This is a genomic window from Saccharopolyspora sp. NPDC049357, from assembly GCF_040677225.1.
Classification (GTDB): Bacteria; Actinomycetota; Actinomycetes; order Mycobacteriales; family Pseudonocardiaceae; genus Saccharopolyspora.
The window spans coordinates 55,470-104,372 of record NZ_JBFAQJ010000025.1; the positions used below are offsets into that span (position 1 = coordinate 55,470).

Annotated in this window: 44 protein-coding genes and 1 pseudogene (1 of these 45 cut by a window edge); 25 read left to right on the forward strand and 20 right to left on the reverse strand. The window is 69.6% G+C overall.

Annotation, left to right across the window (positions count from 1 at the left end; translation table 11 throughout):
• The 3 genes in view from catA to AB0J91_RS20835 are tightly spaced (at most 25 nt apart) and all read right to left on the reverse strand, a layout consistent with a single transcriptional unit that may run on beyond the window.
• On the reverse strand, positions 1 to 436 hold the 5' portion of the coding sequence (gene catA / locus AB0J91_RS20825; protein WP_363871299.1) for a catechol 1,2-dioxygenase. 410 nt of this gene lie to the left of the window's left edge; 436 of the gene's 846 nt are visible here — the first part of the coding sequence; its start codon is at positions 434 to 436; its stop codon lies off the left edge, out of view.
• A 25-nt stretch (positions 437 to 461) separates the two neighbouring features.
• Positions 462 to 1,565: an enolase C-terminal domain-like protein gene (locus AB0J91_RS20830; protein ID WP_363788220.1), complete on the reverse strand. Its 1,104-nt coding sequence runs from the start codon at positions 1,563 to 1,565 to the stop codon at positions 462 to 464.
• Entirely contained in the window at positions 1,562 to 2,470 is a 909-nt protein-coding gene (locus AB0J91_RS20835; protein ID WP_363788221.1) for a LysR substrate-binding domain-containing protein, read from the reverse strand. The genes AB0J91_RS20830 and AB0J91_RS20835 overlap by 4 nt, the downstream gene beginning before the upstream one ends.
• A gap of 241 nt (positions 2,471 to 2,711) precedes the next feature.
• Here AB0J91_RS20835 and benA point away from each other — a divergent pair, with 241 nt between their 5' ends.
• The 5 genes from benA (at position 2,712) to AB0J91_RS20860 (ending at position 11,568) form a co-directional block, all read left to right on the forward strand.
• Positions 2,712 to 4,076, forward strand: a complete 1,365-nt coding sequence (benA, locus tag AB0J91_RS20840; RefSeq protein ID WP_363871302.1) for a benzoate 1,2-dioxygenase large subunit — start codon at positions 2,712 to 2,714, stop codon at positions 4,074 to 4,076.
• 26 nt (positions 4,077 to 4,102) lie between these two features.
• Complete coding sequence (gene benB, locus AB0J91_RS20845) at positions 4,103 to 4,630, forward strand: benzoate 1,2-dioxygenase small subunit (RefSeq protein WP_363788223.1); 528 nt, start codon at positions 4,103 to 4,105, stop codon at positions 4,628 to 4,630.
• An 11-nt stretch (positions 4,631 to 4,641) separates the two neighbouring features.
• Positions 4,642 to 7,287: a benzoate 1,2-dioxygenase electron transfer component BenC gene (benC, locus tag AB0J91_RS20850; RefSeq protein WP_363871305.1), complete on the forward strand. Its 2,646-nt coding sequence runs from the start codon at positions 4,642 to 4,644 to the stop codon at positions 7,285 to 7,287.
• Positions 7,288 to 7,406: 119 nt separating this feature from the next.
• Complete coding sequence (locus AB0J91_RS20855; RefSeq protein WP_363871308.1) at positions 7,407 to 8,750, forward strand: MFS transporter; 1,344 nt, start codon at positions 7,407 to 7,409, stop codon at positions 8,748 to 8,750.
• Positions 8,751 to 8,889: 139 nt separating this feature from the next.
• Positions 8,890 to 11,568: a LuxR C-terminal-related transcriptional regulator gene (locus AB0J91_RS20860; protein ID WP_363871311.1), complete on the forward strand. Its 2,679-nt coding sequence runs from the start codon at positions 8,890 to 8,892 to the stop codon at positions 11,566 to 11,568.
• A 5-nt stretch (positions 11,569 to 11,573) separates the two neighbouring features.
• Here the strand turns inward: AB0J91_RS20860 and AB0J91_RS20865 are convergent, their stop codons facing one another.
• Together AB0J91_RS20865 and AB0J91_RS20870 are read right to left on the reverse strand one after the other, a co-directional pair.
• Positions 11,574 to 12,089, reverse strand: coding sequence for an isochorismatase family protein (locus AB0J91_RS20865; RefSeq protein ID WP_363871313.1), 516 nt, complete (start codon positions 12,087 to 12,089; stop codon positions 11,574 to 11,576).
• Between the two features lie 50 nt (positions 12,090 to 12,139).
• A complete protein-coding gene (locus AB0J91_RS20870; RefSeq protein ID WP_363788228.1) occupies positions 12,140 to 13,093 on the reverse strand; it encodes a LysR family transcriptional regulator in 954 nt (317 codons plus the stop codon).
• 119 nt (positions 13,094 to 13,212) lie between these two features.
• Here AB0J91_RS20870 and AB0J91_RS20875 point away from each other — a divergent pair, with 119 nt between their 5' ends.
• Positions 13,213 to 14,316 carry a PrpF domain-containing protein gene (locus AB0J91_RS20875; RefSeq protein WP_363871316.1) on the forward strand — a complete coding sequence of 368 codons (1,104 nt, stop codon included), beginning with the start codon at positions 13,213 to 13,215 and terminating at the stop codon, positions 14,314 to 14,316.
• Between the two features lie 32 nt (positions 14,317 to 14,348).
• Positions 14,349 to 15,599 (forward strand): SLC13 family permease, encoded by a 1,251-nt coding sequence (locus tag AB0J91_RS20880; protein ID WP_363871319.1) that lies wholly within the window; start codon positions 14,349 to 14,351, stop codon positions 15,597 to 15,599.
• Positions 15,600 to 15,642: 43 nt separating this feature from the next.
• On the opposite strand, the gene AB0J91_RS20885 is transcribed toward AB0J91_RS20880, so the two are convergent.
• The gene (locus AB0J91_RS20885) at positions 15,643 to 16,257 is read right to left on the reverse strand and encodes a TetR/AcrR family transcriptional regulator (protein ID WP_363871322.1); all 615 of its coding nucleotides are present in this window, start codon (positions 16,255 to 16,257) and stop codon (positions 15,643 to 15,645) included.
• Between the two features lie 63 nt (positions 16,258 to 16,320).
• Here AB0J91_RS20885 and AB0J91_RS20890 point away from each other — a divergent pair, with 63 nt between their 5' ends.
• Both AB0J91_RS20890 and AB0J91_RS20895 read left to right on the forward strand, forming a co-directional pair.
• Positions 16,321 to 17,652 (forward strand): oxygenase MpaB family protein, encoded by a 1,332-nt coding sequence (locus AB0J91_RS20890; protein ID WP_363871325.1) that lies wholly within the window; start codon positions 16,321 to 16,323, stop codon positions 17,650 to 17,652.
• 433 nt (positions 17,653 to 18,085) lie between these two features.
• Positions 18,086 to 19,039, forward strand: a complete 954-nt coding sequence (locus tag AB0J91_RS20895; protein WP_363871328.1) for a trypsin-like peptidase domain-containing protein — start codon at positions 18,086 to 18,088, stop codon at positions 19,037 to 19,039.
• Between the two features lie 6 nt (positions 19,040 to 19,045).
• Here AB0J91_RS20895 and AB0J91_RS20900 read toward each other — a convergent pair whose 3' ends face one another.
• Positions 19,046 to 19,585, reverse strand: coding sequence for a sigma-70 family RNA polymerase sigma factor (locus tag AB0J91_RS20900; RefSeq protein ID WP_363871331.1), 540 nt, complete (start codon positions 19,583 to 19,585; stop codon positions 19,046 to 19,048).
• Between the two features lie 330 nt (positions 19,586 to 19,915).
• On the opposite strand from AB0J91_RS20900, the gene AB0J91_RS20905 reads away from it, so the two are divergent.
• Positions 19,916 to 20,224 (forward strand): anti-sigma factor, encoded by a 309-nt coding sequence (locus AB0J91_RS20905; RefSeq protein WP_363871333.1) that lies wholly within the window; start codon positions 19,916 to 19,918, stop codon positions 20,222 to 20,224.
• Between the two features lie 12 nt (positions 20,225 to 20,236).
• Here the strand turns inward: AB0J91_RS20905 and AB0J91_RS20910 are convergent, their stop codons facing one another.
• The 7 genes from AB0J91_RS20910 to AB0J91_RS20940 all read right to left on the reverse strand — a co-directional run bounded on the left by AB0J91_RS20910 (position 20,237) and on the right by AB0J91_RS20940 (position 27,835).
• Positions 20,237 to 21,175: a VWA domain-containing protein gene (locus tag AB0J91_RS20910; RefSeq protein ID WP_363871336.1), complete on the reverse strand. Its 939-nt coding sequence runs from the start codon at positions 21,173 to 21,175 to the stop codon at positions 20,237 to 20,239.
• A complete protein-coding gene (locus tag AB0J91_RS20915) occupies positions 21,163 to 22,104 on the reverse strand; it encodes a DUF58 domain-containing protein (protein ID WP_363871339.1) in 942 nt (313 codons plus the stop codon). Before AB0J91_RS20915 ends, AB0J91_RS20910 begins: the two co-directional genes overlap by 13 nt.
• Complete coding sequence (locus AB0J91_RS20920) at positions 22,104 to 23,144, reverse strand: MoxR family ATPase (RefSeq protein WP_363871342.1); 1,041 nt, start codon at positions 23,142 to 23,144, stop codon at positions 22,104 to 22,106. The genes AB0J91_RS20915 and AB0J91_RS20920 overlap by 1 nt, the downstream gene beginning before the upstream one ends.
• Positions 23,145 to 23,171: 27 nt before the next feature.
• Positions 23,172 to 23,930, reverse strand: a complete 759-nt coding sequence (locus AB0J91_RS20925) for a Crp/Fnr family transcriptional regulator (protein WP_363788239.1) — start codon at positions 23,928 to 23,930, stop codon at positions 23,172 to 23,174.
• 71 nt (positions 23,931 to 24,001) lie between these two features.
• On the reverse strand, positions 24,002 to 25,501 hold the full coding sequence (locus tag AB0J91_RS20930) for a hypothetical protein (protein WP_363871345.1): 1,500 nt from the start codon (positions 25,499 to 25,501) through the stop codon (positions 24,002 to 24,004).
• A gap of 429 nt (positions 25,502 to 25,930) precedes the next feature.
• Positions 25,931 to 27,055: an NAD(P)-binding domain-containing protein gene (locus AB0J91_RS20935; protein ID WP_363871348.1), complete on the reverse strand. Its 1,125-nt coding sequence runs from the start codon at positions 27,053 to 27,055 to the stop codon at positions 25,931 to 25,933.
• Positions 27,056 to 27,178: 123 nt separating this feature from the next.
• Positions 27,179 to 27,835: a TetR/AcrR family transcriptional regulator gene (locus tag AB0J91_RS20940; RefSeq protein WP_363871351.1), complete on the reverse strand. Its 657-nt coding sequence runs from the start codon at positions 27,833 to 27,835 to the stop codon at positions 27,179 to 27,181.
• Positions 27,836 to 27,945: 110 nt separating this feature from the next.
• Here AB0J91_RS20940 and AB0J91_RS20945 point away from each other — a divergent pair, with 110 nt between their 5' ends.
• Entirely contained in the window at positions 27,946 to 28,887 is a 942-nt protein-coding gene (locus AB0J91_RS20945; RefSeq protein WP_363871354.1) for an SDR family oxidoreductase, read from the forward strand.
• Positions 28,888 to 28,906: 19 nt separating this feature from the next.
• Here AB0J91_RS20945 and AB0J91_RS20950 read toward each other — a convergent pair whose 3' ends face one another.
• A complete protein-coding gene (locus AB0J91_RS20950; protein ID WP_363871356.1) occupies positions 28,907 to 29,845 on the reverse strand; it encodes a fumarylacetoacetate hydrolase family protein in 939 nt (312 codons plus the stop codon).
• Between the two features lie 134 nt (positions 29,846 to 29,979).
• Here AB0J91_RS20950 and AB0J91_RS20955 point away from each other — a divergent pair, with 134 nt between their 5' ends.
• From AB0J91_RS20955 to AB0J91_RS20995, 9 genes are all read left to right on the forward strand, one after another.
• Complete coding sequence (locus AB0J91_RS20955; RefSeq protein WP_363871359.1) at positions 29,980 to 30,885, forward strand: LysR family transcriptional regulator; 906 nt, start codon at positions 29,980 to 29,982, stop codon at positions 30,883 to 30,885.
• Positions 30,886 to 30,958: 73 nt separating this feature from the next.
• Positions 30,959 to 31,915 (forward strand): fumarylacetoacetate hydrolase family protein, encoded by a 957-nt coding sequence (locus tag AB0J91_RS20960; RefSeq protein WP_363871362.1) that lies wholly within the window; start codon positions 30,959 to 30,961, stop codon positions 31,913 to 31,915.
• Positions 31,912 to 32,820, forward strand: a complete 909-nt coding sequence (locus tag AB0J91_RS20965; protein WP_363871365.1) for an MBL fold metallo-hydrolase — start codon at positions 31,912 to 31,914, stop codon at positions 32,818 to 32,820. The genes AB0J91_RS20960 and AB0J91_RS20965 overlap by 4 nt, the downstream gene beginning before the upstream one ends.
• Before the next feature lie 33 nt (positions 32,821 to 32,853).
• Entirely contained in the window at positions 32,854 to 33,891 is a 1,038-nt protein-coding gene (locus tag AB0J91_RS20970) for a VOC family protein (RefSeq protein ID WP_363871368.1), read from the forward strand.
• Positions 33,888 to 35,015, forward strand: a complete 1,128-nt coding sequence (locus AB0J91_RS20975; protein WP_363871371.1) for an FAD-dependent monooxygenase — start codon at positions 33,888 to 33,890, stop codon at positions 35,013 to 35,015. Before AB0J91_RS20970 ends, AB0J91_RS20975 begins: the two co-directional genes overlap by 4 nt.
• A 20-nt stretch (positions 35,016 to 35,035) precedes the next feature.
• Positions 35,036 to 36,040 carry an amidohydrolase family protein gene (locus AB0J91_RS20980; protein ID WP_363871374.1) on the forward strand — a complete coding sequence of 335 codons (1,005 nt, stop codon included), beginning with the start codon at positions 35,036 to 35,038 and terminating at the stop codon, positions 36,038 to 36,040.
• 100 nt (positions 36,041 to 36,140) lie between these two features.
• Positions 36,141 to 36,632, forward strand: coding sequence for a carboxymuconolactone decarboxylase family protein (locus AB0J91_RS20985; protein WP_363871377.1), 492 nt, complete (start codon positions 36,141 to 36,143; stop codon positions 36,630 to 36,632).
• 323 nt (positions 36,633 to 36,955) lie between these two features.
• Complete coding sequence (locus AB0J91_RS20990) at positions 36,956 to 38,071, forward strand: NDMA-dependent alcohol dehydrogenase (RefSeq protein ID WP_363871380.1); 1,116 nt, start codon at positions 36,956 to 36,958, stop codon at positions 38,069 to 38,071.
• A gap of 15 nt (positions 38,072 to 38,086) precedes the next feature.
• Positions 38,087 to 39,391, forward strand: coding sequence for an MFS transporter (locus AB0J91_RS20995; RefSeq protein ID WP_363871383.1), 1,305 nt, complete (start codon positions 38,087 to 38,089; stop codon positions 39,389 to 39,391).
• Between the two features lie 22 nt (positions 39,392 to 39,413).
• Here the strand turns inward: AB0J91_RS20995 and AB0J91_RS21000 are convergent.
• The 5 genes and pseudogenes from AB0J91_RS21000 to AB0J91_RS21020 all read right to left on the reverse strand — a co-directional run bounded on the left by AB0J91_RS21000 (position 39,414) and on the right by AB0J91_RS21020 (position 43,390).
• Positions 39,414 to 40,095, reverse strand: a pseudogene (locus AB0J91_RS21000) (class I SAM-dependent methyltransferase).
• Positions 40,005 to 40,844, reverse strand: a complete 840-nt coding sequence (locus AB0J91_RS21005; RefSeq protein ID WP_363871386.1) for an IS5 family transposase — start codon at positions 40,842 to 40,844, stop codon at positions 40,005 to 40,007. The pseudogene AB0J91_RS21000 and the gene AB0J91_RS21005 overlap by 91 nt, the downstream one beginning before the upstream one ends.
• Positions 40,845 to 40,940: 96 nt before the next feature.
• The gene (locus tag AB0J91_RS21010; protein WP_363871388.1) at positions 40,941 to 41,384 is read right to left on the reverse strand and encodes a zinc ribbon domain-containing protein; all 444 of its coding nucleotides are present in this window, start codon (positions 41,382 to 41,384) and stop codon (positions 40,941 to 40,943) included.
• Positions 41,385 to 41,443: 59 nt separating this feature from the next.
• Complete coding sequence (locus AB0J91_RS21015; protein WP_363871391.1) at positions 41,444 to 42,262, reverse strand: N-acyl homoserine lactonase family protein; 819 nt, start codon at positions 42,260 to 42,262, stop codon at positions 41,444 to 41,446.
• A gap of 12 nt (positions 42,263 to 42,274) precedes the next feature.
• Positions 42,275 to 43,390, reverse strand: a complete 1,116-nt coding sequence (locus tag AB0J91_RS21020; RefSeq protein WP_363871394.1) for an NDMA-dependent alcohol dehydrogenase — start codon at positions 43,388 to 43,390, stop codon at positions 42,275 to 42,277.
• A 375-nt stretch (positions 43,391 to 43,765) separates the two neighbouring features.
• Here AB0J91_RS21020 and AB0J91_RS21025 point away from each other — a divergent pair, with 375 nt between their 5' ends.
• The 5 genes from AB0J91_RS21025 to AB0J91_RS21045 all read left to right on the forward strand — a co-directional run bounded on the left by AB0J91_RS21025 (position 43,766) and on the right by AB0J91_RS21045 (position 48,835).
• Positions 43,766 to 44,995: an MmgE/PrpD family protein gene (locus AB0J91_RS21025; protein ID WP_363871396.1), complete on the forward strand. Its 1,230-nt coding sequence runs from the start codon at positions 43,766 to 43,768 to the stop codon at positions 44,993 to 44,995.
• Positions 44,992 to 46,149 (forward strand): acyl-CoA dehydrogenase family protein, encoded by a 1,158-nt coding sequence (locus tag AB0J91_RS21030; protein WP_363871399.1) that lies wholly within the window; start codon positions 44,992 to 44,994, stop codon positions 46,147 to 46,149. Before AB0J91_RS21025 ends, AB0J91_RS21030 begins: the two co-directional genes overlap by 4 nt.
• Positions 46,150 to 46,197: 48 nt before the next feature.
• Complete coding sequence (locus AB0J91_RS21035) at positions 46,198 to 46,947, forward strand: GntR family transcriptional regulator (protein ID WP_363871402.1); 750 nt, start codon at positions 46,198 to 46,200, stop codon at positions 46,945 to 46,947.
• A gap of 32 nt (positions 46,948 to 46,979) precedes the next feature.
• Positions 46,980 to 48,122 (forward strand): CaiB/BaiF CoA-transferase family protein, encoded by a 1,143-nt coding sequence (locus tag AB0J91_RS21040; protein ID WP_363871405.1) that lies wholly within the window; start codon positions 46,980 to 46,982, stop codon positions 48,120 to 48,122.
• Between the two features lie 194 nt (positions 48,123 to 48,316).
• The gene (locus AB0J91_RS21045; protein WP_363871407.1) at positions 48,317 to 48,835 is read left to right on the forward strand and encodes a dihydrofolate reductase family protein; all 519 of its coding nucleotides are present in this window, start codon (positions 48,317 to 48,319) and stop codon (positions 48,833 to 48,835) included.
• Positions 48,836 to 48,903: the final 68 nt, after the last annotated feature.

The window sequence follows — 48,903 nt, forward strand, 5'->3', positions numbered from 1 at the left end:
AGCCGTCGGTGGAGGTGACCGTCCCGGTCCAGGTCAGCGGCGTGCCCGGCTCGTCGTCGCGCATCGGGACCGCCCCGCTGGCGCCCTGCTCGGGGGCGTCCGGGACGTAGTACGGGCCCTCGATGGTGCCCTTGTTGCCCTCGCGGTGTTCGGTGGCGACCTCTTCGACGACGTGCTCGACCCAGACGTCGAGGAACAGCGGCCACTCGCCGTCCTCACCGACGCTGATCAGCCACGCCTTGAGCGCGTTGTACTCGTCGTAGGTCACCTTGTGCTTGCGGATCGTCTCGTGCACGGCCTCCAGCACCTCGCGGGCGAGCAGGCTGACGCGCTCGGGTGGCGTGCCCTCCACGCCGACCAGCTTGTCGCTCTTGAACCGCTCGGTCGCGTTGGCACCGGAAGCGGCGGCGGTGGCCGAGTCAGAAGCGGTGGTCATGGAATCCTCCTTGATTCGTGGTGGGTCAGGAGTCCTGGCGGTAGTGCCGGAGCTTGTCGGGATCGAGTTCGGCGCCGAGACCGGCGCCGGGCCGGACGGTGAGTTCACCGTCGCTGATGCGCAGCGGTTCGGCCAGCAGGTCGTCGCTCATGTCCAGGAAGTTGGACAGCTCGCCGGCCCGGTGTGAGGTCAGCGGGTAGGCCGCGCCGAAGGCGACGCTGCACAGGGAACCGAGCTGGCCGTCGATCTGGTTGCCCATCACGACCTCCAGCCCGAGCCCTTCGGCGAGGTGGTGGGTGCGCTGGGAGCCGGTGAACCCGGTCCGCGCGGTCTTGATGCTCACCGCGGTGGCCGAGCCGCCGAGGATCTCGCGGGTGACGTCCGCGGGGGAGACGGCGGATTCGTCGGCGATGAACGGCACGTCGAGCTGCTGCACCAGCCAGCGCCGCCCGAGCACGTCGTCGGCAGGGCACAGCTCCTCGGCGAAGAGCAGGTCGAGGTCGGCCATCTCCTTCATGGCGCGCGCGGACTCGGCGGCCGTCCAGCCCCGGTTGCCGTCGACGTAGAGCTCGACGGAGTCGCCGAGCCCTTCGCGCAGCGCGCGCACCACGGCGGTGTCCAGGAACACCGGGCGGCGGCCGACCTTGACCTTGAAGGTCGTGATTCCGTAGCTGTCGCGCATCTTCTCGGCCTCGGCGAGCATCGCGGCCGGCTCGTCGAAGCCGAGCATGTGCGAGACCCGCATGCGGTCGGTGAAGCCGCCGAGCATCTCGGTCACCGACACGTCGAGGCTGCGGCCGAGCGCGTCCCACATCGCCATGTCGATGGCCGACTTCGCGGTCGGGTTTCCCACGGTGCGGCCGAGCCGGGCGTGCGCGGTCTCGCGGTCCAGCAGGCTCAGGCCCGCCAGCTGCGGCGCGAAGATCGAGTCGATGACGGCGACGATCCCGGCCTGGGTCTCGCCGTAGGTGAACGGGCGGGGCGGTGCCTCCGCCACGCCGACGATCCCGTCGTCGGTGTGCACCCGCACCAGCACGTGCTCGGCGGCGTGCACCTCGCCGGAGGCGAAGCGCAGCGGCTTGCGGTACGGGATGGCGAACGGGATCGCTTCCACCTGGGTGATCTTCATGAACCGGCCTCTGCTGGTGGTCGTGCGGACGGGAAGACGTCCTCTAGTTCGGCGAGGACTGTGTTGACCAGGGGTGAACTGGTCTCGCGGTGCCAGGCCAGCGCCAGCTCGACGGTCGCCGCACCGGCCAGGTCCCGGAACACCACCCCGGCCAGCGGCAACGAGCGCGCCGAAGCCGGGACGACCCCGACGCCCAGACCACCCGCGACGAGCGCGAGCAGTGCGGCGGTGCCCGGGGCCTGGTGCTGCTGGTGCGGGGTGAACCCGGCGTCCCGGCAGCTGCGCAGCACCGCCGCGTGCACGACGGAGTTGCGCCCGTCGTAGGTCACCAGCGGTTCGGCCCGCAGGTCGGTCGTGGCCACCACGGGCTCGACGGCCAGCCGGTGGTCGGCGGGCACCGCCAGCACCAGCGGTTCGACCTCGATCACGCGGTAGTCGATGTCGTCACCGGTCACCGGCGGCCGGAGCACGCCGATGCCCAGCGAACCGTCGCGCAGCTGCTCGCACTGCTCGGCGGTGAGGAGTTCGGCGTGCACCTCCAGCTCGACCTGCGGAACGCGCTGGGCCAGCGCTCGGGCCAGGTGCGGCAGGTGGGAGAACGCGGCCGTGCCGGTGAACCCGACCCGGACCAGCCCGAGCTGTCCCTCGCCGATGCGCTGCACCCCGCGCACCCCGGATTCCACGGCGGAGAGCACCCGCTGGGCCTCGCCCAGGAAGAACTCGCCCGCCGGGGTCACCCTGACCTGCCTGGTCGTGCGGGCCAGCAGCGCGACGCCGAGCTCGTCCTCCAGCTGGCGGACGGTGTGCGACAGCGCGGGCTGGGCGATGTGCAGCTGCTCGGCGGCGCGGCCGAAGTGGCACGTCTCGGCGACGGTGACGAAGTAGCGCAGGTGGCGAAGCTCCACGGCGGGCCTCCTCCCTCGTCCTCGTCGCCGATTTTTCTCACGGTAGGCAACCCGCTCATCGAAGACAAAGACTTGGTTTCGGTCGATTGATAAACAAGGTGGATGAATAGCACCCTAAGCCAGGTCTGGGTATTTGCCTGGTGTGACCGGCACCACGAGGTGTCATGGTTCCCAGTCATGCCACGGCGTCCAGTTGTCGCCGCGAGGCCGATCAGAGTCGATCTGGGCCGTTGGAGGATCCATGACCGAGATGCTGAACCACGTGTCCGCCGTCGTCGCAGACGCTGTCGTGGAGGACCGCGAGGCCGGGGTGTACCGGGCCAACCGCCGGATCTTCACCGACGAGGAGATCTTCGAACTCGAGATGAAGCACATCTTCGAGGGGAACTGGATCTACCTCGCCCACGAGAGCCAGCTGCCGAACCCGGGTGACTACTTCACGACCTACATCGGCCGACAGCCGGTCGTGATCACTCGCGACAAGGACGGCGAGCTGCACTGCCTGATCAACGCCTGCGCTCACCGCGGTGCGATGATCTGCCGCCGCAAGGCCGACAACCGGAGCACGCTGACGTGCCCGTTCCACGGCTGGACGTTCCGCAACGACGGCAAGCTGCTCAAGGTCAAGGACCCCGACGACGCCGGCTACCCGGACTCGTTCGACAACGGCGGCTCGCACGACATGACCAAGGTCGCCCGCTTCGACTCCTACCGCGGCTTCCTGTTCGGCAGCCTCAACCCGGACGTGGCGACGCTGAGCGAGCACCTGGGCGACACCACCAAGGTCATCGACATGCTCGTCGACCAGTCCCCGGACGGGCTGGAGGTGCTGCGCGGCGCGTCGACCTACACCTTCGACGGCAACTGGAAGGTGCAGGCCGAGAACGGCGCCGACGGCTACCACGTCACCGCCACGCACTGGAACTACGCGGCGACCACCGCCCGGCGCGGCACCGGCGAGTCCAAGAACAGCACCAAGACCCTCGACGCGGGCAGCTGGGGCAAGTCCGGTGGTGGCTACTGGTCCTACCCGAACGGCCACCTGTGCCTGTGGACGTGGGCGGGCAACCCGCAGGACCGTCCGCTGTGGGGCCGCATGGACGAGCTCAAGGAGGAGTTCGGCGAGGCCAAGGGCGAGTTCATGGTTCGCGGATCCCGCAACCTGTGCCTGTACCCCAACGTGTACCTGATGGACCAGTTCTCCACGCAGATCAGGCACTTCCGGCCCATCGCGCCGGACAAGACCGAGGTCACCATCTACTGCATCGCCCCCAAGGGCGAGAGCGCCGAGGCGCGGGCCTGGCGGATCCGCCAGTACGAGGACTTCTTCAACGCCTCCGGCATGGCCACCCCGGACGACCTGGAGGAGTTCCGCTCCTGCCAGCTGACCTTCCGGGCCACCGCCGCGCCGTGGAACGACATGAGCCGCGGTGCCGAGCACTGGCTCACCGGTCCCGACGAGGTCGCCGAAGCCCTCGACATGAAGGGCGTGATCTCGGCGGGCCAGAAGAACGAGGACGAGGGCCTCTACCCGGTTCAGCACGGCTACTGGCAGCAGACCATGCAGGCCGCCATCGCCGCCGAACGCGCCGCCGAATCCCAGTGACCCCCTCTGCGCCAGGAGAGTTCCCGATGACCGTCCACGCTGACGCCCCCGCCACCACCGGAAAGCTGATCACCCAGCAGGACATCGAGCAGTTCCTCTACCGCGAAGCCCGCTACCTCGACGACCGCGAGTTCGAGAAGTGGCTGGAGTGCTACGCCGACGACGTCGTCTACTGGATGCCCTCGTGGGGCGACGACGACCTGCTCACCGAGGATCCGCAGACCGACATCTCGCTGATCTACTACCCGAACAAGGGCGGCCTGGAGGACCGGGTGTTCCGCATCCGCACCGAGCGCTCCAGCGCCACTTCGATCCCGGAACCGCGAACCAGCCACAACATCAGCAACGTCGAGCTGATCGAGCGCCGCGGCGACCTCGTGGACGTGCGCTTCAACTGGCACACCATGTACTTCCGGTACAAGACCGTGGACCCCTACTACGGGACCTCGTTCTACACCATCGACTTCTCCGGCCCGGCGCCGCTGATCCGCCGGAAGACCGTGGTGCTCAAGAACGACTACATCCACCACGTCGTCGACGTGTACCACATCTGAGCGAGGCGGCCATGACTCACCAAGTCGCGCTGTCCTTCGAGGACGGTGTCACCCGGTTCATCACGTGCGCTCCCGACCAGACCGTGGCCGACGCGTCCTACCGGCAGCGCATCAACATCCCGCTGGACTGCCGGGACGGTGCCTGCGGCACGTGCAAGGCGTTCTGCGAGTCCGGTGAGTACGACGGCGGGACCTACATCGACGACGCGCTGACCTCCGACGAGGCCGAGCGCGGCTACGTGCTGCCGTGCAGCATGTCCCCGAAGTCCGACCTGGTGCTGCGCATCGCCAGCACCTCGGCCGTGGCCAAGACGCAGGCGGCGACGTACCCGGCGACGCTCACCGCGCTCGAACGGCTCTCGCCGACCACGGTGTCGGTCACGCTGACGACGCCGGACCGCGACAAGCTGGCGTTCCTGCCCGGCCAGTACGTCAACATCGCGGTGCCCGGCACCGATCAGACGCGGTCGTACTCCTTCAGCAGCGCGCCCGACGAGGACCACCTGAGCTTCCTGGTCAAGATCACTCCGGGCGGGGTGATGTCGGAATACCTCACCGAGCGCGCGAAGCCCGGCGACGAGTTGTCGTTCACGGGGCCGCACGGCAGCTTCTTCCTGCGCGAGACCGACCGCCCGGTGCTGCTGCTGGCCGGTGGGACCGGGCTCGCGCCCATCCTGTCGATCCTGCGCAAGATGCGTGCGTGCGGATCCAAGCGCCCCGCGCACCTGATCTACGGCGTGACGACCGACGACGACCTCGTCGAGACCGACGCGGTGGAGGAGCTCGCGGCCGACATCGAGAACCTCACCTGGGACTACTGCGTCGCCGACCCCGACAGCGCAGCGCCCAACAAGGGCTACGTCACCAAGCTGATCCGGGACGAGCACCTGCACGGCGGCGACGTCGCGGTCTACCTGTGCGGACCGCCGCCGATGGTGGAGGCGGTGCGCAAGCACTTCGCCGACGACGGGTTCGAGCCGACCGGCTTCTACTACGAGAAGTTCGCCCTCGCCGCCACCGGGACCCAGGAACCGCCGCCCGAGGCCGCTCCGGAACCCGAGCCCGAGCCCGAACCGTCCGCCGAGGTCGAACCCGAACCCGAGCCCGAGCTCGTGCTGGACGAGAACCCCGGTGGGAGCCGGGAGGTCGCCGGGCAGAACCTCTTCCCGGACGTCGCGATCGCACCTCTGCACGCCGGATCCGAGCGGTCGGCCGAGGAGGACGCGGTCACCGCGAGCCTCATCGCCGGGCAGCGGATCTGGCAGGGCACCGGTCGCGGTAGCCGTGCCCTCGATTCCGGTGCAGCCCTGATCGAGAACGCCGAGGCGCGATCCATCGCCGGTCAGGAGGTGCTGTCGCCGCGGTCCGATCTGGAACCGCTGACCGCACCCGCGCCCGGCGGGTACGAGATCGGCGAGGAGCACCCGTCGGTGCACGAGTCGGACGCGGTGTTCGAGGCGCGCCAGGCGCTGGAACTGGGCGCGCTCGAACTCACCATCGGCAGGCTCACCTCGCAGCAGCTCGCCGGTTATCGGCTGCTCGCCGAGTCCGCCGTGCCCTACGTCGACGGCGACAGGTTCGTCGACGCCGCCGAGTACACCGAGACCAACGCGGCCTTCCACGACTACCTGTTCACCCTCACCGGCAACGAGCACCTCCTGCAGGCCTACCGCGCGCTCGGCGTGAAGGGCCACATGGAGACGACGCTGCGCAACGCCACCTGGTGCCACCCGCGGTGCACCCAGGACCACCTCGACATCGTCAGCGCCTTCGAGGCGGGCGATCGCACGACCGCTCGTCGGCTGATAGCCGAGCACGCGGATCGTTCTAAGGTCACCACGCGGCGGGCCATGGCCGACGCCGAGTCGGCGAAGCGGCCGCGGTTCATCACCCCGGGACGCTTCGCGGGCAAGGTCGTCGTCGTGACCGGCTCGGCCCAGGGCATCGGGGAGTGGACCGCACGCCGGGTCGCCGCCGAGGGCGGCGATCTCGTGCTCGCCGACCGGTCGGAGCTGGTCGAGGGCCTGGCCGAGGAGCTGTCGGGCGTGCCCGTGGTCGCCGACCTGGAGACCTGGGAGGGCGCGCAGGCGGTGGTGGACGAGGCGATCGCCCGTCACGGCCGCGTCGACGTGCTGATCAACAACGTCGGGGGCGCGATCTGGTTCAAGCCCTTCACCGAGTTCACCCCGGAGCAGATCGAGGCCGAGCTGCGCCGGTCGCTGCTGACGACGCTGTTCACCTGCCGGGCCGTGCTGCCCTCGATGAGCGAGCGCGGCAGCGGTGTGATCGTCAACGTCTCGTCCGCCGCCACGCGCGGTGTCCACCGCATCCCGTACTCGGCGGCCAAGGGCGGGATCAACGCGGTCACCGCGTCGCTGGCCCTGGAGTGCGCCGACTCGGGAATCCGCGTGGTCGCCACGGCTCCCGGCGGGACGGAGGCGCCACCTCGGCGGATCTCGCGCGGAGGGTCAGCGCTGGAGACGGACGAGGAACGCGCCTGGTTCCAGGCCCACATCGACCAGACCGTGAGCACCTCGCTGATGAAGCGCTACGGCACGCTGGACGAGCAAGCCGCGGCGATCGCCTTCCTCGCCTCCGACGAGGCGTCCTACATCACCGGCAGCGTCCTGCCGGTCGCAGGCGGCGACCTCGGTTGACGCCGGTCGGGGCGGGGGCGAGAAGAGCCCCCGTCCCGCCTCTCCCACGTGCGGCCGCGCGCCGCCGGTTCGGCCTGATCAGGCCGCTTTCCTCCCTCCGAACGAATCGAGAGTTCCTCATGTCCGAAACCGGCTCAACGATGCGTCGGCGCCAACGAACCGTCTCCTGGGTCGTGGCCCTGTCCACCATCGTGCTCGTGTTCGACGGGTACGACCTCGTCGTCTACGGCACCGTCCTGCCCACCCTGCTCAAGGACCCGACCCAGCTCGGGGCGATCACGCCCGGCCAGGCGGGCACCCTCGGCAGCTACGCGCTCATCGGAGTGCTCGTGGGCGCGCTGGTCGCCGGTGCCCTCGGTGACCTGATCGGCCGTCGCCGGATCATGCTGATCAACCTCGCCTGGTTCTCCATCGGGATGGGCGCGACCGCGCTCACCCAGAGCGTCGCCGCTTTCGGCGTCGGACGGTTCTTCACCGGTATCGGTGTCGGTGCGCTGGTGGCGACGGTCGGACCGCTGGTGGCGGAGTTCGCCGACCCCGGGCGGCGGAACCGGCTCAACGCCATCGTCTACAGCGGAGTGCCCGCCGGTGGCGTGCTGGCCGGTCTGCTCGCCCTGGTGCTCGACGACGTGGTCGGCTGGCGCGGCCTTTTCTGGATCGGGGCCCTGCCGATCGTGCTCGTGCTCCCGCTGGCGGTGGTGAAGCTGCCGGAATCACCGAAGTGGCTCGCCTCGCGCGGCAAGGTCGAGCAGGCGAAGGCGCTCGCCGAGCGCACCGGGATCGAGCTGCGCGCCGAACCGGTGGCACCGGCGGGCACCACCCGCGCCGGATTCCCCGCGCTGGCGTCGAAGGATCTCGCGTGGCCGACGGCGCTCCTGGGCTTGATGAGCTTCGCAGGTCTGCTGCTGACCTACGGGCTCAACACCTGGCTGCCGCAGATCATGGCCAACAACGGCTACGACAAGACGTACTCGCTGGCGTTCCTGCTCGTGCTGAACCTCGGAGCCATCGTGGGCGGCCTGTTCGCGTCGCTGTGGGCCGACCGGGCCGGCGCCAAGCGCGTGGTCGCCACGACGTTCGTCCTCGCGGCGGGCACCCTCGCGCTGCTCCCGCTGAAACTGCCCCTGATCGTGCTGCTGCTCGCCGTCGCGGTGGCCGGGATCGGCACGATCGGAACGCAGGTGCTCATCTACGGCCTGGTGTCGAACTACTACCCGACCAGGGCGCGCGCGGCCGGTGTCGCGTGGTGCGCGGGCTTCGGCAGGATCGGCGGCATCGTCGGTCCCGTCGTCGGCGGCCTGCTCGTCGGAGCGGGCCTCGGCGGCACCACGGCGTTCTACCTGTTCGCCGCCGTCGCCGCGGGCGCGGCAGTGGTGACCTTGCTGGTGCCCCGCTCGCGCGACGAGCAGGAGGCGGAACGGCCGCTGGCCGCAGCGGCGGCCGGCAGCCCGAAGCCGGTCTAGGCTGTTCCGCGCCCGTTCACGGCGTGCGAGCCGCGACGGGCGATCGGGGTCCCGGCCGCGTGACTCGACCATCGCCGACGTGATGAGTCACCGTGGACCCACCGGCGGCCCCGGGCCTGGGACCAACGACGAGGTGGACGTGACACGACCAGCGCAGCCGCTGATCGGGCGGGCCGAGCTCGTGGCCGGTCTGGAGCAGAGCCTCCAGACCGGCCAGAGCCGTTTCGTGCTGCTCAGCGGCCCGCCCGGTATCGGCAGCTCGACGCTCGCCGAACACCTCGCCCGCCGTCACGACGGCCCGGTCCTGCGCGCCACCGCGGCGGAGTGGGAGGCGGAGCAGCCCGGTTCCCTGCTCGCCCAGCTCGTCCCCGGCCTGCCGACGGCGAACCCGCTCGCCGCGGCGGCCGAACTCGTCGCGCGACTCGCACCGCGCACGGCACTGGTGATCCACGACGCGCAGTTCGGCGACCTCGACTCGCTGCGCACCCTCGCCTCGGCCCAGCGCCACCACCCGGAGGCCGCGCTGCGGGTGGTGGCGACCTCCACCACCGGAGATCGGCGGGCGTCGGCGGAGGTCCTGGACCTGCTGCCGCGCATCGCGACCGACGTGCCGCGCATCCCGCCGCTGGACGCCGCGCAGATGAGCGAGCTGGCCGCCGCGCGGGGAGTCGCGCTGCACCCGTCGATGGCCGAACGCCTGCGGCGGCACACCCTCGGCAGGCCGCGACCGGCCGTGCAGCTGCTCACCGAGCTTCCCCGCGCGACCTGGTCGCAGTTCGAGCCCACCCTGCCCGCGCCCGCCTCCGTCCAGGCCCTCGTGCGCGAGAGCCTGGAGACGTGCACGCCGAGCGCACGCGGGTTCGCCGAGGCCACCGCCGTGCTCGGGACGGACGCCCCGGTCCGCAACGTCATGTCCCTGGCGGAGCTCGACGGCGAACCGCTGCCGCTGATGGACGAAGCCACGGCCGCGGGCCTCGTGGCGCTGGCCCCGCGCGGACTCACCTACGTCAGCCCGCCCGATCCGATGGTGCGCGCCGCCGTGCTCACCGTCCTCGGACCGGCGAGTCGCGCCGCGCTGCAACGCCGAGCGGCCGAGCTGGTCGACGACCCGGTCCGGTCCCTGCGACTGCTGGTCGCGGCCAGTCCCGTGCCGGACGCCGAGGTGGCGGGCCGGCTCGAAGCGCTGGCCGGTGAGCGCGCGGCCGAAGGAGCCTGGGGGACCGCCGCCACCCTGCTCAGCGACGCGAGCCGGCTCACCGACGATCCGCAGCACCAGCAGGCGCTGATCACCCGCGCGGTCGACGCGCTCATCGGCGCGGGGGACGTCTTCCGCGCCACGGCCTTGGTCCCCGAGGTCGAGAGCATCCGCGAAACCCCGTTGCGGGACGCCGTTCTCGGCTACCTCGCCATGGTCCGGGGCCGCGCGGCCGAAGCGGGCAGCAGGTTCCGGCGAGCCTGGGACATCGTCAACACCGACCGCGAACCCGAGACCGCCGCGCTGATCTGCCAGCGCTACGTGCTGGACGCGCTGTGCCGCTACGACGGTCGCGACCTGGTCCTGTGGGCGGATCGGGCCATCGAGCTGGCGGGACCGAACACGCCGGCCGCGGTCGAAGCCGAGGCCATCCGCGGCATCGGCCTGGCCGCGACCGGCAGCGTGACGCAGGGCCAGCGCCACTACGACGAGCTCACCGCTCGGCTGCGCCACGGCGCGCAGTGGCAGCGCGCCACGATGGCCCGCGGCTGGATCAACCTGATCACCGACCGGGTCGACGACGCCCGGGTCGACTTCGAGAGCTCCATCCCCACCGCCTACCTCGGCGGGTCCGCCCGGATCTCGTTGTGGGCCCGCGCCTGGCTCGCCAGGGTCCAGTTCCTCACCGGGGAGTGGAACGAGGCGCTGGCCACCGCGCGCGAAGCGATGGACATGCAGGAGCGCACCGGAATCCTGGTGACCGGCCCGCTGCTGCTGTGGACGGCTGCGGCGGTGCACGCGCTGCGCGGCGAGTTCGCCGAGACCGAGGAGGTGCTGCTGCGGAGCGCGACCGGCGCGGGTGACTACCAGATCATGCGCGTCCCCAGCCAGCTCGCCCGAGCGCACGTGGCCGAGGCCCGCGCCGACTCCGACGGCGTGCTGCGCGCGCTGTACCCGCTGACCAGACCGTCACCGAGCGCCAGCACCGACGAACCCGGTCACTGGCCCTGGCAGGACATGTACGCCCACGCCCTGGTCCTGCTCGGCCGCCTCGACGAGGCCGACGATTTCCTGGTCCCGCACGAGAAGCTGGCCGTCAAGCGCGACCACACCTCGATGCGCGCTCGTCTCACCGCCGCCCGCGGCCGCCTGCACGGCGCGCGCGGCGACGTCGCGGCGGCATCGGCATCGTTCGACGAGGCGCTGGAGCTGATCAGCGCGCTGCCGCTGCGCTACGACCAGGCCCGCATCAACTTCAGCTACGGCCAGACGCTGCGCCGCCTCCGCCGCCGCGCCCGCGCCGACGTCGTGCTCAGCGCCGCCCGGGACGGCTTCGCGGCCATGGGCGCCACCACCTACGTCGAGCGCTGCGACCGCGAGCTCAAAGCCGGTGGCGTGCACCGGACCAGACCGGAACCGACCGCGGACGCCCTGACCCCGCAGGAGGAATCGGTCACGCGGCTGGTCGCCCGCGGACTGTCCAACAAGGAGGTCGCGGCGGAGCTGTTCCTGTCCAGCAAGACCGTGCAGTACCACCTCACCCGCGTCTACGCGAAGCTCGGCATCCGCTCCCGCGCGGAACTCGCCGCCCGCAACAACCCCGGCCTGCCGCAACAGGACTGACGCCGCTACTTGATCAGCTCGAGGACCTCGCGGAAGGCGGGGTTGTCGCTGTCGTGGAGCCATTCGAAGAGCACCATCTCGGTGGTGACGACGTCGGCGCCGTGGGCGCGCATCCGGTCCAGCGCGCGCTCGCGGTGGGACTCGACCCGGCTGCCGCCGGCGTCGGCGACCACCGCGACGTTCCGGCCCCGTTTCAGCAGCGCCAAGACGGTCTGCAGCACGCAGACGTGCGTCTCGCACCCGGTCACGACAACGGTGCCGGGTCCGGGGTCGAACCCGGCGGCGAAGGACGTCTTCGGCTGAGCCGGCCGCGGCAGCAGCTCGGCGATCTCGCCGACGGTCGTGCCCAGTCCTGCTGGGTTCTGCTCGCTGGCCCGCACGTCGACGCCCAGCCGCGTCGCAGCGCGGATCAGCCGTGCGTTGTTCTCCAGCACGGCAGAACCGCCCGCGATGGCCGGCATGAGGCGTTCCTGCAGGTCCACGACCAGCAGGACCGAGGAGTTGGCGTGCAGCAGCGGCATGGCACCAGCCTAGGCACGACGCCCCGCGACGGCTTCCCGGCGATGCGGGGTCAACTGGTGCGCACGGTGCCGAGCTGGGTGCGGTGGAGGTTGGACTCGGTGAACCGCTGGGAGACCGAGCGGATGATGTCGGTCATGGCCGAGGCGCCCGGAGTCGGGGGCCTGTTCGCGTTGCGGGCCAGCAGGATTCGCCGCGTCGGGGCGGGCACGTCGTCGGCGAAGTGCACCAGCCGCACGTCGTGGCGGCGGTTGGTCAGCGCCAGGCGCGGTGCGATCGCGATTCCCAATCCCGCCGCCACCATCGCCTGCGCTTCCTGGTAGTCGTGGGATTCGTAGGAGATCTTCGGGTCGAAACCGGCGAGCCGGCAACTGCGCCGCAGCACCTCGGCGACCGGGTGGTTGTCGGCGCGGATGATCCACTCCTGGCTCGCCAGGTCGGCCAGGCTGATGCGCGGCTCCTCCAGCAGCTCGGAGTTGGCGGGCACGACGAGGACGGTCGGGTCGTCGAGGAGATGCTCGACGTGCAGCGCCTGCTCGTCGGTGCGGTGCCACTCGTAGTCCCACAGCAGCGCCAGCTCGACCTCGCCGGTGTCGAGGAGATCGAGCAGCTCGGCGAACAGCGCCGAGCGCACCGCGGTCCGCATCCCCGGGTGCTTGCGTGAGAACCGGGTCAGCGCCAGGGGCAGCAGCGAGGCGCTCGCCGTCGGGAACGACCCCAGGCGCAGCGTGCCCCGGTCGAGCTGCGCCAGCGACTCCAGATCCGCTTGTGCGCCGCGGAGTTCGCGGCGGATGGCGCGGCCGCGCTCGGCCAGCGCGTGCCCGGCATCGGTGAGCCGGACGCCGCGTGGCAAGCGGTGCAGCAGCGGCTGTCCGACCTCCGCTTCCAGCCGGGACATCTGCTGCGAAGCGGCGGACGGCGTGATGGCCAGCGCGTCGGCGGCGGCGGTGAGCGAGCCGAGTTCGGCGGCCTCCACCAGCAGCAACACCCTGCGGACGTCGAGCACCGAGCCTCCCAAAAGCCTTTAGCTCTGCTTAAGCCAGCGTAAGAACATGAACATTGTACTGAAGTCGCTGGTCTTGTCAGGGTGAGCGCCAACGATTCGGAGCGAGGAAGAAGGTTGGCGTGCACGTTCCGGCAACGCTGGTTCGCGGTGGCACCAGCAAGTGTTGGCTGTTCGACGAAGCCGAGCTGCCCACGTCGGTGAGCGACATCGAGGCGTTGTTGGTCAACGCCTACGGTGCCGCTGATCCCGTCCAGCTCGACGGCATCGGCGGTGCCACCCCGACCACGTCGAAAGCCGCGGTCGTGCGGCCCTCCGGCACGCCCGGAGTGCACGTGGACTACCTGTTCGCGCAGGTCGGCATCGGGGTCGGCCGCGTCGAGTGGGGCAGCAACTGCGGCAACTGCGCGACCGCGATCGCGCTGTGGTCGGTGGCCCGGGGCCTGGTCCCGGTCAGCGGTGACCGCACCCGCGTGGTCATGCGCAACACCAACACCGACGCGGTCCTCGAAGCGGAAGTGGACACGCCGCGCGGGCAGGTGTCCGAGTTCGGCACCCAGACCGTTCCGGGCACCCGCGCCGGGGGAGTGGCGGTGGGGTTGACGTTCCTCAACCCGGCCGGTGGCACCACCGGCGCGCTGCTGCCCGCGGGCGACGTGGTCGAGGAGTGGGAGATCGGCGGGCTGCGGGCCCGGGTCACGATGATCGACGCCGGCGCGCCGATGATCCTGCTGGACGCCGAAGGCCTCTCCGGAGCCGAAAGCCTCCGCGAGATGGACGACCTCGTGGAACCGCTGCGGCGGTTCCGGCACCGCGCGGCCGAGCGGATGGGTCTGACCTCACCCGGCGCGGCCGTCAACGACGCGGTGCCGAAGGTCGGCATCGTCGGGCCGCCGCGCGCCTACCGGACTCAGCTGGGCGACGCGGTCTCCACCGCCGAGCACGACGTGTCGGTGCGGATGCTGTCGATGAACGCGCCGCACCCGGCCATCGGGCTCACCTCGGCGGTCGGCGTCGCGGTCGCCAACCTGCTCGACGGTTCCGTCGTCCGCTCGGCGTCCAGCGCCCCCGGCGCGACCGAGCTCCGGATCGCGACTGCAGCCGGTGTCATCGCCGTCACCAGCGGTGATATCACCACGTCGGGGCCGCGGCGGGTCACCGTCCGCCGCGCCGCCCGCATCCTCTGCGCGGCCGACATCGTGGTTCCCGAGTCGATTCCCGCCTAGCATTCCGCCTGATTCCCACCTCAAGGACAAAGATGTCTGCTGAAATGATCTCCATCGGCGCGCTCGGCGTGATGTTCGTCGTCGCGACCCTGTTACCGATCAACATCGGGATCCTGGCCTTCATCGGCGCGTTCGTCGTGGGCACCTCCTCGCTCGGGCTCACCGAGGACGAGATCTTCGAGGGGTTCCCCGTCTCGTTGTTCGTCACGATCGTCGGTGTCACCTACCTGTTCTCGGTGGCGCAGCGCAACGGCACGATCGACCTGCTGGTGCGGGTCGGGATCAGGCTCGTGCGCGGCAAGGCCGCGCTGGTGCCGTGGGTGCTGTTCGGCGTCGCGGCGGTGCTCACCGCCTTCGGCACGTTCACGCCGGCCGCGGTGGCGCTGCTGGTCCCGGTCGGCATGAACTTCGCCTACCGCTACGGCATCAGCCAGCTGATGGTCGGCATGATGGTCATCAGCGGCGCCCACGCCGGTGCCTTCTCGCCGATCGCGGTCTCGGGTGCGCTCGTGCTGGGCATGGTCGGCACCACCCCGCTCGCGGTGTCCCCGCTGGCGTTGTTCCTCGCCAGCTTCGGGTTCAACGTGCTGCTGTCGGTGCTGACCTTCCTGCTCCTGCGCCGCAAGACCCCGGAGGCCTCTCCCGAGTCCGTCGCCGAGGGCGCGGAGTCCGCGACCGAGCCGAAGGTGACGTGGCGGCAGGGGCTCACCCTGGTCGCGCTGGCAGCGCTGGTGGTGGGTGCGCTGGTGTTCCACCTGCAGATCGGGTTCCTGGCCCTGGTCGCGGGAGCGGTGCTGGCGCTGGTGGACATGAAGAACCAGTCCAAGGCGGTCGAGGGGATCAGCTGGTCGACCATCCTGCTGGTCGCGGGCATGGTGACCTACGTGGAGATCCTGGAGAAGGCGGGCACGATCGAGACGATCTCGCACGGCGCCGCGGGAATGGGAGCTCCGCTCTTCGTCGCGCTGCTGCTGTGCCTGGTCGTGGCGGTGGTGTCGGCGTTCGCCTCGTCGACGGCGATCCTCACCGCGATCATCCCGATCGCCGTACCGCTGCTGCTGGCCAGCCACCTCAGCGCGGTCGGAGTCGTCGCGGCGCTGGCGATCTCGACGACGATCGTGGACACCTCGCCGTTCTCCACCAACGGCGCGCTCGTGCTCAGCAACGCCCGAGGCGTCGACCGGGATCGCTTCTACAAGCAGATCATCGGCTACACCGCGGGAATCGTGGGCATCGGCCCGATCCTGGCCTGGAGCTTCCTGGTCGTGCCCGCCTCCCTCTGACCGGAAGCGCCGCCGGCTCGGGACTCCCGTGCCGGCGGCGCTGTCACGCCGGGAGGTCCTGCGTCGGCAGCACCCAGGCCCGCACGTGCCGGACGAGGCCCACGAGGCGTTCGGTGGTGGCGTGGGTGGGATCGACGAGGCGGCGTTGCAGCAGTTCGCGGCCGGAGGCGTGCACCATCCTGGCGGTGTACTCGGGGTCGGGCATGCGCGGGAAGGTGCGTTCGAGCTCCTGCTGGAGGAACTGCAGGACGAGCTCCTCGGATTCGGCGAGTCGCTGGTGCAGGCGCGGGGGAGCGCCCTGCGGGGGGAACAGGAACAGCCGCCAGGTCGCGGGATGCTCGTCGACCGCGTTGAGCACGCCGCAGAACGTGCTCACGAGCCGGTCGTCCTCCGGGGACCCGGTGAGCTGCGACGTGGCTCTCGCGAACTGGATTCCCGCTCGCTCGGATTCGCGGTCGACGAGCGCGACGAACAGGCCCGCGAGGTCGCCGAAGAGCTGGTAGAGCACCGGGCGGGTGATGCCCGCGGCCTCGGCGATGCGGTTGGGCGTCGCGGCGTGGAATCCCTCCGCGTCGACGATGTCGTGCGTGACGTCGAGGATCTGCTCGCGGCGGTCGGCCGCGCTCATCCGCTTGCGCGCACTGGGGGATCCGCTCACCCTTGACACTCTAACTGACAACCTGTCAGTGTTCGGTGACAGGTTGAAAGTTGAGGTGTCGCAATGGCGCTCCACCATCCTGAACTCGCCGAGCGCGTCCGCGAACAACGCCGACGGCTGCCCGATCTCTACGGCTCGATCGACTTCGACCGCACCCCGCACCGGTTCACGACCGACCCGCAGGTGAGGTCCGACCTGCCCGCCTGGGTCGCCGATCGCGATTCCGTCCTCGCCGACCGGCGGGCCGTCGAGCTGATCCGCACGACCACGATGCTCGGCGACGTGGTGGCCGACCCCTACGCTGCTCTGGCGAAGCAGTACGGCGCCAAGGGTCTGATCGACATGCTGCGGGAGGCGTGCCGCTCGGGCGTCGATTCGGTCGCCGACGCCCCCGACGAGCTGCGCGCGTTCATCGAATCGATGGAAGCGACGCCGGATTGGGTCGACGTGGAGCTGGTCGAGGAGGGTGCGCGGCAGCTGCGCATCGGGGCGGCGTTCCTGTCGCCCTACATCACCCGCGGTGCGTTCCTCGCGACCTTCATCAACACCTACGCCGCCCTCCCGATGGCGCTGACCGGTGCGCTCACCGGGCGCCGGGCCTCCCGCCGGGTCAACGAGACCGCGAACTTCTTCGCGGTGACGACGTTGCCGGGAGCCCTGGACCGCTACGGAGAAGGCTTCCAGGCCGCCGCCATGGTGCGGCTGATGCATTCGATGGTGCGCTGCAACGCGCTCACCAGCCCCGAGGGATGGGACCCCGAGGTGTACGGGGTGCCGGTGCCGCAGGTGGACCAGATGCCGGCCGGAATGTTCAACATGTACCTGGCGGCGGTGCTCGCCAAGAGCGCCGGCCGCGACGAGTTCTCCCCGCGCGAGCGCGCGATGCTGGAGTTCAGCCGGTACCGGTGCTTCCTGCTCGGCCTGCCCGAAGAACTCCTGCCCACCACGGCGGCCGGGATCATCGATGTCTTCCACGCGCGGGCGGCGACGTTGCGCCGCGGTTTCGACGACGCGACCTGCGGGCAGCTGGTCCGCTCCACCATGGCCGCCGACCTCCGGCAGGGGAACTCGCTGCTGGACCAGGCCGCCGAAACCGTCGAGCGCAGCTGGAGCAGGGCCTTCTTCCTGGGGATCTGCGGCGGCGACCTCAAGCGGGCCGAAGCCATGAGCGTCCAGTTCGGGCCGGTCGACGCCGCGTGCGTGGCCGCCACCGCGCCGTTCGTGCTGGGCCGTTTCGTGGCGATGTCGGTGGTCGCAGGACAACCCTTCCTGCGGAAGCTGACCGACTGCTACACCACCCGCGTGGTCAAGCAGCGCCTCGCCGAGTACGGAAACCCCGAGTACGCCACCGATGCCGCCACGTACCCCCGGAGAGCGACCAGAAGTGCCACCTGACCCGCTCCCGATCGCCGAAGTCGTGAGACGGCAACCGATATTCGGCGAGATCGAGGAATGCGCGACGATGACCCGGTTTCCATCGTGGACGGCGGACGAGGTGACTCGTTCGCACGACGTTGGTAGCGTGTTGGGAAATGCCCGCCGTGCAGTCATTGTCGTGAATCCTGGTCAGCGCGAGCCCACGTAGGGTGACTCCTCGGCCGATCGGATCGCGTTGGAACGTGGTCACATTCGCCCCGGCTGACGCAGAAACAACTCCATTCCCACCTGTCTCAGCGGGTGCTTCCGACGAGTGCCCGTGGGTGACACTTGGATCTTCACTCGAACGGATGACGAAATTCCGGGTATTTAGTCCCGGTCAGGCGTGGAGTGATGCACTCTACGTAAGAAAGCCTGGCGATCTTTGGGTGTGTTACGGAGACTTTCGGCCATGGAGCAAGCCCCCACTCACACTCCGTACACGCCCGCTCAGTACCAGCGGGCGCGCAACGACTACCCCTTCAGCTATGACCCGTGGGGTTCGACCGGGCCCGCGGAGACCAACACCGAAGCTGTTGATCCGTCGCTCGACGAGGCTCCCCGGCCGTCGTCGATGCAGAGGCTGGGCGAGCGGTTCAAGCAGATGCCCCGCCCCCGATTTCCCGAGCACGTCGCTCTGAAGCGTTCGCCCAAGCGTCACGGCGTGACCGCCGTGGTGGTGGCCGCGGCGCTGCTGAGCAGCGGAGCCACCGCCGTCGCGACCTACGGACTCGCCTCGTACGCTTCCCAGCCCGCCGCATCCCCGCAGGCGACCGCGGCTGCCGTGCAGCCCAGCGTCGTGTCCCTCGACCTCGCCGGCCCCCAGGGCAAGAGCACCGGTAGCGGTGTCGTCGTGGACGAAGGCGGGCGCATCCTGACCAACAACCACGTCGTGGCCAAGGCCGCGAGCGGCGCAACGCTGACGGTGACGTTCAACGACGGCAAGAAGGCACCCGCGCGGGTGCTGCAGCAGGATCCCCGCGCCGATCTCGCGGTCGTCCAGGCCGACGGGGTGCAGGGCCTCACGCCCGCGAAGCTCGCCTACGGGTCGGAGCCCGAGGTCGGTCAGCAGGTCATCGCCATCGGTTCACCACTGGGCCTGCCCGGCACGGTCACCAGCGGGATCGTCAGCGCGCTGCACCGCACCGTCCCGACCGGGAAGGGCACCGGACTCGGCAACGCGATTCAGACCGATGCTGCGATCAACCACGGGAACTCCGGCGGACCGCTGGTCAACATGGACGGTGAAGTCGTCGGCATCAACACCGCCGTCGCCGGTACCAAGCAGGGCGACGAGGCGGCCGGGCTCGGGTTCACCGTGCCGATCGACCAGGCTCGCGGGTTGATCGAGCAGCCGGCCCGGTAGGAGGAGTCACCGGTGGGCCCGCCGGTGCGGGCCCCCGCCGTGGTCGGCCAGGTGCTCGCGAATCTGCTTGCGGGCGCGGTGAAGGCGGCTCACCACGGTTCCGATCGGGACGTCGAGCGCGATGGCGGCCTCCGCGTACGAGAGGCCCTCGATGTCGACGAGGTCGATCACCCTCTTGTTCGGCTGTCGCAGCATCCCGAGGGCCTGCTCGACGGCGTAGTCGAAGGAGTCGTCAACGACGACGTCCTCCGGTGACACGTGCGGTGCGGGATCGCTGATGGTCTCGTCGCGATCGGCAGCGCCGAAGATCAGCAGAGGAGTGCGGCGGCGAACCCTGCTGACGTGGGTGTTGTGCAGGATCCGCAGCAGCCACGCTCGTGGGAAGTAGCCGTCGAAACTCGTGATTCCGCGGTACGCCAGCAGCAGCGTGTCCTGAGCCAGGTCCTCGGCGTCAGCGGGTTGGTTGGTGAGCGATCGCGCCACCCGCAGCAGCAGTGGGATCTCGGGGACGATGTACCGGTCGAACAACTGCTGCTTTTCGACCACGGAGAAAGTGTCGGACTTGTCCACTGTCTCGACACCCCCTTCTTCGTGGAAGACGCCTGACCGCGGAGTGCGTGACCGCGTTGAGCGAGAGCGTTCACCTCTACCGGGGGCAGGGATCGGGCCTTCCATTCAGTGCCAATCGTGTTGTTCTTGGAGCTATCCGGCTTAAGGCCAAGGATCCTGGGTAATAGAGATGGCAATAAGGGCACAAAGTCACACTCCGAGGATGCGGAAGTCTGCCGCCCTACGCGGAAATGCGGCCGATGACCGCGGTGTAGAATGAGCGTTGTCTGCACCCACGCGAGGTGAGAGCCGGGAAGGTGGTGTGCCGTGCCTGCATGGTTCGGGCCCCTGCGGCGAGATCATCGGTCACAGCAGTGGGCGCAGCGCGCCAAGGACGAGCGCACCAGGCAATGCGTGGAGACGCTTTCCTTGCTGCAGCGGTACATCGATCGGGAGCTGGACCCGTCGGAGCTCGAGGAATTCGAGCGTCATCTGGACAAGTGCCGGGCGTGTGAAGCGGAAACGCGGCTGTACCTCGACATCAAGAGCAGCCTCGCGGACCGCAGGAAGTGCTTCGACGAAGCGGCATCGTCCCGCTTGCGGCGCTTCGCGATGGACTTGCGCTACCGGGACTGAAATTCACCGACATCACGGCATTCTTGCGAACCAGACGAGCGACAACCCGGCTGCCGCGACCATCGCGATGAGCGCGGAGAGGAAGAACCAGCTGCTGATGTCGACGGGAACGATCGGCGGCGAGACCGACTCACCGATGTTGCTGTAGATGGCCTGCAACTGACTTTCGTTGGCGGCGGTGAACGTCAGTCCGCCGGTGTCCCGGGCCAGGCGTTCCAATTCCCGGGTGTCGAGGGGAACGTCCACAGGCCCCCTGGCGAGCTGGACCTTCCCGGTCGGCGTTCCCAGCGCGATCGTCGACACCGGGACCCGGGCGGCGCGGGCCGCGTCGATCGCCGCCTCCGGCGGTGGTCCTGTGTTGCTCGCGCCGTCGGAGAGCAGCACGATGCCCGCGGAACCGCCGCCCGTGGTGCGCACGGTGTTGAGCGCGGTCAGCACCGCCTGGCTCAGCGATGTGTTCGACTGGAAGTTCAGCCTGCCGAGGGCATCGGTGATCGCTTGGTGGTCCCGCGTGGGCGGGACGTCGACGTTGGCCGAGGCGGCGAAGCTGACCAGCCCCACCTGGGTGTCCTCCGGCACCGAGGTCAGGAAGTCCCGGACCGCGGACTTCATGGCCTCGGAGCGGTTCGGCGGTACGTCGTTGGCCAACATCGAGGGCGACACGTCCACGGCCAGCATGACGACGCTGTTCCGCTCTGGATCGGGCATCCGGACCGTCGGCCCGGACAGGCCCAGCACCATGATCAGCGTGGCGAGCAGCAACAGCGCGGGCGGCACGTGGCGGCGCCACGCCGGTCGCCGAGGCATCACCGAGGCGAGCAGGTCGAGGTTGGTCAGCGTGACCGTGTATCGAAGACGCCGGCGCTGGACGAGAAAATAACCCACTGCCAGGGCCGCGACGAGCACGAGAAGCCACAACCATGCCGGTGTCGCGAAGCTCAGACCACCCATGATGACCGCCGATAGCCGTATTGTCGGTGCCGCCGGAGTTGGAAGAAGCGGACCAGCTGGCCGATCCAGTCCTGATCGGTGCGCAGCTGCAGGTGCTCGGCTCCGGCGTCGCGGATGATGCGGGCGATCCGTTCCCTCTGCTGCCGGGCCGCCTCCTCGTAGCGCTCGCGCAGCTGGCCGTCGAGGGTGTCGATGGTCAGCCTCGAACCGGTTTCGGGGTCCTCGACCGCCAGCGATCCGACCGCGGGAAGCCGCAGTTCGAGCGGATCGACTAGTTCGACGGCCACCACCGTGTGGCGTTGGGACAGCCGGTGCAGATCGTTGGCCCAGCCCGGCTGGACGAGGAAGTCGGAGATGACCGCGACGAACCCGCGGCGACGTGCGACCGTCCCGACCTGGGTCAGGGCGGGCCTGAGGTCGGTGCGGCCGACGGGTCGTTCGGGCCGGGCGCTGCGGGTGTTGAGCTGGGCGATGCGGTGCAAGGTCGCCTGCAGGTGGATCTTCCCCGAGCGCAGGGGCCTGACCTCGGTGTCGCCGTCGATGAGCAGCACCGCGCCGATGCGGTTGGCCAGCCACGTGGCGGCGAACCCGAACGCGGCAGCGCCGAACAGCGCGAGTTCCCGCTTCTCACCACCCCGGGTGCCGAAGGACTGGCTCGCGGACAGGTCCACGACCAGCCACACGTCGAGCTCGTGGTCGCGGATCGGGTCGCGGACGTGGGTGTGCGTCGTGCGGGCGGAGAGGTTCCAGTCGATCATGCGCACGTCGTCGCCGGGCACGTAGAGCCGCCCCTCGCCGGCCTCGTCGCCCGGCCCCGGGAAGAAACCCTGGTAGTCGCCGTGCACGGCACCGGCCAGCCGCTGCGAGATGAGCAGCTCCAGCTGAGCCAGCACCCGCCGGGTGGCGGGCTGCTCGTGATGCGCCCGCATCAGGAACGACCCCAGAGCGAAGACCTGCTCTTGGCCGGCCGGGGCTGGTGCACGCGATCCAGCAGCTTGTGGATGATGTCGTCAGCGGTGACCCCGTCGGCCAGCGCCTCGTAGGTCAGGACCAGCCGGTGCCGCAGCACCGCCGGCGCGAGGTGGTGGACGTCCTCGGGGACCGCGTAGCCGCGGCCGTGGATGAGGGCGAACGCTCGCGCCGCGGCGATCAGGCCGAGACTGGCGCGAGGGCTCGCGCCGACCGAGAGGTAGGGCGCGATGTCGGCGAAACCGAGTTCGCTGGGCGTGCGGGTGGACATCACCAGCGCCACCGCGTACTCCATCACCAGAGGATCGACGTAGACCTGGGTGGCGGCGTCCTGCAGCGCGGTGAGCCGCTCGGCGTCGAGGACCTGCTTCGGGACCGGTGTCCCGGTGCTCATCCGCCGCACGATCTCCAATTCGTCGCCCGCCTGCGGGTAGTTGATGAGGATCTTGACGAGGAAGCGGTCGCGCTGCGCTTCGGGCAGCGGGTAGACGCCTTCGGTCTCGATCGGGTTCTGCGTGGCCATCACCAGGAACGGGCGCGGCATCGCCCACGTCTGCCCGCCGATGCTGACCTGCCGCTCGGCCATGACCTCCAGCATCGCCGACTGCACCTTCGCCGGTGCGCGGTTGATCTCGTCGGCGAGCACGAAGTTGGTGAACACCGGACCCAGTTCGATGTCGAACTCCTCGCGCGACGCCCGGTAGATGCGCGTCCCGACGATGTCCGACGGTACGAGGTCGGGCGTGAACTGGATGCGGGTGAAATCCACGTCGACGGCTTGGGCGAGCGTCTTGATGGTCAGCGTCTTGGCGACCCCGGGAAGCCCTTCGAGCAAGCAGTGCCCACCGGCGAGCAGGCATACGACGATCTCCTCGGTTTCCGGCTCGTGGCCGACGATGACCTTCTTGAGCTCCCAGAGCAGTCCGCGCATCACCTCGCCTTCGCGATGGCGGAGGATCTCGGACTCCTCACCCAGGTTCCACGCCGTGTTCTCGTTCATTGGTCGAACTCCCGCCTGGTAGAGATCTCAGGTGTGGCTGCCCGCCGAATATCCGAGCGCGACGCGGGCGAGCGCGGCGCGGTCGCGCAATCGCATGTGCGCGTAACCGCTTTCGACGATCTCGTGATGGGCGAGTTGGCTCACCACGCGGCTGATGCTGGTGCGCTGCACGCCGAGCAGTTCGGCGATCATCTGGTGGGTCAGGTGCGTGACGTTGGCATCGGCGAACTCGTGCAGCAGCAGGGATGAGACCTGCGCCCGCAGATCGCCGGCCAGCATGTCGAGCAGTCGGCGTTCGTACCCGGCCATCCGGCACGCCATCGCATCGCTCCACCGCAGGGCGAACTCCGGGTAGCGCTGGATCAGCCACCGGAACTCGTCGCCGGGCAGGCGGATGATGTCGGTGTCGAGCAGAGCGATCGCTTCCTTCTCCGCCCGAATCTCGGTCATCACCTCGACGTCGCCGACGATCCCGCTCTCCCGCAGCAGCATCAGCGTCGCTGAACCGGGGCTGCGCAGTGCCACGAGTCCCCGTTCGATGATGGACACCGCCCCGACGGTCGCTCCCACGCCGAAGATGCGATCGCCGGGTGAGAGGCTGTGGTGCCGCAGATTGGGCGCGAGCACCCGAAGTGCGGTGCGCAGTTGCTGATCGATGAAAGAGGACGTCCCGGAGAGGGGATCCCGGTGCGGCGCCGGGTAAGCGGCCGACGGCCCCGTCATCGGGCCCTTCGAGCTCGGCGACGGGGCCGGTCCGCCGGTGGCGCGCGACGGTGTCTCCGACATCGTTGCGCCTCCTCCGCTGTAGTGGTGTGCCTCGCTCCGAATGAGTCGCAGCGAGGCACACCGGGTGGTTATCAGTTGGGACCGTCGTTGTCCCGATCGTTGTGCTGGTTGTTCTGATCGGTCCGGTCGTTGTCCTGGTTGCTGTCGTTCTGGTTGTCGTCCAGGTTGTTGTCCTGATCATTCTGGTCGTTGTCGCGGTTCAGGTCGTCCTGCTCGTCGCTCTGCTGAGTCGCAGGTGCCTGCTCCTCGAGACCGTCCTGATCGGACTGGCCCGGCTGGTCGGGTGCGGGAGCGGTGGTGTCGCCGCCGCCCAGGCCCCGGTTGGAAAGCAGGTTGCCGTTGCCCTGCTCGTCCTGGACCGCGTTGCTCTTGATCGTCACGGAGTCGGAAGCCTCAGCGGATGCCCGGTTGAAGCTGACCACGACGCTGTTTTCGTCGACCTCGACGACGTCCCTGGCTTCGATCCGGTCGCCGGCCGAGGTGACCAGCTGGAAGCCGGCCTTGTCGTATTCCTTGCTGTCGTCGATCTTCTCGTCGAAGTCCAGGCGAACCTGGCCGGTCTCGGAGTCGACCGAGGAGCCCGTGAGATCCGGACCCGAGGTGAGGCTGCCCGACCTGTCGCCGCCGACGCTCTGGTCACCCACGGCGTTCGGGGTGGCGGAGCCATCGGACGACTCAGCGGCACCCTCGTCCACTGCGGCCAAGCTGATCTGGTCGCCGTAGTTCTGGATCTCCGGGTACGCGACCCGAATGGTGTCCGGTGAGGGCTGCACCATGCTGTCGCCCTGGATCGCCTTGCCGTCCGCGGTGTAGACCGTGAACTTCTTGGCGTCCTCGGCGGTCACTGGCTCATCGAACTTGTAGTCGAACTGCGTCTTGCCGACGAGTCCGCTGATGGAGGCCAGGTTCGGCCCGGTGGTGTCCTCGCCCGTGGACGTCGGTGCGTTCTTCACGCCCCGGGTGTCGCTGACGGCATCGGCCTTGGCGAACTGCCGCACGCCGTCCCCGACCTGGGAGTCGAACTGGACGGTGACCGTGTCGTCGTTGGAGGTGACGATGGACTGCCCGTCGATCGCCCGGCCATCGCGGGTGTAGAGACCGAACTTGGAGGCGTCGGCTCCGCCGCCGTCCTCCTTGAGGTTGCGGTCGAACGTGTAGGTCACCTGATCGAGGGTGTCGTTCGAGCGCGCGCTCTCCAGCCGCGGAGCGTCGGTGCCGCTGACGCCGCCCTCGCCGCCCTGGAGCTCGACGGTGTTGGGCAGGTTGGTGCGACCGCTCTCGTTCTCCACCGCCTGGGAATCGGTGATCGCCACCGTGAACGCCTCGACATCGGTTCCGGGCGCGTACTCGGTGAGCACCGTGTTGGTGTCGCCACTCTTGATCTGCGCGCTCTGCGCCGTGACCGAGGCATTGGTGGCGAAGCCGGACAGCTGGAAGGACCCCGGATCTCCCACGTCGCTGACGGACTTGGCGAAGCGGTACTCCACCTGCTCCGGCGCGTTGTCGTCGAGATCCTGGCTGACGACCTGCACCGATTCAACGGTCATGCCGGTGTCGATCCCGCCGTTCATCTGATCGCCACGCCCCTCGTCCTGGCCGGGCTGCTGACCACCAGGAGGCTGCTCCTCGAGGCCAGGGGGCGGCGGTGCAGGGGGTGCCGGAGCAGGCGGAGCCGGTGGCGGTGGCGGTGGCTGGGCAATCCCGGTGCCACCCATCGCGATCAGCACGCCGCTCGCGCCGGCAGCGGCGATTACTGCTGCCGTGCGACGCGTTCTCTCCGTGCGTGCTCGTTTGCTACTGGACATCACGGTCTCCTCCCGCATGTCATGCGAATCCGTACTCGAGGAAACGCCGACCTGGAGGAAAACCTTTCGAAATGTTCGAAATCGGACGAAGTGGTGACGGCAGTGGCGATCTGCGCGAGGTGTCAGCGCCAGTGGTACCTGAGAACCAACGGTGAACGGGAACGCGCGAATGGCCTGCGGGATCTCTCCGCGGGTTCAAGCCCGGGCGAGATTCCCCTTGCCCTGCAAGCGGAAGTGCCGGACGAGGGCGGTGACCGCCTCGCGGCCCGCTCGGTTGGCACCGACCGTGGATTGCGAGGGCCCGAAACCGGTCAGGTGGATCCGCGGTTCTCCGACGACCTGGGTGCCGCGCACCTGGATGCCGCCGAGCTCGTTGCGCAGCCCGAGCGGATCGAGGTGGGCGAGGGCGGGCTTGAACCCGGTGGCCCACAGGATCGTGTCCACCGGGGTGAAAGTTCCGTCGGCTTCTCGGACACCGGTCGGTTCGATCGCGCTGAACATGGGGTGGCGTTGCAGCGCTCCGCGCGCCTGGGCGGCCAGCGCGTACGGCGTCCACAGGAGATCGGTGTAGGACACGACGCTTCCGGCGGGCCTGCCGGCCTCCACGTCGGCGGCGACCTTGGCGACGACCTCGCGCCCGGCGGAGCTGTCGAACTCGCCGTCGCGGAACACCGGTTCGCGGCGGGTGTACCAGAAGGTGGTCGCCACCCGGGAGATCTCCTCCAGCTGCTGCAGCGCGGAGATGCCACCGCCGACGACGGCCACGCGTGATCCGGCGAACCGCTCGGCGGAGACGTAGTCGCGGGTGTGCAGCTGGATGCCGGTGAACGTCTCCTGCCCGGGGTAGTGGGGCAGGACCGGATTGGACCAGGTTCCGGTGGCGTTGATGATCGCGCGCGCGATCCACGAGCCGTGGTCGGTCTCGACCACCAGGGTGCCGTTGAGACCGAGGCGGACGGCGTTGACGGTCACCGGCCGCAGGATCGGAAGCGCGGTCGCCTCCTCGAAGGCGTCGAAGTACCGCGGCACCGCCACGCGGCTGGGCTCGTCCGGGTCGATCGGGGGCTGGGCGAACCCGGGCAGGTCGAAGATGCCGTTCACGGTCGCCATGCGCAGCGACTCCCAGCGGTGCCGCCACGCCCCACCGGGCGCCTGACCGGCGTCGAGCACGACGAAGGTCTTCTCGGAATCGGGGTTCTCCAGCGCGCTGCGGAAGTCCCGGCGCTGCAGGTGGTAGCCCGCGGACAGACCGGACTGGCCTCCACCGATGACCACCACCGTCGCCGCGCGGGACTTCGCGGGATTCGGGGACACCTGCATGCTGCTCTCCGGACGTCGCACGGCTGCGCATGCCGTTCAACAACGGACACGACCACGAATTCCGGCCGGTGGCGCAGAACACTGCCGCCGAAGGGGTCGTGATCGCGGACGGCTGGGAGATCTTCAGGTCCGGTCGAGGAGACCGCCTGTGATGAGCTCGGCCATGTGGCGCGCGGTGTTCTCCTGGCTCTCCCGGGTCACGGGGCGGGCGCGGCCGAGCCGGTGCGCGAGCGGGAGTTGCACCAGGGCCGCAACGGGGCTGATGACGGCGAAGAAGAGCACGTCCACGGGAACGCTGGGCATGCGTCCGTCGGCCATGAGCCTTTCGACGGCGGGGACGAGCGGCGCCAGCGTGGGGTTGACGTAGTTGTCGTAGAGGTAATCGAGGCGTTCGGATTCGTGGGCGAACTCGTCGGCCAGCACGCGTCCGAGCAGCGGGGCTTCCACGGCGGCCTGGTAGAAGTGCGTGATCACGGTCCGGACCAGCTCGGCGTCGCCCAGGTCGGCGTCGAGGAGCCGCCGTCGTTCCCGCTGGTCGTCGGCCAGCGCCGAATCGACCACGGCGCGCCAGAAGTTGGCCTTGGAACCGTAGCGGTCGTTGATGAAGTTGTGGCTGACGCCGAGCCGTCGCGCCAGTTCCCTGGCCGAGGTGCGGTCGTAGCCGAGCTCGGCGAACGCTTCCATGCCGAGCCGGAGGACCTCGGCTTCGGCGGGTGCTGAAGGCGTGGCCGCCGAGGGACGCCCCGGGCCGCGCGTGGTCACCGACTCCTCTGCCGTCATGCGCTCATTCTCCCCGCGGTCGTGCGGCCTGTTCCCAGGACTCGACTTGACGGCTGTCAGAATACGTCTAATCTGACAGGTGTCATCTCGTGTTCGGGGAGGAAGAACTCATGGCGCAGGACGCACCGGACATCCGGGTCCCTGATCTCACGGGTCGGCTCGCCCTGGTCACCGGCGCCAGCGACGGCGTCGGCCTGGGGCTGGCGGCCCGGCTCGCCGCAGCGGGCGCCGAGGTCGTCATGCCGGTCCGCAACCGGCGCAAGGGCGAGGCCGCGCTCGCGGAGATCCGCCGCAGGCACCCGCAGGCCGCGGTCTCCTTGCGGGACCTGGACCTGTCCTCGCTGGCGTCGGTCGCCGAGCTGTCCGAGCAGCTCGCCGCCGAGGGCAGGCCGATCCACGTCCTGGTCAACAACGCCGGTGTCATGACCCCGCCCGAGCGGCAGGTCACCGAGGACGGTTTCGAGCTCCAGCTCGGGACCAACCACCTCGGGCACGTCGCCCTGGTAGCCCGCTTGCTCCCGCTCCTGCGCGCGGGCCAGGCGCGGGTGACCTCGCAGATCAGCATCGCCGCCGACCGGCACTCCATCAACTGGGACGATCTCCAGTGGGAACGGCGCTACAGCGGCAACCGGGCCTACAGCCAGTCGAAGATCGCGTTCGGCCTGTTCGGGCTGGAGCTCGACCGCCGCAGCCGGGAGAGCGGCTGGGGCATCACGAGCAACCTCTCCCACCCCGGCGTGACGCCCACCAACCTCCTGTCCGCGCGTCCGGAGGTGGGTCGCGGGCGCGACACCGCGGCAGTGCGGGTCATCCGAGCGCTGTCGGCTCGCGGAGTCCTGGTCGGGAAGGTCGAAACGGCGCTGTTGCCAGCGCTTCTCGCCGCGACCGCGCCCGACGCCGGTGGTCGGCTCTACGGGCCCAGCGGTTTTCGGCACCTCTCCGGTCCGCCGGGGGAGCAGAAGCTGTACTCCCGCCTGCGCAGCACCGAGGACGCCCAGCGGATGTGGAAGATCTCCGAGGACCTGATCGGCTTTCAGTTCCCGGACGCTTGACCGCGGGGTGATGCCTGGATCAGGCGCCGGGGCGGATCTCGTGCGGTGGCGTTCCCGGCACGATCCGGTTGCGGGTGCCGCCGAGCAGCTCGACCTCGGTGGTGACGACGTCGCCGGGCCGCAGCGGCGGGCGGACGTCCTGGCCGTACCGGCCCCACAGCTCGGCCAGGCACCCGTTGCGGCAGGTGCCCGATCCCAGCAGGTCACCGGGCCGGATCGAGGTGCCGCGCGAGGCGTAGGCGGCCAGCGCGGGGAAGCTCCATGCCATGTTGTCCAGCCGGTCGGTGCCGATCTCCTCGCCGTTGACCAGCACGCGCATGGTCAGGTCGTAGGAGGTGCCCGAGGCCCGGTCCCGCAGTTCGTCGGCGGTGACGAACACGGTGCCCAGCGAAGTGGCGGTGTCCTTGCCCTTTGCCGGGCCGAGCTTCAGCCGCATCTCGTGGAACTGCACGTCGCGCGCCGAGAAGTCGTTGAACACCACGAAACCCGCGATGTGCTCGGCTGCCTCGGCCACGGTGAGGTCCCTGCCCGCGCGGCCGACGACCGCGGCCACCTCCAACTCGAAGTCGAACCGCTCGCAACCGGGCGGCACGGGCACGTCGTCGTGCGGGCCGACGGTCGCGTAGGGGTTGGAGAAGTAGAACGCGGGGATCTCCCAGAACTCCTCCGGGACCACGGCGTTCGGATCCAGGTTCCTGGCTATGCCCGCGGTGTGCTCGGGGAAGGTGGAGAAGTCCCGCACTGTCGGCGGCTCCAGCGGCGCCAGGAGGTCGGCCTCGTCGAGACGCACCCCGCGGGCGGCGGTGCGCAGCGAGGTGTCGGCGGTGTCGGCCAGCCTGCCGTCGTCGGCCAGCAGCGTCGGCAGGTCGAGTCCTGCGGGCAGGTCGATCAGGACGTCCTCGTCGTCGAGCACGGCGAGCCTCGGGCCTTGATCCGACCGGTGCCGGACGATTCGCATGATGCCTCCTCGATGATCCACTGCGATGCTAGGCAGCCGGAGCACCTCGGCGGAAATGCGCGGATCGGCTGGCTGGTATTCGCGCGGTGGATGGCTCGTAGGATCGCTCCGGTGACGACGCGGGAGGTACGGGCGTGAATCTGGGACAGGTCGATCTCAACCTGCTGGTCGTGCTCGACGCTCTGCTGCGCGAGCAGAACGTCACCCGCGCCGCCGAGCGGCTGCACATGTCCCAGCCCGCCACGAGCACCGCCCTGGCGCGGCTGCGCAAGCTCCTCGGCGATCCGCTGCTGGTCAAGCAGGGGCGCTACCTGCGGTTGACGCCGCGCGGTGAAGCGCTCGTCGAGCCCGTGCGCGAGGTGCTCGGGACGATCGAGCAGCACATCGTCGCACCCCCGGACTTCGACCCCGCCCACGACGAGCGGACCTTCAACCTGGCCTCCAGCGACTACGTCGGCGTCGTGATCATGCGCCCGCTGCTGGAGCGGGTGAACGGGCTGATGCCCAACGTGCGCTTGGAGATGGGTGCGCTGTCCGGCGACGCCGCGCGCATGATCGAGCGCGACGAGATCGACCTGGTGATCCTGCCGGAGGTGCTGGCCGAGGGCATGCTGTCCGCGTCGTGCTCCAGCGCGCCGGTGGTCCGCGACCGGTACGTGGGAGCGGTGTGGTCGCAGCACCCGCTGGCGGGCGGATCGCTCCCGCTGGAAGCACTCACCCGGTACCCGTACCTGGCCTACGCGCCGCCGAACGGGTGCAGCCTGATGGACGAGGACATCGAGCGGGCCGGAGTCACCCCGAGGGTCGAGGTCACCTCGGTCAACTTCATCACCATGCCGTTCTTGATGGCGGGCACCGACCTGGTCACCATCATCCCGGAGAGCCTCGGCGAGCAGCTCGCGCCCGCCGCTGGGATCGAACTGCTGGAACCGGAGTTCCCGCTGCGCCCGGTGCGCGAATCCGCCTACTGGCACAGCCGCAGGGACGCCGACCCCGCGCACCGCTGGTTGCGCGAGCAGCTGCTCGCCGTCCTGCCATAGCTGGTATTCACACCACGTATTTCCGCGCCCACCCCACGCGCCCTTAGCGTCGAACGCGTCGAAGGAGGACGCGATGACGCGACGGGTGGACGGCTACGCCCTGGGCACTTTCTCGGACGGTTCCGGCAGTTTCGCCGGTCTCGTCGCGGGTGACCGGGTGCTGCGGCTGGAAGATGTGGGGACCGTTCGGGACCTGCTGGACGACTGGGAGGCGAAGCGGAGCGCGCTGCCGGAGCTTGCGGCGACCCTGTCGAGCGGCGGCGGGACGCCGCTGGCGGAGCTGACCGTTCAGGCGCCGGTGGAGCCGCGCCAGATCATCCAGGCGGGGGCCAACTACCGAAGCCACGTCGCCGAGATCGTCCTGTCCGGCCGGGAAGCCGACGACACCCGCAGCGATGAGGAGTTGCGCCGCGACGCCGAGCGCATGATGGACGACAAGGCCCGCACGGGAAGCCCGTTCTTCTTCAGCGGCCTGCCCGCCGCGATCTGCGGACCGGACGACGACGTGCTGCTGCCGGCCGAGTCCTCGCAGGTCGACTGGGAGGTCGAGCTGACCGCCGTCATCGGCAAGGCCGCGCACCGCGTGCCGCGCGAACGCGCGTTGGAGCACGTCGCCGGCTTCACCGTGTGCAACGACGTCAGCGCGCGCGACCTCCAGTTCCCGGCTGAGCACCGGCCGCTGGGCGGTGACTGGATCCGGGCGAAGAACCGCCCGACCTTCCTGCCGACCGGGCCGTTCATCGTCCCGACCGAGCAGCTGCCGGGTTACCGGGAACTGGAGATCACCCTCGACCTCAACGGGGCGCGCAAGCAGTCCGACGTCGCGGCGAACCTGCTCTTCGACGTCGAAGCGCTGGTATCGGCGATCTCCGCGGCGACCACTCTGCACCCGGGCGACCTGATCCTGACCGGCAGCCCTGCGGGCAACGGCGGGAAGTGGCAGCGCTGGTTGCAGCCGGGCGACGTGCTGGAAGCGGCCATCTCGGGCATCGGCGCGCAGCGCAACACCTGCGTCCCGGAGCCCCGATGAACCGGCCGGGCCCGGGACGGGCGCAGGAGGTCTCCGACGGGGTCCACGCCTTCGTGCAGCCAGACGGCAGCTGGATGATCAACAACAGCGGGTTCGTCACCGGAACCTCCGGGGTGCTGTGCGTGGACGCGTGCGCGACCGAACGCCGCACCCGCGACCTGCTCGCCGCCATCGCCGAGGTGACGGCAGCGCCCGTGCGGACGTTGGTCAACACCCACCACCACCCCGATCACACCGCGGGCAACGGGTTCTTCCCGAACGCCACCATCGTCGCGCACGAGCAGGCCCGCCCGGAGATGCGGGCGCTCGGCCTGCCCGGGAACGACGGGATCTGGTCCGATGTGGACTACGGCGATCTCGAACTCCAGCTGCCGTTCCTGACCTTCACCGACCGGATCGCGGTGTGGGTCGACGACCTGCGCTGCGAGCTGATCCACCCCGGACGGACCGCGCACACCACCAACGACGTCGTGGTGTGGATCCCGGAGCGCTCCGTGCTCTTCGCAGGCGACCTGGTGTTCAACGGCGGAACCCCGTTCCTGCTCTCGGGATCGGTGCGCGGCTCCATCGACGTCCTCGAACACTTCCTGGCCCCGCTGGGGGCCACCACGATCGTGCCCGGCCACGGCCCGGTGTGCGGACCGGAGGTCATCGACGAGGTGCTGGACTACCTGCGCTTCGTCCTCGACCTCGCCGCGCGCGGCCGGGAAGCCGGTTTGAGCCCGCTGGACCTGGCTCGGGAGACCGACCTCGGCAGGTTCGCCGACTGGACCGACGGTGAGCGCATCGTCGGCAACCTGCACAGCGCCTACGCCGAGGAATCCGGGCAGCCGCTCGACGCCGGAGCCGCGCTGCGCGACATGGTCGCCCACAACGGCGGCCGTCCGCTGACCTGTCTCGCTTGAAAGACCTTTTCCCGCACCGCAGAGGAGTGTTGAATGTCCGAGATCTTGTTGTCCCAGCTCGCCCACGTCGAGCTGATCAGCCCGAAGCCCGCGGAGACCGTCGAGTGGATGAAGGAGGTCTTCGGGCTGGAGGAGACCACCAGCGAGGGCCAGTCGGTCTACCTGCGGGGCTGGGCGGAATGGCTGCACTCGAGCCTGATCATCACCGAGGGCCGCGAACCCGGTGTCGGCCGGATCGGCTGGCGCACCTACGGCCCTGAGGACCCGGAGATCGTCGCGAAGCGGCTGGCCGACACCGAGGAAGCGGTGGGCTGGGTCGACGACTGGACCGGGCACGGCGCCACCTACCAGTACCGCGCCCCGCACGGCAGGCACCTGCACGAGGTGTTCTGGGACGTCGACCGCTACCAGGCCCCGCCGGAGCAGCAGGACCCGGTGATCAAGAACCGGCCGCAGCGCTTCTCCGGCAAGGGGATCGGGGCCCGCTACCTCGACCACGTCACCATGCCGACCCAGAACATGCGCGGCGACATCGACTTCTACAAGCGGCTCGGCGCCCGCCACACCGCGCAGACCGAGGTCGAACCGGGTTTCGAGGTGTTCTCCACGTTGACCTGCAACGGCATTCGCTCCACGCACGACCTCGCGCTGGTCCCCGACTTCAGCGGCATGACCGGGCGCGCTCACCACATCGCCTTCCGGGTCGACCAGCGCCAGGACGTGGATCGCGCGGCCGAGGTCTTCCTGGCCAACGACACGCCGATCGAGTTCGGGCCCGGGGTGCACGGCATCGACGAGATCACCTACCTCTACGTCCGCGAGCCCGGCGGGTTCCGAATGGAGATCAACGCCGGCGGCTGGGTCAACACCATGCCCGACTGGGAGACCACCACCTACCAGGCCGCGGGAGGCAACCCGGGGCAGAGCATCTGGCGCAACGTCGAAGCGCCCGAGGGGTTCCACGAGTCCTGGCCGCTGCCCGCGGGCGACGCCGCCGAGAAGCAGAACGCGGGCGTCGCGGGCGAGAACGTGCGCGACTTCTTCGGCGAGCAGGCGGGCACGTCGCGATGAGCGTGCGACGCGTGCTCGTCATCGGCGGCGGGATCGGTGGCCTCTCGGCCGCCATCGCGTTGCGCCGGACCGGTGTCGAGGTCGAGCTGATCGAGAAGAACGCCGAGTGGACGGTCTACGGCGTCGGGATCATCCAGCCGGGCAACGCGTTGCGCGCTCTGGACCAGCTCGGTCTGGCCGAGCAGTGCGCGGCGCAGGGATATCCGATGCGCGGCGTGCGCAGCCTGACCGCCGACGGCCAGACGGTGCTGCGGGACGACACCCTGCCCTCGGCCGTCCCGGGCCTGCCGCCGAACAACGGCATCACCCGACGCAGGCTGCACGACATCCTCGTCTCGGCCGCGCGGGAGGCAGGGACGGAGATCCGGACCGGCGTCACCGCGTCCGCGGTGGACCAGGCGCCGGAGGAGGTGCACGTCGGGTTCAGCGATGGGCGGCAGAACTCCTACGACCTGGTGGTGGGCGCCGACGGCCTGTACTCGCGGCTGCGCGAGCAGCTGTTCGGCGAGCACCTCAAGGCGAAGTTCACCGGGCAGGTCGCCTGGCGCATCAACCTGCCCCGAATTCCCGAGCTCGACCGGCTGTGGGTGTACCGGGGTTCGCGGGGAACGGCGGGTTTCGTCCCGCTGGCCCCGGACCTGATGTACATGCTCACCATCGAGAAGGTGCCCGACGGCGCCCCGCTGTGGCTCCCGCGGGAAGGGCTGGCCGCCGAGTACCGCAAGCGGCTCGCCGAGTACGGGGGAGCGGTGGCCGAGCACCGCGAGAGGGTGCGCGACGACGCCGAGGTCTTCTACCGCCCGGTGGACAACATCCTGCTGCCCGCGCCGTGGTACCGGGGCCGAGTCCTGCTGATCGGCGACGCGGCGCACGGAACCTCCCCGCACTGCGGGCAAGGCGGCGCGCAGGCCATCGAAGACGGTGTCGTGCTCGCCGAGGAGGTCGCCGCGCACGACTCCGTCGAGCAGGTCCTCGACGGATTCATGCGGCGGCGCTTCGAGCGCTGCAAGACCGTCGTCGAGGGCTCCGAGCGCATCGGCCGCTGGGAGCAGGACCACAGCCTCGACATCGACCCCGACGCCGCGGCCTACGAGGTCACCATGGCGGCGATGGCTCCGCTGTGACCGAGCTTGGAGGAGAACCGATGCCAAGTGTCGATGTGCACGCCCACCTCGGAGTGCCCGCCGTCGACGAGCTGATCGCCGACGAACCGGGCCTGGCGCGGCAGCGGGCCGCCGACGCTGCCGCGCTCGGACCGGAGTCGGCGGCCTACAACGTCGAGCAGATCCGCTCGCTCGCGGTGAAGCTCACCGACGTGGACGTGCGCATCGCCGCCATGGATCACGCCGGCGTGGACGTCCAGGCCGTGAGCCCGGTGCCGCTGCCGCACGCCTGGGCGGAGCGCGCGCTCGCCGAGCGCATCACCGCGCTCACCAACGAGGCGGTCGCGGAGTGCTGCTCGCGGCGGCCGGACCGGCTGGTCGGGATCGGCGCGGTCGCGCTGCAACACCCGGACCTGGCGGCGGAACAGCTGCGGACCGGGGTGCGGGAGCTGGGGTTGCGCGGCGTGCAGATCTCCACCTCGGCCGCACCCGGGGTGGAGCTCGACGACCCGTCTCTGGCGGAGTTCTGGGCCGCGGCGGAGGAGCTCGGCGCCGCGGTGCTGATTCACCCGTGGGGTTGCACGTTGGGTGAACGGCTCAACGCCTACTACCTGTTCAACACCGTCGGCAACCCGGTGGAAACGGCCCTGGCGCTGTCGCGGCTCGCCTTCTCCGGCCTGCTCGAACGCCACCCGGGGCTGCGGATCTGGTCGGCGCACGGCGGCGGCTACCTCGGCAGCTACCTCGTGCGAGCCGATCACGCCTGGCAGGTCCGGGGCGACGCGCGCGCCACCGAAGCACCGCCCAGCGAGCTCCTGCGCCGCACCTTCGTGGATTCCCTCGTCTACACCCCGCAGCAGCTGCGCCACCTGGTCGACGTGATGGGCGCCGGGCAGGTGACGCTGGGCAGCGACTTCCCGTTCGACATGGGCGTCGAGGACCCGGTGCACCGCTTGCTGGCCGCCGACCTGGACGCCACCACCACCGAAGCGATCCGGGGCGGGAACGCCACTCGGCTGCTGGGCCCGATGCCGCCGGTCGGCTGATCGGCCCGCGGCCTCCCGCTCGCACCGTTCGGGTAGCTTCCAACGCAGCAGGACCCACTGATGCGCTGGCCGCGGTGCGCGAACGAAAGCGGAGGGCCCGATGCCGGACCGGATTTTCCTCGACAAGCAGACACCGACCGCGTTCAAGGCGCTGACCTCGACCGCGACGGAGATCCGCGCCAAGGCGCGCGAGGTCGGGCTGGACCGCGTCCTGATGGAACTGGTCAACGTCCGGGCGTCCCAGCTCAACGGGTGCGCCTTCTGCCTGGACCGGCACACGCAGCTCGCGCTCGACGCCGGGGACACCGCGCAGCGCCTGGGCGTGCTGCCGGCCTGGCGGGAGACCGACCTGTTCAGCGAGAAGGAACGGGCGGCGCTGGAGCTGACCGAGGCGGTGACGCTGGTCGCCGACCAGCACCCGGACGACGCCACCCTGGCCCGCGTCCGCACGGTCCTGTCCGACGACGAGGCATCCGTGGTGACTTGGGCGGCCATCACCATCAACGCCTTCAACCGGGTCTCGATCCTCTCCGGCCACCCGGTCCGCCCCCGTCGCAGCGCAACCGACCCGGAACCCCGCCCCAACGCCTAAGAGCTGTTTGGAAATGCTTTGCGTGGCGGTGCGGGTAGCGGAACCTGAGCGGCTTCCTGGACTCCGTGCGCCGCTCCTCGAGCATGTCGGTCACGGCGTACTCGCCACGAAGTAGCTCAGAACCCGCGGCGGTGCCGGTGCTTGGGTGGTGGAAGAGGATGCTGCTCCGCCGCATTCTTGGACAGCTCCTGGGGGGGGGGAGGCGCGCACGATCCACCCGGACGACGAACGACTATCGCCGGGCGAAAGGTCGGGTTCTCGCGCGTTTTCGTCCGCGTAGCGTCGGCGACGCTGAGTTGGTCGTCGTGGGCGGGAGGCGCGCTGTGCGGACGAGAGCGGCTGTTGTTCGGGAACCGGGAAAACCGTGGGAAGTGACCGAGCTCGAGCTGGACGAGCCGCGCGGTGGCGAAGTCCTCATCCGGTTCGCCGCGTCCGGGCTGTGCCACTCCGACGAGCACCTGCGCACCGGCGATGCGACCTGCCGGCTCCCGATCGTCGGCGGGCACGAGGGCGCCGGGGTCGTCGAGGCGGTCGGCGACGACGTCACGCGAGTCGCGCCCGGCGATCGCGTGGTCTGCTCGTTCATCCCCGCCTGCGGGACGTGCCGGTACTGCGCGACCGGACGGCAGAACCTGTGCGATCAGGGCGCGGAGATGGTCACCGGCAGGTTGCCCGACGGGACCTTCCGCTTCCACGACGACGCGGGTGAGGACTTCGGCGGGTTCTGCGCGCTGGGAACGTTCGCGCAGCGAGCGGTGGTGTCGCAGGCGTCCTGCGTGAAGATCGACGACGACGTCCCGTTCGAGGTCGCTGCGCTGGTCGGCTGCGGAGTCCCGACCGGGTGGGGTTCATCGGTCTACGCCGCCGGAGTCCGGACCGGCGACACCGTGGTCATCTTCGGTTGCGGTGGCGTCGGGTCGAACGCCGTGCAAGGCGCGCACTACTCGGGCGCGCGGCACGTCGTCGTGGTGGATCCCGTTGCGTTCAAACGGGAGAAGGCGCTCGAGTTCGGGGCGACCCACGTCTTCGAGACCGCTGACGAAGCGCGGGAAGCGGTCGTCGAACTCACCCGGGGCCAGCTGGCCGATCACGCGATCTGCACGGTCGGGGTGCTCGACGCCGAGGTCGTCTCGCAGGCCACCGCGATCACAGGCAAGGGCGGTCAGGTCACGGTCACCTCCGTCGGCCGCAGCGGTGACACCCAGGTCCAGCTCGCCGCCAACGGGCTGCTCGTCGGCTACCAGCGTCGAGTGCAAGGGCATGTGTTCGGCATGTGCAACCCGCTCTTCGACATCCCGCGCCTGCTGGAGCTGTGGCGGATGGGGCGGCTCAAGCTCGACGAGCTCATCACCCGGCGCTACGAGCTCGACGAGATCAACCGCGCCTACCAGGACCTCGACGAGGGACGCAACATCCGCGGCGTCGTCGTGCACGCCTGAGGCGGGAGGCCGAGCATGGTCGTCGAGAGCAGGTCCGAGCAGGAGAACCGAATTCGCGTGCAGCGCCGCAGGATCCTGCTGTCCGGGGCGGTCGGCACCACCATCGAGTACTTCGACTTCCTGCTGTTCGGGCTGATCGCACCGGTGGTGTTCAACGAGCTGTTCTACCCGAAGTCCAACGCGATGGTCGCGACGATCGCCGTGCTGGGCACCTTCGCCGCGGGCTACGTGGCGAGACCACTGGGCGGACTCGTCTTCGGGCACTTCGGCGACCGCATCGGCCGCAAACCGGTCATGTTCACCACGCTCGTGCTGATGGGCGCCTCCACGACCGCGATCGGGCTGCTGCCCACCTACGCCACCGTCGGCGTCATCGCCCCGATCCTGCTGGTGCTGCTGCGCTGCCTGCAGGGAATCGCGCTGGGTGGGGAGACGGTCGGCGCGGTCATCCTGGCGACCGAGAGCGCTCCGAGCGGCAAGCGCGGGGGATACGCGGGCGTCATCCAGATCGGCGCGGCGGCGGGTTCGGTGCTGGCGGCGCTCGGGACGAGCCTGGTCGCGTCGATGCCGGCCGACGATCGGCTGTCCTGGGGCTGGCGGGTCCCGTTCCTGCTCAGCGCGGTGCTGGTGATCGTGGGCGTGTACGTCCGGGCGAAGGTCGAGGAGTCGCAGGTCTTCCAGCGGGCCGCCACGGACGCGCCGCGTCGCGTTCCGCTGATCTCGGCGCTCCGTCAGGAACCCCGCGCTTGCATCACGATCTTCCTGACGGTCATCACCGAGACCAGCATGCTGCAGATCTTCACGGTATACGTGCTGGTCTACGGCGCGCAGGAACTGCACATCCCGAACTCGCTGATGCTCACCGGCATCATGATCGGCAACGTCTTCGGCCTGATCACCAACCCGCTGTTCGGCCGCCTGTCGGACTTCATCGGCCGTCGCGCGGTGATAGCGGGATCGCTGATCGCCAGCGCGCTGTACGTGGTGCTCGTCTTCTTCCAGCTGCTGGCGACCGGGAACCCGGTGCTCATCGTCCTGGCGATCGCGATCCCGCCCGCGATCATCCAGACCTCCATCTTCGGAGCGGAGGGCAGCTTCTTCGCCGAGCTGTTCCGCAGTGCCACCCGCCGCTTCTCCGGCCTCGGCGTCAGCAGGCAGCTCGGCGGCGTCATCGGAGGCATGTTCCCGATGATCGCCGCCGCGCTGTTCGCTACCACCGGCACCATCTGGTCCGTGGTCGGCTACTACGCGGCCATCACGGTGATCTCCCTGACCGCCGTCCTGCTGGCCCGCGAAACCAACCGAGAAACCCTGACCTGACGCTCATGTCGCGCAGCGCGGTCTACGTCGCTGGCGCTTCGAGGACGAAGAACTGGAACGTGGGGGTGGTGGCCAGCTGTTGAAATTCGTCGGGGAACAGATCGCGGGCCGCCGGATCGGGCTGTGGTTCGCTGATCGTGGTGAGGCGGAAACCTGCGGTGGTGAACGCGTCGACCATCGCGTGCAGCGGCCGCCGCCAGAATTTCATCGGGACGGTCTGCCCATCGACGGTCCAGTTGAAGGTGTAGCTGGTGGTCGCGAAGTAGTCAGGCCGGGGGTCGCTGATCGTGTAGGCGACGAAGGGGTGGTCGACCGAGGCGATCATCCGCCCCCCCGGGCTTGAGCACGCGCTGGAACTCCGCGAGCGTCGGTGACCAGTCCTCGATGTAGTGCAGCACCAGTGATGCGATGACGTCGTCGAACGAGCCGTCGGTGAACGGCAACCGATTCCGCAGATCGGCGAGGTGCAGGTCCGCCTCGGAGCCGAGCTTGCGCTTCGCCAGCGCCAGCATCCCGGCGCTGGAGTCGATCCCCGCGAGGACCGCACCACGATCCCGCAGCGCCGCGGACAGAGCGCCCGCACCGCAACCCGCGTCGAGGATCCGGTGACCAGTCACATCTCCGGCGAGCGCGAGCATCGCGGGGCGCTCGTAGTGGGCGTTGACCAGGTTGTTCTCGTTCGCCGCCGAATACGCCTCGGCAATTCCGTCGTAGTCGTTGAACTGCGGGGGCTCTGCGCCCACACCGGTCTCGCGATCCATGACCGCAGCGTAGTGATCGGGCGTGCGCCGCACGACGTCGAAGACTCGGCCGCGCAGAGCGGCGGCGAGTTCGTCGAGAACGTGGGCCATGCCAGCACCCGATCCGGGCGAGTGCGCGGGCGTCCGCGCCCGGATCGTGCGACCCGGATCGACTCGAGCACGGCGACCATCTGCGGACTGTCGGCGCGTTGACCCGCGATGATCAACAACGATAATGGTTTTCGGCCTTGCTCACAGGCCAAGTGGATCTTCGTGGGGAACCCGCCCCGAGACCGATCCAGCGCGTGATCGGCCGGTTCGTCGCCGGGCGGTTCGACCTGCTTGCCAGGTCGGCGGCGGGCGCCGGCGGCGTGCTGGTGGGCCCGGTTGATTGTGGAGTCCACCGACACCTGCCAGTCGATCAGTCCTGCCTGGTCGGCCCAGGCTCGCAGCGCTGAGAGGCTCCAGGGCCACACGCCCTCACGCTGCCAGCGGCGAAACAGCTGGTAGATCGACTGCCAATGCCCATAGCGTTCTGGCACGTCCCGCCACCGGGCACCGACCCGCACCCGCCACCGGATCCCATTGAGCAACTGCCGCCGTGTCCACTTCGGGCGACGACCCACCACGGGTCGGGGCGGCCACACACGCTGCATTGCCACCCACTGCCGATCCGTCAGATCCTTACGCGCGCCAACCGATACGCTTCCCACCGAGGTCTCCGATTAGATGTGGATCTTCTTGGTCGTTGATCCATCTACCGGAGACCTCTCTACTTCCCGACAGCACCCCTCGTTCCTAAACAGCACCTAACCCACGTCCTCCGGCCTCGGGGCGCTTCGCCGGTCACGGCTGGCCTCGGCCGCTGCCTGGTTGGCGTCGCCGCTGTTCGCCGCGCGTGAAGCCAGTTCTCGGTAGGTGAGCGGAGTGCGCTCGAACCGGCCCTCATGAGCGGCGATGGCATCCCGTGGTTGCCGGTGCTCGGGGTGGCGCGCTTCGAAATCCCTGCGCGCCTCCACCGCCCGGCGCCAGTGCGTGACGGTGTCCCGATCGCCGTTGTTCAGGCCTTCCCAGGATCGCGGGGCGGACGTCATCGGTGCCGGGGGTGCGGCGTGCCCGTGCATCGAGGGGGAGGGCGGGCGGCGTCTGGTCGTGGCGCCGCAGTCCGGGCAATCGGGCGCCGGCGAGGACCAGGTGGGGACCATGAGCTCGAACCTGGTGCCGCAGGTGCAGGCGTAGTCGTACATCGGCATGACCGGCTCACCTCCGAGTGGAACGCCCGGCCCGCACCGCGAGCAGGCCGGGCGGCGGATCACGTGTAGTAGTTGCCCGGGCCGGTTCGGAGCTGGGTGATCTGTTCCGGGTCGTGCCCGTAGATCACCTGCGCGTTGGTGCGCTCCTGGATGCCGCGAATCTTCTCCACGGATTCGAGCCAGGCGACCGAGTCGTAGACGATGCCCGCGCCGACGGCGGGTGGACCGTAGGACTCCTTGCGGTACAACGCGTCCGAGGCGAAGATCATGGTCCCGCTGTCGGCCAGGTCGACCTGCAGGCTCATGGTTCCCCACGTGTGCCCGGGGGTTCGCAGCAGCGTGACGCCGGGCAGCAATTCCGTGTCGCGGTTGACCGTGTCCAGTTCCAGGCCGTCGTAGTCGGACTTGATGTGCGCGCCCTTGTTGTAGCCGTCGAAGGAGAACGCGCCTTCCTTCTCCTCCTCGTCGACGATGATCTTGGTGTTCGCCTGCTGCCAGAATTTCGCGTTGGCCGCGTGGTCGAGGTGCAGGTGGGACAGGACCAGGTAGTCGATGTCGTTGGGCTCGATCCTCAACTGCTTCAGGCGGGAGTCCAACCAATCATCCTCCGCGACGGTGTCGACGGGGAAGAACTGGTCGAGACCTGTTGGGCCCCAGCGAGTCTCCCAGTCCCGCGGGACTCCTGCGTCCCACATCAGCTTCTGGCCGTTCGGGTGCTCCAGGTAGACGACATGAGTCGGGACTTCGACCCAGTCTCGCCCCTTCTCCGGCTGGTTCTGGGTGGCCATCCGGTGGGGATCGATCAACAGCCAGGTGAGGTCGGCGTGCATCGTTCCCGTTGGGATGATCGTGACCTTGATCTTGTCGTTGTCGGGCATGCCGAGCCCCCCTCACTGGTGCACGATGACCCCGCGGATGAGCTTTCCGTCCTTGAGGTCCTGGTAGCCCTCGTTGACCTGGTCGAGTGTGTAGGTCTTGGTGATGAGCTCGTCGAGCTTGAGACGATCTGCGTTCCACAAACGCAGGAGCTTGACGATGTCGTACTGCGGGTTGCACGAGCCGAACTGCGCGCCCCTGATGACCTTCTCGTTGCGGGTGAACATCGCGCTGGGGAGCTGGATGGTCAGCTTCTCCGGGTTGGCCTGACCGACCACGACGATGGTGCCGCCCTTGCCGACGATGTCGAAGGCCTGGCGGACGACGATCTCGTCCATGACGCCGACCGTCAGGATCGCTTGGTCGGCGCCTTCGCCCCAGGTCAGCTCGTGGACCTTGGCGGCGGCTTCGTCGGCGTCGGCGAAGGCGTGGGTCGCGCCGAGCTTCAGCGCGGTCTCGCGTTTGAACTCGACTGGGTCGACGACCACCACGTACTTGGCGCCGGCGTAGGCCGCGCCCTGCACGGAGTTGATCCCCACGCCACCGGATCCGTAGATGACCGCGGTGTCACCGACCTTCACGCCGCCGGCGTTGACCGCCGAGCCCCAACCGGTGGGAACGCCGCAGCCGGCCAGCACCGCGACTTCCAGCGGAAGCCACGGGTCGACCTTGACCGCCGAGCGGGCGGGGATGGTGGCGCGTTCTGAGAACGTGCCGAGCATGCACATCCCGCCGAGGTCGCGGCCGTCGCGGTGGTAGCGGAAGGTGCCGTCGGGCATGTTGCCCTTGAGGATGTTCGCGCCCAGGTTGCACAGGTTCGAATGTCCGGAGGCGCAGTACCGGCAGACGCCGCAGCTGGGCATGAAGCTGCACACGACGTGGTCGCCGGGTTCGACGTGGGTCACGCCGGGCCCGACCGCCTCGATGATCCCGGCGCCCTCGTGACCACCGACGATGGGATACCGGGGCGAATTGCCGTAGACGCCGTCGGTCAGGTGGAGGTCGGAGTGGCACAAGCCGGAAGCGGTGAACTTGATCTGCACCTCGCCGACACGTGGTTCGTCGACGTCGAGCTCGACGATCTCGAACTCCTTGCTTCCCTCTTCCAGGACTGCAGCACGGGTCTTCATTGATCACCTCTGCGGGCGTTGTGGAAGTGCGAGGACGCTGGTGGCGGGGCCGGGTGGTGCACGGCCCTCGTTCCTGCAGTGACGTCGGTGCCGGCGGACTCTGAGGTTCGAGCCGGAGGGCGGCACCGGCTGACTACCGGGAACCGGCCTTCAGATATGTACGGCCAAAGCTTGGATAGTGTCGCGCCGGGTCGGGGGAGTGTCAAACCGAAATTGGGGCACTGGATTTGAGCGTGCGGCATTTTCGCAGGAAGCGGGCGTTGACAGCATGCGTTCGCGCTTGCAGGATTGGCCGTACATTGTCGTCGAACTGCGCTGTGTTCGAGGCGAGCCCAGTTCCGGGCTCGCCGGCGCCGCGCACGATCGGGAGCGCGGATGGAATCGGCAGCTGAGACGTTGGCGCGATGGGCGCACGAACTGGTCCCCGATGCCGAGGACCTGGCACTCGCGCAGCGCTCGTTGGTCGACACCCTCGCGGTCACCCTCGCCGCCCGCGATGACGACCTGGTGCGGATCTCCGCCGGGCTGCCGGACGCGGCGCGCTGGGCGGCGGTGGGGCACGTCCTGGACTTCGACGACCTGCACATGGAGTCCACCACCCACATCAGCGTGGTGTGCGTGCCCGCGACGCTCGCGGCGGGCGGCGACGCGCGCGCCTACCTGGCCGGAGCGGGTGTCATGGCGCGGATCGGGACGGCTTTGGGCTGGTCGCACTACGCGAGCGGGTGGCACGCGACCTGCACCGCCGGTGCGCCCGCTGCCGCCGTCTGCGCCGCCGTGGCTCTCGGCTTGTCGCGCGAGCAGATCGCGACGGCGATGGCTCTGGCGGTTCCGGCCGCCGGTGGCGTGCAGCGAGCGTTCGGGTCTTCCGGCAAGTCGTTGCAGGTCGGGTACGCCGCGGATGCCGGTGTTCGCGCGGCCCGACTGGCCGCCGCCGGTGCCACGGCCGATCCGACCGCAGTGGACGCCTGGCTGCGCCTGGTCGGAGGTGATCCCGAGCGGATCGAGGTGACCGGACCGGCGGTTCCCGGAGGTCTGGCGATCAAGATGTTCCCCTGCTGCTACGCGCTGCAGCGGCCGATCAGCGCGCTGCGCGAACAGCTCCCCGCGCCGATCGCCCCGGCCGAGGTGACCGAGATCGAGGTGCGCACGCCGGCCTGCGCGGTGCAGCCGCTGATCCACCACCGCCCGAACACCGGTCTGCAGGGCAAGTTCAGCATGGAGTACGCCGTGGCCACCGCGTTGTTGGACGACCATCCCGGTTTCGGCAGCTTCACCGACGGGTCGGTCAACCGGCCCGCGGCCCAGCGCCTGCTGAAGCTCGTGAAGATGACCGAAACACCCGGTGGTGATTGGCTTCTCGCAGGAGAGGTCGACATCACCGTGACGCTGGCGGACGGGGCGCGGCACGCCGTCGCCTTGCAGCTGCCCCCGGGATCACCCGGACGGCCACCGTCCGAACAGGACATGAAGGCCAAGATCGCCGACTGCGGCCAAGACGTCCCCGCCCTCCTGTCCGATGTGGACTGGAAGCGGGCTGCGGCGATCCTGACCGAGCATCTTCCCGGGGCCGCCGTCAACGAACAGGAGAAGGAACCCGCGTGAACAGCCTCAACGAACAAGAGCAGGCCATCGTCGACACCGTCCGCGACTTCGTCGACCGCGACGTGCGCCCGGTGGCTCGCGAGCTGGAGCACGCCAACGACTACCCCGAGAAGCTGATCGAGCAGATGAAGCGGCTCGGCATCTTCGGCCTGGCCATCCCCGAACCCTACGGTGAGGTCGCGGTGTCCACGGCGTGCTACGTGCAGGTCACCGAGCAGCTCGCGCGCGGCTGGATGAGCCTGGCGGGGGCCATGGGCGGGCACACGGTGGTCTCCAAGCTGATCCACACCTTCGGCACCGAGCAGCAGAAGCAGCGCTACCTGCCGAAGATGGCCACCGGCGAGATCCGCGCCACGATGGCGCTGACCGAACCCGGCGGAGGTTCCGACCTGCAGGCGCTGACCACCAGCGCGCGCCGCGACGGCGACCACTACGTGATCAACGGCTCGAAGACCTGGATCACCAACGCCCGCCGTTCGCAGCTGGTCGCTCTGCTGTGCAAGACCGATCCGCAGGCCGAGCCCAAGCACCGGGGCATCAGCATCATCCTCGTCGAGCACGGCGAGGGCTTCACCGTCTCCAAGGATCTGCCCAAGCTCGGCTACAAGGGCGTGGAGAGCTGCGAGCTGTCGTTCACCGACCACCGCGCCCCGGTGGACGCGCTGCTCGGCGGGGAGGAAGGCCGCGGCTTCGCCCAGATGATGAAGGGCCTGGAGATCGGCCGCATCCAGGTCGCCTCCCGCGCGCTGGGCGTGGCGCGCGCCGCGCTCGACGACGCGCTGCGCTACTCCCAGGAACGGGAGAGCTTCGGCAAGCCGATCTGGAAGCACCAGTCCGTCGGCAACCACCTCGCCGACATGGCCACCCGGTACACCGCCGCGCGCCAGCTGGTGCTGCACGCCGCCGACCGCTACGACAGCGGCCGGCGGTGCGACATGGAAGCGGGGATGGCCAAGCTGTTCGCCTCCGAAGCCGCCATGGAGATCGCCCTCAACGCGGTCCGCGTGCACGGCGGCTACGGCTACTCCACCGAGTTCGACGTGGAGCGCTACTTCCGCGACGCGCCGCTGATGATCGTCGGAGAGGGCACCAACGAGATCCAGCGCAACGTCATCGCCTCCCAGCTGGTCGCGCGCGGGGGACTCGATGCATGATCAACTCATGATCACCGCGCATCCGCGACGACCGACGGGCTGTCGGCCATGAGCACCAGGGAGCACAGCGGCGAAGCGGCGTACAAGGTCCTCGCCCGCGAACTGCGGCAGGCGATCCTGCAACGCCGCTACGTCGACGGCACGCGACTGCCCACCGAGGCGGAACTGGCCGACGAGTACGAGGTCAGCCGCCAGACGGTGCGCCGCGCCTTCCACGACCTCGTGGCCGAAGGCATGGTCTACCGCGTGCCCGGCCGGGGGACGTTCGCCGCGCCCCGGGACGGCCAGTACCTGCGCCAGTTCGGTTCCATCGAGGACCTCATGGGGCTGTCGCTGGACACCCAGCTGGAGGTGCTCCGGCCGCTGCGGCGGAAGGTCGACATCGACGCGGCCAGCAGGCTCCGCTTGGACAGCGACGTCGTGCACACCGTGGTCTTCCGCCGCACCCACGAGGGCGACTCCTTCTGCCACACGACGGTGCACCTGCATCCGGCGGCGGCCGCCGCGCTCGGCGACGTGCCGGAGCTGGGGGAGGTGGGTGCCGTCAGCGACGCCACGATCATCGGCCTGCTCGACACGCGGTTGCCGACGCCGATCGCCGAGGCGGAGCAGAGCATCACGGCCGCCTCCGCGGATCAGACGCTCGCCGACGCGCTCGGGTGCGGCGTCGGTGATCCGCTGCTGCGGGTGGACCGGATCTACCTCACCACCGATCAGCAGCCCGTCGAGCTGGCCATCAACCACTTCTTGCCCGAGCAGTACTCGTATCGCGTGAAACTCCGCCGCAGCACCCACTAGCGCTGCGTCGTTCGACACCGGGAGGAAAGCCCATGCTTCCGCTGGAGGGCATCGTCGTGGTCGCCCTGGAACAGGCCGTGGCCGCCCCGTTCGCCACCCGCCAGCTGGCCGACCTCGGCGCGCGGGTGATCAAGGTCGAACGGGCCGGCGGCGATTTCGCCCGCGACTACGACACCACGGTCAACGGCATGGCCAGCCACTTCGTGTGGCTGAACCGGAACAAGGAGAGCGTCGTCCTGGATCTCAAGTCCGATGAGGGTCGGCGGGCGATGGACAAGCTGCTGGCCAAGGCGGACGTGTTCCTGCAGAACCTCGCTCCCGGTGCCGCTGCGCGGCTGGGCTTCGGCGCCGACGAGCTGCGAGCCCGCCACCCGAGGCTGATCGTCGGCGACCTGTCCGGCTACGGCAGCGATGGCCCCTACCGCGACAAGAAGGCCTACGACCTGCTCGTCCAGTGCGAAGCCGGGCTGGTCTCCATCACCGGAGGCCGCGACGAGCCCGCGAAGTCCGGGATCTCGGTGGCCGACATCGCGGGCGGGATGTACGCCTACAGCGGCGTGCTCACCGCCCTCTACGAGCGCGAGCGCACCGGCGAGGGAAGCGTTTTCGAGGTGTCCCTGCTGGACGCGCTCGCGGAGTGGATGGGTTTTCCCTACTACTACACGGTGTACGGCGGAAAGCCCCCTTCGCGCACCGGTGCGCGGCACGCCGCGATCGCCCCGTACGGCCCGTTCGGCACGGGAGGGGGAGCGCAGGTGTTCCTGGCGGTCCAGAACGACCGCGAGTGGCGCAAGCTGTGCGAGGAAGTGCTGATGCACCCCGACCTCGTCGAGGACCCGAGGTTCGCGACCAACCCGGATCGCGTCGACAACGAGCGGGAACTCACCGCGGCGATCGAGGCCGTGTTCGCCGACCTCCCGGTCGAGGAGGTCGTCGCACGCCTGGACCGCGCACAGATCGCCAACGCCCGGATGCGCACCGTGGAGGAGTTCGCCGACCACCCGCAACTCGCGGACCGGAACCGCTGGCACGAGGTCGATTCGCCCGTGGGCCCCCTGCGAGCTCTGCAACCCCCGGTGACGCTCGCCGGCCGCGCTCCCCGCATGGACCGCATCCCCGACGTCGGCGAACACACCGACGCCGTCCTGGCAGAACTCGGCGAAGAACCCGCCTGACGAGAGGTCTCGAACACCCGCTCACCTCTCGCATCGCCCGTGCAGCGCCCTCCCGGGTGGCGCAGACTTGAGGGTGACGTCCGGACCGGGGGAGCGACGCATGGGCAGGGTGATCAGCGACATCACGGTCTCGGCCGACGGGTACTCCGCGGGGCCGAACCAGAGCGAGCAGCGGCCGTTCGGCGACGACGGCGGTGACGGCTGGGGCAGCGAACTGCACGCGTGGATGTTCGACGACGCCGACGAACAACCGCGCCGAGATCGACAAGGTGGCCGACGCGGGCGCGTTCATCATGGGCCGCAACATGTTCGGGCCGCTGCGCGGCGAGTGGGACCGCCCGTGGGACGGCTGGTGGGGTGACGATCCTCCGTTCCACGCGCCCGTTTTCGTCCTCACCCACCACGCGCGCGAGCCGCAGCCGATGGAGGGCGGCACCACGTACCACTTCGTCACCGATGGGATCGAGTCGGCGCTCGCCCAGGCACGTGCCGCCGCCGGGGACCGCAACGTGTCGGTCCAGGGCGGCGCGACCACCATCAACCAGTACCTCGCCGCCGGCCTGCTCGATGAGCTGCGACTGCACATCGTGCCGCTCACCCTCGGCGCGGGAACCCGGGTGTTCGAGGGCGTGCCACCGCTGAAGCTGGAGCAGCTGACCTCACGAAGCACCAGCCGCGTCACCCACGTGACCTACGCTGTGCTGGCCGGCTGATCCGCTCGGGGATGTGCGAACGGCCCCGTTTTTCGCCCGGGGGGGTGAAAGGGGCGGGGGGGGTTGCG

Excerpts from the sequence above, each read along its gene's own strand:
- AB0J91_RS20830 (WP_363788220.1), bottom strand. The coding sequence starts at position 1,565 with ATGAAGATCACCCAGGTGGAAGCGATCCCGTTCGCCATCCCGTACCGC.
- benA (WP_363871302.1), top strand. The coding sequence starts at position 2,712 with ATGACCGAGATGCTGAACCACGTGTCCGCCGTCGTCGCAGACGCTGTC.
- benB (WP_363788223.1), top strand. The coding sequence starts at position 4,103 with ATGACCGTCCACGCTGACGCCCCCGCCACCACCGGAAAGCTGATCACC.
- benC (WP_363871305.1), top strand. The coding sequence starts at position 4,642 with ATGACTCACCAAGTCGCGCTGTCCTTCGAGGACGGTGTCACCCGGTTC.
- AB0J91_RS20855 (WP_363871308.1), top strand. The coding sequence starts at position 7,407 with ATGTCCGAAACCGGCTCAACGATGCGTCGGCGCCAACGAACCGTCTCC.
- AB0J91_RS20865 (WP_363871313.1), bottom strand. The coding sequence starts at position 12,089 with ATGCCGCTGCTGCACGCCAACTCCTCGGTCCTGCTGGTCGTGGACCTG.
- AB0J91_RS20880 (WP_363871319.1), top strand. The coding sequence starts at position 14,349 with ATGTCTGCTGAAATGATCTCCATCGGCGCGCTCGGCGTGATGTTCGTC.
- AB0J91_RS20890 (WP_363871325.1), top strand. The coding sequence starts at position 16,321 with ATGGCGCTCCACCATCCTGAACTCGCCGAGCGCGTCCGCGAACAACGC.
- AB0J91_RS20895 (WP_363871328.1), top strand. The coding sequence starts at position 18,086 with ATGGAGCAAGCCCCCACTCACACTCCGTACACGCCCGCTCAGTACCAG.
- AB0J91_RS20910 (WP_363871336.1), bottom strand. The coding sequence starts at position 21,175 with ATGGGTGGTCTGAGCTTCGCGACACCGGCATGGTTGTGGCTTCTCGTG.
- AB0J91_RS20915 (WP_363871339.1), bottom strand. The coding sequence starts at position 22,104 with ATGCGGGCGCATCACGAGCAGCCCGCCACCCGGCGGGTGCTGGCTCAG.
- AB0J91_RS20920 (WP_363871342.1), bottom strand. The coding sequence starts at position 23,144 with ATGAACGAGAACACGGCGTGGAACCTGGGTGAGGAGTCCGAGATCCTC.
- AB0J91_RS20925 (WP_363788239.1), bottom strand. The coding sequence starts at position 23,930 with ATGTCGGAGACACCGTCGCGCGCCACCGGCGGACCGGCCCCGTCGCCG.
- AB0J91_RS20930 (WP_363871345.1), bottom strand. The coding sequence starts at position 25,501 with ATGAACGGCGGGATCGACACCGGCATGACCGTTGAATCGGTGCAGGTC.
- AB0J91_RS20935 (WP_363871348.1), bottom strand. The coding sequence starts at position 27,055 with ATGCAGGTGTCCCCGAATCCCGCGAAGTCCCGCGCGGCGACGGTGGTG.
- AB0J91_RS20940 (WP_363871351.1), bottom strand. The coding sequence starts at position 27,835 with ATGACGGCAGAGGAGTCGGTGACCACGCGCGGCCCGGGGCGTCCCTCG.
- AB0J91_RS20945 (WP_363871354.1), top strand. The coding sequence starts at position 27,946 with ATGGCGCAGGACGCACCGGACATCCGGGTCCCTGATCTCACGGGTCGG.
- AB0J91_RS20950 (WP_363871356.1), bottom strand. The coding sequence starts at position 29,845 with ATGCGAATCGTCCGGCACCGGTCGGATCAAGGCCCGAGGCTCGCCGTG.
- AB0J91_RS20960 (WP_363871362.1), top strand. The coding sequence starts at position 30,959 with ATGACGCGACGGGTGGACGGCTACGCCCTGGGCACTTTCTCGGACGGT.
- AB0J91_RS20965 (WP_363871365.1), top strand. The coding sequence starts at position 31,912 with ATGAACCGGCCGGGCCCGGGACGGGCGCAGGAGGTCTCCGACGGGGTC.
- AB0J91_RS20970 (WP_363871368.1), top strand. The coding sequence starts at position 32,854 with ATGTCCGAGATCTTGTTGTCCCAGCTCGCCCACGTCGAGCTGATCAGC.
- AB0J91_RS20975 (WP_363871371.1), top strand. The coding sequence starts at position 33,888 with ATGAGCGTGCGACGCGTGCTCGTCATCGGCGGCGGGATCGGTGGCCTC.
- AB0J91_RS20980 (WP_363871374.1), top strand. The coding sequence starts at position 35,036 with ATGCCAAGTGTCGATGTGCACGCCCACCTCGGAGTGCCCGCCGTCGAC.
- AB0J91_RS20985 (WP_363871377.1), top strand. The coding sequence starts at position 36,141 with ATGCCGGACCGGATTTTCCTCGACAAGCAGACACCGACCGCGTTCAAG.
- AB0J91_RS20995 (WP_363871383.1), top strand. The coding sequence starts at position 38,087 with ATGGTCGTCGAGAGCAGGTCCGAGCAGGAGAACCGAATTCGCGTGCAG.
- AB0J91_RS21010 (WP_363871388.1), bottom strand. The coding sequence starts at position 41,384 with ATGCCGATGTACGACTACGCCTGCACCTGCGGCACCAGGTTCGAGCTC.
- AB0J91_RS21015 (WP_363871391.1), bottom strand. The coding sequence starts at position 42,262 with ATGCCCGACAACGACAAGATCAAGGTCACGATCATCCCAACGGGAACG.
- AB0J91_RS21020 (WP_363871394.1), bottom strand. The coding sequence starts at position 43,390 with ATGAAGACCCGTGCTGCAGTCCTGGAAGAGGGAAGCAAGGAGTTCGAG.
- AB0J91_RS21025 (WP_363871396.1), top strand. The coding sequence starts at position 43,766 with ATGGAATCGGCAGCTGAGACGTTGGCGCGATGGGCGCACGAACTGGTC.
- AB0J91_RS21035 (WP_363871402.1), top strand. The coding sequence starts at position 46,198 with ATGAGCACCAGGGAGCACAGCGGCGAAGCGGCGTACAAGGTCCTCGCC.
- AB0J91_RS21040 (WP_363871405.1), top strand. The coding sequence starts at position 46,980 with ATGCTTCCGCTGGAGGGCATCGTCGTGGTCGCCCTGGAACAGGCCGTG.